Here is a 53,929-nt window from a genome sequence, read left to right on the forward strand (position 1 = left end):
ATCCCCCATGGGCACAGAGACTAAAACAGCACCCGCAACCCCGCAACCGGAAGAATAAACAGCCAGCTCAGCGGCGGCCACTGAGCAGTAAAGAATCCTATGCGACCGCGTTGCGGACCTTCGTGAAATGAACCTTGTACCGCGTATCAACATCCACGTCCGGGAAGGCCGCGCGGAAATCACGGTCATTGACTTCAATGGCATCCTTGATGCGCAGCAGTGGGGTATCGGGATCCGCCAGTACCTCATACTGCAGCGTCGGCCGCGAGCGGTCATAAGCCACCAACCGCGCGACCTTCTCCACGCCCTCGACCTCACCGAGCGTATCCGCTACCGCCCCCGCAATCGCGGACATCTCCGTCTTAATCGCGCCCTCCTCATTCGACTCCTCCGAGGGCACCGAGTTAAACCGATGGTGCCGCAGGTTGCTAATCACGAGCCACAGGCCGGTGAGGGCACAGATGATCGTCGCCAAGCCCAGCGCAAAGGGCCACCAGGACTGCTCTGGCAATCCAGCCCACGTGTCGTGGTCCACCCACGTGGCCAAGTACGTTGCGAAGGGCACGTCGAAGTGAATGAGAATCGGCCACACGCCCAAAGCTATGAGCAGGATTCCTAACACCGCAAGTATCGCGCGGTCCACACCCGCAAGCGTCTTAGACATTGGCGATATCCTCCTGTTCATTCTCAATCACCACGGTAACCTCCGGAGCCGGAGTGATGGCCGCCAGCGCCGCCGTCACCGCTTCAGACACGCGCTCCTTGAGCTGCGCATCATCAGCATCGCCCGTGGCCGTCACCGTAATACGGGAGCGCTCCTTAGTAATCTTCGCCCGACTCCGCGCCGCCGTGGTCCCCGGCACCCGACGCGCTGTTGCCGACGCCACCCGCGCAATATCCACCGCGCGCAGCCACATCGACGCATCCTCGGAGCCAATCCGCACGTGCGTTGTCTTCCGCGGAGCACACGCCGCCCACAACAGAATCAGCCCGACGACGATCGCCACGCCCCCGGCCACGAGCATCCATGTGTGAATCTCCGGCGAGGACATCACGTCGATGAACGGCTGCAGCCACGAGGTTCCGCCCTCATTGGCACCAATCACCCAGGCCTCACGCCCCACGACCACGGCGGCCGCGAGCAGCAAGATGCCCACGATGATGGTCCAGCCGCGTGCCGGCGGGGAGGCTTTCGGGCGTTGGCCAAAGCCAGCGGGCAGCGACTTCTCACTCATGATGGCCTCCTTCGCGGATGGTGATGGCGCGCAGCGGCACCGGACGCGGGACGTCTATCCGGCGGGTGAATTCGGCCGAGGGCCGAATCGTAATCGGGCGAAGCTGAAGCGGCGTGGCATGCGGGACGCGTAGGGGAGCAGCGGGCGGAAGCTCCACGCCGCGCGGCTCAACCGGGCGGGGTGCTTCGACGTGGCGCAGCGCGAACTCCCGTGGCGCCGGCACCGAGCGAACCTGCACCGGCGCGGGCTCGGTAACCGCGCGCAGCGGCTGCGGTTCGGCCGTGTGAATGGGGCGCAGCTCCTCGTAGCGATTCTCGCCAGGGCCGAAACCTTCCGTGCGTACCTTAACGTCCGCAGGCTTGCCGACGCCCCTCACCCGCACCGCCTCCGGCACACTCACCCCGCGCACCGGGACCGGCACAGGGGTTGACACCTGACGCACCGCGGCGTGCTGACTCACGTCCACCGGCTTCAAGGCACGCTCCGGAACAATCGCCGGAATCTGCGCCGACAGCGGCGTGCGTGTCTCAACAGCCAGCGCGGTTGTGCGCTCGCCTGGGACCGCGCCGCCCACCGTCACGTTGACGCGAGTGGTGCGAAAGCCCGTGAAATCGCGGACAGCCTCCTGGATTGCTGCGCGCACCGCCTTCGCAACCTCGGTGACGGGGGAGGGCCAGTAGACAGCAATGTCGACATCGACCGCCACCATCTGCGTATCCGGATCCATTTGCGCCATCACGCGCGGGAAGGCGCGGCCGGCGAGGCCGGCTAACTTGGCGTCGACAGCCGCGGTTCCCGGCACGCTCGCGATGGCGGAGCTAATGACCTTCTCCATCGCGCGCAGGGAAAAGCGGGTGCGGCCGTGCTTGGCGGTGCTCACTAGCCTCGGCCTCTATCCTGGCCGACCACGCCCTTCCACACCGCGGTGAGGTCAATGCGGCCGTCGAAATGCGCGCCGATGACGCCGCCCACCGCGGCGAGGAGCACCGCGAGCGCGACGTACCACACGCCGAGGTAGATGAAAAAGGCCAGAACCAAGCCAGCGATCACGCCGAGGGAGGTGTAGTTCTTCATGGTTTTCCTTTAGTTCTGTATGTCGGTTCCTTCTAGACCGCGTCGTCGAAGACCACGTCGACGCGGCGCACCGCGGGCCAGGTGGTGCGGACGGTGGTGCGGGTGACGTCGCCAAGCTCGGCGAGTGGAACACCTGCGCTGACATCAACGACGATGTGCAGCTCCAGGTGCGTGTCATCTTGCGGGTTAGGGCGGCGGATGCCGTGCACGCGCTCACCAGGAAAGAGCAGTGCGACCTCCCCGAACCGGCCGGGCGAGAGCTTGGCGACGCCCCTTAGATCCGTCACCGCCGCCGCTATGGACGTGGCAATGGGGAGGGTGAGCTCAGCAGAGGTCACGTTATGCCTGGCCCTGGGTAACCGCCGGGGCTGCCTCGGTGGACTCGTCTTCTTCGCGCGGCAGCTTGACGTCGTGGACGACGACGTCAACGCGGTCGACGGACAGGCCGGTCATGCGCTCGACCGCATTCATGATGTTGCGGCGAATAGCCTCGGCAAGTTCGTGGATGGCCACGCCGTACTCGGCGATGATGGCGATCTCGATGGAGGCGGTGCCGTTATTGACCTCGACGCTGACACCCTGGCGGACGTCCTCGGAGGCACCGAAGGACTCGCGGATGGAGCCCATCATGCGGGCGCCACCGCCGCCGAGGGCAGCGACACCGGAGACCTCACGGGCGGCGATGCCGGCAATTTTAGAGACGACAACGTCATCAATACGGGTGGTGCCGAAATCGGTCTCCAGGTTCTTGTTGCGCTCCGGGGTGGTGTCGGCAGCCGTGGCGGTCTGCTCGGCGACGTCCTTGGGGGTGGTGTTTTCAGCCATGATGGATCCCTCTCACTGTGTAGTTGATTTATGTCGGTATCTACGTCACGAGCTTAACCGCGAACGCGGAGCGCGGGGCGGCGGGGAGCTGATCCTTGGCCAAAACGTGATGTTACCCACTGTTTCTTCATAAGTTTGGAAAACGCGAGGTTACGTGCTTAAATACAGGGGTTGCTTTAACACAGCGACGTAGCCGCAGGCTCCAGCTTGTAGGGCGTTGTTGCTGGTAAGGCGAACATGACACCTTTGTTGTGGGGCTCTTCTAGAACCGCACGCGAAGGTCATCCGATCGGGCTAGGTCCGCGCTTGAGCAGAGACAATCCCGAGAAGATGGACCGGAGAAGGGGCATGGCAAATAAACAGCGGCAGTATATGAATAAGACTTTGGTTGCGGATCATTGAGATCTAACGCCCCAGTCTTCTTCCTATTTACTTTGACTACGGGTCTTGTACCCCGTCACGAGCACTGCACTCTGGGCTTTTGCCTTAAGTCACTCTCGTGGTCGTCATGACAGTCAGACAACTGGCGTTGAGCCATGGCTTCCAGCCCGGACAACGTTATAGAGAAATCGAGAAGCAATTTCCCACCGCTTCACGCCCCGGATACGCCGGGAATGTGAAAGTGGGGAAGCGAGGAAGAGGATAAGCGTGGCGGGACAAAAAATCCGCATTCGGCTGAAGGCCTACGACCACGAGGCCATCGACGCTTCTGCTAAGAAGATCGTCGAGACCGTTACCCGTACGGGTGCTCGTGTTGTCGGCCCGGTGCCGCTCCCAACCGAGAAGAACGTATACGCCGTTATTCGTTCTCCGCACAAGTACAAGGACTCTCGCGAGCACTTCGAGATGCGCACTCACAAGCGCCTCATCGACATTCTCGACCCGACCCCGAAGACCGTTGACGCCCTCATGCGCATCGACCTTCCGGCAAGCGTCGACGTGAATATCCAGTAAGCGATCGACACAACGTATTTGGTGGAGAACAAACAATGAGTGAAAACGAGATCAAGGGAATTCTGGGCACCAAGCTCGGCATGACCCAGGTCTTCGACGAGGAGAACCGCGTTGTGCCGGTGACCGTCGTCGAGGCTGGCCCGTGCGTGGTTACCCAGATCCGTACCAAGGAAACCGATGGCTACAACGCCATCCAGATTGCCTTCGGCGAGAAGGACCCGCGCAAGGCCAACAAGCCGGCCGCTGGTCACTTCAAGAAGGCTGGCGTGACCCCGCGCCGTTACGTCGCTGAGATCCGCATGGACGATACCTCTGCATACGAGGTCGGCCAGGAGGTCAAGGTGGACATCTTCGAGGGCGTTACCTTCGTTGACGTCACCGGCACCACCAAGGGTCACGGCTACGCTGGCGCCATGAAGCGCCACGGCTTCGCAGGCCAGGGCGCTGCCCACGGTAACCAGGCTGCTCACCGCCGCGTTGGTGGCATTGGTGGCGCTTCGTTCCCGGGCCGCGTCTTCAAGGGTAAGCGCATGGCTGGCCGCATGGGCCAGGACCGCGTGACCACCCAGAACCTGAAGATTCAGAAGATTGATGCCGAGTCCAACCTGCTGCTCATCAAGGGTGCTATCCCGGGTGCGCGCGGTGGCCTCGTCACCGTTAAGACCGCAGTGAAGGGCGGTGCACACGCATGAGCAACCTCAAGCTAGACGTCCAGACCGCTGACGGTAAGACCAACGGCACCGTTGAGTTGCCGGCCGAGCTCTTTGACACCGAGGCATCCATTGCTCTGATGCACCAGGTTGTCAACGCACAGCTCGCTGCTGCTCGTCAGGGTACCCACAAGACCAAGACTCGCGGCGAGGTCCGCGGCGGTGGTCGCAAGCCGTTCCGCCAGAAGGGCACCGGCCGCGCCCGCCAGGGCTCCATCCGTGCGCCGCACTACACCGGTGGTGGCACCGTGCACGGCCCGGTCCCGCGTGACTACTCCCAGCGCACCCCGAAGCGCATGATCAAGGCTGCTCTCTACGGCGCACTGTCTGACCGTGCACGTAACGAGCGCATCCACGTCATCGAGGAGCTCGTCCCGGGCCAGACCCCGTCCACCAAGCAGGCCAAGGCTTTCATCGAGCGCCTCACCGACCGCAAGAATGTTCTTCTGGTCATCGGCCGCGAGGACATCAATGCTCGCCGCAGCGCCAACAACCTGCCGAACGTCCAGATCCTGGACGCCGGCCAGCTGAACACCTACGACGTCCTCTACTCGGATGACGTTGTGTTCTCCGTTGAGGCTCTGCACACCTTCGTCGAGCGCGCTACCGGCGCCGCCGAGGAAGCTAAGGAGGAGAAGTAATGGCTAAGCTCGCTAACCCGCGCGACGTCATCATCGCACCGGTTGTGTCCGAGAAGTCCTACGGCCTGATGGAGCAGAACGTCTACACGTTCTACGTCTCCACGGACTCCAACAAGACCCAGATTAAAGATGCCGTCGAGCAGATCTTCGGCGTGAAGGTTGCTTCCGTGAACACCGTGAACCGTGCAGGCAAGCGCAAGCGCACCCGCACCGGCTTCGGTCAGCGTAAGTCCACCAAGCGCGCCTACGTGACGCTCCGTGAAGGCAGCGACTCCATCGACGTCTTCGGCGCAGGCGCTTAAGCCCCACCGAAGAGCCGAAAGGAAAAGGAAGAATTATGGCTATTCGTAAGTACAAGCCGACAACTCCGGGTCGCCGCGCATCCTCCGTGTCCGAGTTCGAGGAAATCACTCGCTCGACCCCGGAGAAGTCCCTGCTGCGCCCGCTGAGCAAGACTGGTGGTCGTAACAACTACGGCCGCATCACCACCCGCCACATCGGCGGTGGCCACAAGCGCCGTTACCGTCTGATCGACTTCCGTCGTACCGACAAGGACGGCATCCCTGCAAAGGTTGCTCACATCGAGTACGACCCGAACCGTACCGCTAACATCGCTCTGCTGCACTACGCAGACGGCGAGAAGCGCTACATCATCGCCCCGAAGGGCCTGAAGCAGGGCACCATCGTTGAGGCTGGTCCGAACGCAGATATCAAGGTTGGCAACAACCTGCCGCTGCGCAATATCCCGACTGGTACCACCATCCACGCTGTGGAGCTCAAGCCGGGCGCTGGCGCTAAGCTGGCCCGCTCCGCTGGTGCTTCCATCCAGCTGCTGGGTAAGGAAGGCAAGTACGCCATCCTGCGTATGCCGTCCTCCGAGATCCGTCGCGTCGACATCCGTTGCCGCGCCACCGTCGGTGAGGTTGGCAACGCCGACCAGATGAACATCCGCTGGGGCAAGGCCGGCCGTATGCGCTGGAAGGGCGTCCGCCCGACCGTCCGCGGTGTCGTTATGAACCCGGTTGACCACCCGCACGGTGGTGGTGAGGGTAAGACCTCGGGTGGTCGCCACCCGGTGTCGCCGTGGGGCCACAAGGAAGGCCGCACCCGCAACCCGAACCGTTACTCGAACAACATGATCGTGCGCCGTCGTCGCCCGAACAAGAAGCGCTAAGAGGAGGTAAACAATGCCACGCAGCCTTAAGAAGGGCCCGTTCGTCGATGAGCACCTCCTCAACAAGGTTGATGCTCAGAACGAGGCCGGCACCAAGCAGGTCATTAAGACCTGGTCTCGCCGTTCCACCATCCTGCCCGACTTCATCGGTCACACCTTCGCCGTCCACGACGGCCGCAAGCATGTGCCGGTGTTCGTTGAGGACTCCATGGTTGGTCACAAGCTCGGTGAGTTCGCACCCACCAAGACCTTTAAGGGTCACGTCAAGGACGACAAGAAGGGACGTCGATAAGCGATGAGTGACACCATCACCTCCGCATCCGCAACGGCTCGCTACGTCCGCGTTACCCCGATGAAGGCACGCCGCGTCATCGACCTGGTCCGCGGTAAGTCCGTAGCCGAGGCACTTGCAATCCTGAAGTACGCTCCGCAGGGCGCCGCTGAGCCGGTTGCCAAGGTTGTTGCATCCGCAGCTGCCAACGCTGAGAACAACTTCGGCCTGGATCCGCGCACCCTGGTCATCTCCGAGGCTTATGCCAACGAGGGTCCGACCATGCGTCGTTTCCAGCCGCGCGCACAGGGCCGCGCATTCATGATTCGTAAGCGCACCAGCCACATCACCGTGGTTGTCGAGAGCCAGAAGGAAGGGGCCAAGTAATGGGCCAGAAGATCCATCCTCACGGCCTACGTTTGGGCATCACTTCCGACTGGAAGACCCACTGGTACGCCGATAAGGACTACGCAAACTACGTAGCCGAAGACATCAAGATCCGCGAGTACCTGGAGAAGGGCCTCGACCGCGCCGGCATCGCCGACGTCGTCATCGAGCGCACCCGCGACCGCGTCCGCGTGGACATTCACACCGCCCGCCCGGGCATCGTGATTGGCCGCCGCGGCGCTGAGGCTGACCGTATCCGCCGCGAGCTGGAGAAGCTCACCGGCAAGATGGTTGCTCTCAACATCCTCGAGGTCAAGCAGGTCGACGCCAACGCAACCCTGGTTGCACAGTCTGTCGCTGAGCAGCTGGTTAACCGCGTGGCTTTCCGCCGCGCAATGCGCAAGGCCATCCAGTCCGCTATGCGCCAGCCGCAGGTCAAGGGTATTAAGATCCTCCTGTCTGGTCGCCTGGGCGGTGCTGAGATGTCCCGCACCGAGCGCTACCACGAGGGTCGCGTTCCGCTGCACACCCTTCGCGCCGAAATCGATTACGGCACCGCAGAGGCCCACACCACCTTCGGCCGCATCGGCATCAAGGTGTGGATCTACAAGGGTGACGTTGTCGGTGGCGTCCGCGAGTCCGAACTGAACGCTCCGGCGCAGGGCCGTGGCCGCGGTGACCGCAACGGTCGTCCGCGTCGTGGTGGCCAGCGTCGCCAGCGCGCACAGCAGAAGCAGGAGGGCTAATCCATGCTGATTCCTAAGCGCGTCAAGTACCGTCGCCAGCACCGCCCGAACCGCTCGGGTGTGTCCAAGGGCGGTAACCGCATCAACTTCGGTGACTACGCCATCCAGGCTCTCGAGCCGGCGTACATCACCAACCGCCAGATTGAGGCCGCACGTATTGCCATCAACCGCCACGTCAAGCGTGGTGGCAAGGTGTGGATCAACATCTTCCCGGACCGTCCGCTGACCCAGAAGCCGCTCGGCGTGCGTATGGGTTCCGGTAAGGGTCCCGTCGAGAAGTGGGTTGCCAACGTTAAGCCGGGCCGCATCCTCTTCGAGATGACCTACCCGAACGAAGCTACCGCCATCGAGGCTCTGCGCCGCGCCGGCCAGAAGCTTCCGTGCAAGGTCCGCATCATCAAGAAGGAGGACCAGTTCTAATGGCTACCGGTACCCCCGCCCACGAGTTCCGTGAGCTCGACAACGCTGAGCTGGAAAACCGCCTGAAGGATGCGAAGGAAGAGCTCTTCAACCTTCGTTTCCAGAAGGCCACCGGCCAGCTGACCAACAACCGCCGCATCGGCACGGTTAAGCGCGACATCGCCCGCATCTACACCGTTCTGCGCGAGCGTGAGCTGGGCCTGTCCGTTGCTCCGGGAGCTGAGGCTTAATCATGAGTGAGGCAAACGTGAACACTAAGAAGGAAAAGGGCGCTCGCAAGACCCGCACCGGCATCGTTGTCTCCGACAAGATGAATAAGACCATCGTTGTCGAGCTCGAGGACCGCAAGCAGCACGCCCTCTACGGCAAGATTATGCGCACTAACAAGAAGGTTAAGGCGCACGACGAGAACGAGACCGCCGGCATCGGCGACCGCGTTCTCATCGCCGAGACTCGCCCGCTGTCCAAGGACAAGCACTTCCGTCTCGTCGAGATCGTTGAGAAGGCTAAGTAAAATCTAGCTCTCCTCGATAGCAGTGGCCCCCACGGTGACCGTGGGGGCCATTTTTCATGCGCTCTTCGCTCCCACATCCGACACGCTACAGACAACAGCCTGACAGGGGAGCGGTCTCCAGGTATGCGGATTAAGCTGCGGGAACGTGTTAGGGTAAGGCCGTTCATCTCTTGAAAGGTCATTCTCCTTATGTCCGCGTTCTCTCGTTCTTTGCTAACCCTTGCCTGCGCTTCCTCCATGGCAGCCCTCGTCGGTTGTGCCGCGGAGGAGACTGCCCCCGTTGCTGCCGACGCCCCGGCTGTGGAATCTGCCGCGGACGTTTCAACTACGCAGGCCGAACCGGAATCGGACGCGCAGCCGCAGCCGAGCACTGAAGCTGCCGGGCCCAACCCGACGCTGCCAGCGGGCTATAGACCTGGGGCTGCTGATTCAGGCCCGAAGCCATCCCATGCACAAGACGCAGCTAAAGACGGCGCAGGGAACTCCGCCGCCAGCGGCATCGAAAAGTGCGTGTATCGGAAGGATCGCGTCCGCGGCGAGGGCAATCCTGCCGATGTCCCCTCCACCGTCTCGGGCACGGTGTACAAGGCTGAGGCAGGCGATCTCGACGGCGGTGAGCCAGGCATTGTCTTGCCCGAATACGCGTCGGAAGAGGTCTGGGTCTTGGCCTTAGACGCGCCCACCACGCTGAGTGGCTTCAAGAGCGGCAGCCCGAAACGCGAGACGATAACCTACGCGGGCAAGGAATGCATTGGGCTCCTTGAAAAGGGCGCGTGGGCGGGCTACGAAGGCAAGCACGTCACACTGCCCTTTGAACCCGACCGCGGCTGGTGGCAAAGCGATGTGAGTGTTCCGATGGGTGGGCTGCGCGTGGATTATACTCCCGACGAGGTCCAATAGCGCGGCGCAGCCGTTAGAGCCGCAACACTTCAGCATGAGGCGGCCGAGTAGCTAGCGCTCACCCCGGTGCGTCAACGCGATAGCGAGGCAAAACGCACTGAGCACCGCACCTACTGCGAGAAGGAAGGTGCCGATGCGATAGGGCATAGCGCTGACCAAGTCGATGGTGTTGTAGATCCGCAGCCACACCAGCCAGCCGCTGATGAGTGCAACGCCCCCAACAGCAGAAAGCGCGCGCAAACCGCGGGTGGGGCGCTGGGAGGGGGAGAAGGCGTGGTAGGAGGCGTCGACAAGCGCGAGTGCGGAAAGCAATACCGAGGCCCACGCCGCCAGCGGCACCGGTAGTAGTGCCGCGCTACCGAAGAGCACCGGCAGGATAAAGGCCACGCCCACCAGTACGAAAAGTAGGCCGTGCAGTATGCCGGCGCGCAGGGGGTATTTCATAAGCGTTCCTCCACCTCAGAGAACGTGGGCGACTGCGCGCCCGTGCGGGAGACCGTCATGGCTGCGGCCGTCGCCGCAAAGTGCAGGATCTCCCGCCACTCCTCGGCGCCCAAAGCGTTGATATCCCGCTCCACCAATTGGCTGAGCAGCGCGGCCATCACCGTGTCACCGGCGCCGATGGTGTCCGCTACCTCTACCGTGACCGGCGGGACCTGCACCGATACCGAATCTGTGCGCACACTGAGCCCCTCCGCGCCGCGCGCGGTTACGACCACAGGCACCTGTGTCAGCGCGTCTTCACCCAGGAACTCAACTTCTTCCTTGCTGAGTTTCAGCAGCGTGACGTGCGGCAGCAGCGATAGCAAGAATTCGCGATGTTCCGGCGTGGCGAAGAAGGGGCGAATGTTGGGATCCAACGCCACCTTGGTGCCCTTCGCGGCGAGCTCCTTCAGCAGCGCGGCATAACGGGAAGCACCGGGCTCTAGGGCCAAGGAGACGGTGCCGAAGCAGGTCCAGGGGACGTCGGCAAGCACAGGCTCTACCAGGCGGTCCGCCGTGCCCTCCGTGTAGAAGGAATAGGTGGCCGAGCCGTCCTCGCCGATGTTGCAGACCGCCAGCGTCGTGGGTTCCTCGCCCCGCTGCACGAGCGAGGTATCCACGCCCTCCTCACTAAGGCGCTCCATGAGCGCTTGCCCGAAAGCATCCCGCGAGAGCCGAGACTGAAATCCCACGCTAGCGCCCAAACGCCCCGCCGCAACCGCCACGTTGAAGGGACCGCCGCCCAACGCCGGTGTTAAGTCCGCCAGCTGCCCGTGCTCCCGCGGAACGAGGTCAACGAGGCCTTCGCCACACACCATAATGTCCATGGAACCCATACTATCGAGAGCATGAACTACCGTCCGCTTTTCCACCTCTCTCCGCCCTCCGGCCGCCTCAATGACCCCAACGGAGTTTTCATCGACGGCGACAACCTGCACGTTTATTATCAGCACGACCCCTGCTTCCCGCACGCAGCGAAGCAGACGGGCTGGGGACATGCCGTGGCTTCCTTGAGCGAGGCGAAGCCGTGGCGGCACTACCCGGACGCGCTGTACCCCATCCGTGAGCACGACGCCCACGGTTGCTACTCGGGCGGTGCGGTGGTCGACGGTGAAGATGTCTGGCTGTTTTATACCGGCAACCTGAAGCGCGACGGCGCGCGGATTCCCTCGCAGAACCGCGTCCGTGCCGTAGATGCGGGTGGTCCAGAAGGCGGCGTGTACGAGCACGATCCCGCGAACCCACTCATCAATGGGCCCGCGGAGGGCTTCACGGGGCATTACCGCGATCCCCAGATCGCCCGTGACAAGGACGGCTGGCGCATGGTGCTCGGCGCCCAGGCGGAGGATGAAACGGGGCACGTGGTGCTCTACCGTTCTAAGGATCTGGCGCAGTGGTCCTTCCAAGGTGCGCTCACCTTTGACACCTCGGGCGCTGAGCCGGGCCTGAGCCCCGACCTGGTGCCGGGCGGCTACATGTGGGAATGTCCCAACCTCGTCACTATGCGTGACCGCGCGACGGGGGAGGACAAGGACGTCCTGGTCATCTGCCCGCAAGGTCTTGAGCCTGCGCTTGCCGACGACACCACGCACTACGCCTCCTCCGATCAGTGCGGCTACCTCGTGGGCCGTCTGGAGGGCACGGTCTTCCACGTGGAGCGAGGTTTTAGCGAGCTGGACTATGGCCACCAGTTTTATGCGCCACAGCTGGTGGAAAAGGATGGCGAGGCCATCATGCTCGGGTGGATGGGGTTGCCCGCGCAGGATGACACCCCGACGGTTGCCCAGGGCTGGGTCCACACGCTGACCCTGCCGCGGCGCGTGTGGCTGGAGGATGGCTGGTTGCGCCAGGCGCCGTTGTGGTCCCTTCCTTCAGTGCCCGCGGAGTCGGCGCGAGAGGGGTTCGGTTCGGTAGCCACGCTGACGGCCGGTGAGGGGACGTACGTGCTTGTCGACGACTCCGGGGCCGAGGCCTTCCGCGTCACTTACGGCGGGAGAGAGTTGCGGCTGAGCTCTGGTGAGGATGAGCGCGTCGTGCCGTGCCCGGCGGGTTCTGTGGAGCTCATCGCGGATGGCTGCGCGGTGGAGGTCTTCGCGGGCGATGGGCGGATTGCGGGGGCGTCGGCAGTCTTTGGCGCCAGCGATGCTCGTTGGAACGGCTGGGAGGCCCGTTAGGGTGTGAACTCTCCTATATTTGCGCCCGATTACTTGGCTTTATGTTGGGCAGCGTGTCTAATAAGAGGTGACGCTATTTAGTTCATCTCACTCTCCGAGGAGGCACGCCGGAATGGATCACTCACAGGTTGCGGCGCGAATACTCTCAGCCATCGGCGGCGAGGACAACATCGTGGCGCTGGCGCACTGCGCCACCCGCCTGCGCATGGTGCTGAAAGACAGCAAGAAGGTCGACAAGGCCGCGCTGGAAAACGATCCGGATCTCAAGGGTATCTTTGAGGCCGGCGGCATGTTCCAGGTCATCGTCGGCCCGGGCGATGTCAACATCGTCTTTGACCAGCTCAACAAAATAACCACCAAGGACATCGCGGTCTCCACCGACAAGCTCAAGGACATTGCCGCGGATTCCGGCAACTGGTTCTCCCGCGCGGTGAAGGTCCTCGCGGATATCTTCGTGCCGCTCATCCCGATTCTGGTCGGCGGCGGTCTGCTCATGGCGCTCAACAACGTGCTGACCGTCAACGGCCTGTTCGGTGAGCAGTCCGTTATTGAGATGTTCCCGGCTATGGCCGATGTTGCCGGGCTTATTAACCTCTTGGCCTCCGCGCCGTTTGCGTTCTTGCCTATTTTGGTGGGCTTTACTGCCACCAAACGCTTCGGTGGTAACGAGTTCCTCGGCGCCGGCATGGCCATGGCCATGGTGATGCCGGACCTGGTCAATGGTTACCAGGTGGCCGCGACCATCGAGGCAGGGGAGATGACCTACTGGAACATCTTCGGCCTCGACGTGGCCCAAGCCGGCTACCAAGGTTCCATCCTGCCGATTCTGGTCATTGCCTGGATTCTTGCCACGATAGAGAAATTCCTGCACAAGCACCTCAAGGGCACGGTGGACTTCCTGCTTACCCCGCTGCTGACGTTGCTGGTGACGGGCTTTATCACCTTTATTGCGGTGGGCCCGGTGCTGCGTACCGCTGGCGACATGCTGGGTGCTGGCCTGAATGACCTCTACACCTTCGCCGGCCCGGTGGGCGGCTTCATCTTTGGTCTGTTCTACTCGCCCATTGTGATCACGGGCCTGCACCAATCCTTCCCGCCGATCGAGACCATGCTGTGGAACGAGGGCGGCTCCTTCATCTTCGCGGTGGCTTCCGTGGCCAATATTGCCCAGGGCGGTGTGGCCCTGGCGGTTTACTTCCTTGCCCGTTCTGAGAAGCTCAAGGGCCTGTCCGGTGCTTCGGGTGTCTCCGCACTCTTCGGTATTACCGAGCCCGCCATCTTCGGTGTGAACCTGCGACTGCGCTGGCCGTTCTACATCGGCATGGGTGCCTCCGCGATTGCCGCGACGCTCATTGCGCTTTTCGACGTCAAAGCAACCGCCCTCGGCGCCGCCGGCTTCATCGGCTTCGTCTCCATGCGTCCTGAGGATTACACGCAGTTCTTCATCTGCGCTTTTACCTCTTTGATCCTCGCTTTCGGCGTGGCCTTTGGTTATGGCCGCTACCTGATTGCCAAGAATGGTTCCATCGACCCCGATGAGGCCGGTGCTGCCGGCACTGGCGTAGGTGGGGCGGTGCCTGCCGCCACCGCCGACCCGAACGCCTTCCGCGTGGCCTCCCCGCTGGCTGGAAAAGCTATTGCCTTGGAATCGGTCTCGGACCCGATGTTTGCCGCCGGCAAGCTGGGCGCGGGCGCGGCCGTCGAGCCGACCGAGGGGCGCCTCGTCTCCCCGATTGACGGCAAGGTGACCGTCACCTTCCCCTCCAAGCATGCTTATGCCGTGCGCGGCAAGGATGCCGACGGCAACAACGTGGACATCCTCATGCACATCGGCTTCGATACCGTGAACCTGAAGGGCGAGCACTTCACCTCGCACGTGTCTAAGGGCGATGAGGTGAAGGCCGGCGAGCTTCTCTGTGAGTTCGACATCGAGGCCATCAAGGCGGCCGACTACCCGGTGACCACGCCGGTCGTCGTGTCCAACTCGAAGAAGACGGGCCCGGTCTTGCCGGCCTTTGCCACGGGCGAGGAGATCTCCTTCGGCGAGGCACTTCTCACCGTGGACCCGAAACCGGAACCTGTTGATGCAGCACCTGCCGCATCAGCCTCCAAGGCCTAGGGGCGCTTCAGTGGACAAGGCCTAGGGCCCGTCCGCCGCTTCCACAAGTGCAGACCTGGAAGTGCAGACCTGCTGGTCGTCGCCAAGCACTGCGCGTGCGCTTCACGACGCCACCAGCGCCTCTGCACTTTGAGGTCTGCACATTTGGGTTTGAGGGGATGAGAAGTGTCGTGGGCCAGGGAAGTGGTGCAGCGCGCGATTTGGGGAAATGGCCAAGGTCATGCTTGAATGTATGGGTTGCATATGGCCGGTCGGTGCAGTGCGATGCGTTTCCGAATCGCCGCACCGAGACCCTTCGACCGCTGTGAACAGCGAGTTCGTCGCACAGCCTGTGCCACGTAAGCAAGTAGACCAGGTGTGTCAAGGACGGAAATCTTGACGCACGTTAATCCAGGTCAGGAGACCCATAGTGATTCAGCAAGAATCGCGTCTGCGCGTCGCCGACAACTCCGGTGCACGAGAGATTCTCGTCATCCGCGTTCTCGGCGGCTCCGTTCGACGTTTCGCTGGCATTGGTGACATCGTCGTCGCCACTGTCAAGGAAGCCATCCCGGGTGGCAACGTAAAGGAAGGCGACATCGTCAAGGCCGTCATCGTACGCGCCAAGAAGGAGACCCGTCGTCCGGACGGCTCCTACATCGCATTCGATGAAAACGCCGCAGTTATTCTCAAGGGTGACAACGAGCCGCGCGGTACTCGCATCTTCGGCCCGGTTGCTCGCGAACTTCGTGACAAGCGCTTCATGAAGATCGTTTCTCTCGCACCGGAGGTGATCTAGTCTTATGAAGATTCATAAGGGCGATATGGTGATCGTCATTTCGGGCCCGGACAAGGGCGCGAAGGGCAAGGTCATCGAGGCATACCCGAAGCGCGACAAGGTCCTCGTTGAGGGCGTCAATCGCGTCAAGAAGCACGTTGCTAACTCCGCTACCGAGCGTGGCGCCGAGTCCGGCGGAATCGTGACCCAGGAAGCTCCGATCCACGTGTCCAACGTTGCGATCGTTGACTCCGAGGGCAACCCGACCCGCGTGGGCTACCGTTTCGACGAAAACGGCAAGAAGGTCCGCATCGCACGTAGCAACGGGAAGGACATCTAACATGAGCGAGAATTACACTCCGCGTCTGAAGACCCGCTACCGCGAGGAAATCAAGAAGGCTCTGAACGAAGAGTTCAAGTACGAGAACGTGATGCAGATTCCGGGCGTCACCAAGGTTGTTGTCAACATGGGTGTGGGCGACGCTGCCCGCGACTCCAAGATGATCAACGGTGCTCTCGAGGACCTTACCGCTATCACCGGCCAGAAGCCGCAGGTGCGTCGCGCTAAGAAGTCCATCGCTAACTTCAAGCTCCGTGAGGGCATGCCCATCGGTGCGCGCGTTACCCTGCGCGGCGACCGCATGTGGGAGTTCCTGGACCGCCTGCTGACCATCGCGCTGCCGCGTATTCGCGACTTCCGCGGTCTCTCCGACCAGCAGTTCGACGGCCACGGCAACTACACCTTTGGCCTCAGCGAGCAGACCATGTTCTACGAGATCGACATCGACAAGGTGGACCGCCCGCGTGGTATGGACATCACCGTCGTGACCTCCGCTACCAACGACGAAGAGGGCCGCAAGCTCCTGCGCGAGCTCGGCTTCCCGTTCAAGTAACGTAGCGAATTCTTCCGCCTAATACATAGGTGAAGAGCATCCCCGGTACTCCGTAAGGAGGCCGGGGAATTTTGCGCTTGCACTCCTTCTCGCAACAAGACGGAGGCAGTGTTTCCTCTGAGGAATGAAGAGGCGGGGAGTAAACTACTGGCGTCCGTGAACTATCTATCCGGTGAGGTAAATGATGTCCCTGAATGACGCTGTGGCAGCTGCGGTGAAGAAGAAGGTCACGTTGCTCGATGAATTCTTCGCCCGTTTCGCCGTGCGCTCCACCCTGGCGGGCGTGTACCTCGCTATCGGCACGGCGTTTGCTGCGGTGATGGGGATGGGCGTCGAGAAGCATGCGGAAGGTCTGGGCTCGCTGGTCTTTGCATGCCTGTTCGGCTTGGGACTGTTTGCCATCGTCCTTCTTGGCGCGGAGCTGGCCACCGGCAACATGATGTACATGGTCTATGGCGCCGCAACAAAGCACGTGGGCTGGGGCAAGGCCCTGTGGCTGCTGGTGGTGACGACGCTGTTCAACCTGGTTGGTGCTGCCCTCTTTGCCGCAGCCATGGGAATGTCGGCCAAGCTGGGCGGCATCGACCCGAACCATCTCATCGCCAACCTCGCGATGGGCAAGCTCATCAAGGGCCCAGGCGGGCTGCTGGTGGAGGCTATGCTGGCCAACTTCGTGGTCAACATGGCTATCGTCGGCGCGGTCTTTGCCAAGGATGTGGTATCCAAGTTCTTCGTCATCGTGCCGATCATCGCCTGCTTTGTGGGCCTGGGGCTGGAGCACGTTATCGCCAACTTCTGCCTGATGACCCTGACCTTCTTCTGTGCCAGTCCGCTGCCTGAGGGCTTTACTCTCGGTGCGGTCCTGGCCAACTGGTCCATCGTGTGGGTGGGAAACCTCATCGGCGGCGGCTTCCTTATTGGCGGCGTGTATGCCTGGCTTAACTCTGGCCCGGAAGCGTACCGCGATTAAGTTCGCCCGAGTAGAGGTTGAAGCGGTCGCCGCGCGCGAAGCCAACCAGCGCCATGCCGGTCTCCCGGGCGGTTTCCACGGCTAGGGAGGAAGCCGCCGAAACCGCAACGAGCATGCCAAAGCCGGCCATCGCCGCTTTGTTGACCAGCTCGAAACTGGCGCGCGAACTCATGACGAGAATGAGGTCACTGGCAGGTAGCATGCCTTCCATGAGTAGGTGGCCAATGACTTTATCGGCGGCGTTGTGCCTGCCGACGTCCTCGCGCACCACGATGGGCTCGCCGTCGAGAGTAAAGGCCCCAGCGGCGTGAATGCCGCCGGTCTTGCGGAACTGTTTTTGCTCCCGCTTCAGGGTCTCGGGCAGCTTGGCGACGACCCCCGGATCCACCGGCACCTGCGGAATCTCGTAGCGGCTCTGCTTCATCAGCGCCTCGATGGAGGAAGTGCCGCACACCCCGCAGGCGGATGTGGTGGTGGTCAGGCGCAGATCAGCCAGCGTGATGGCGTGCGGGTTAGTTAGCTCGACATCCAGCAGATTATAGGGATTGCGCCCGTCCGCGGAGGCGCCCGCGCAATAGCGGGCCTCCTTGAGGTCGCTTGCGGAGCTGATATGGCCTTCCGAGTGGAGGAAACCGTGGGCCAACTCGACGTCGTGGCCCGGCGTGCGCATCGTCGTGGTCAACGTCTGCCCGCCCACGCGGATCTCCAAGGGCTCTTCGCCCGTGACGGTATCGCCGCGCGTATCGACCTGTATGACCTGCCCGTCTTCGTTGAGGCGCACCTTTGTTACGGCGAAGGTGGCGTTGACGCGACCACTCATCGGTTGAGGGCCTCCTTCAACGTGGCGATATGCGCGCGGGCTTCCTGGGGGTTTTTGGAAGCTAAGCCCACTAGGTACGCCGTCAGGGGAGCAGCGGGACGGGACTGGGTATGCGCAACGTCCTTGGTCAGATCGAGAAGTTCCTTGACCAGGGCGGTGGCCTCCTCAGGGGAGACTCCGATTAGCTCGGCGGCCTCTTCCAGCCACTGATGGGCGGTGCGGATCGGATCAGGTGTTTCGCTCATGGCTTCCTATGCTAACGCGTTTTGGAAAACTGCATGTCAGCGGGTAGGGTAATCCGACGGACTTGCATTTTTCCACTCCTGCGCCGCGAAAACAGTGCAGGAGGTGCGGAAACGTGCCAAGCCGGAAGAATTGAAAATCATCTACTTTGTTGTAGGCCCCTCGCCGTAGATAGCGGACCGTTGTCTGTATCAAAGGGTGGCGAGCGCCTCGCGGTATTGACTGCGGGGAGCGTGAGTAGCCCGAAATCACACGGAAAACGCTTTGGTGAGCATTATGGGAACCGCAACGAGAAAGGTTAAAGGTCACTCATATGACTATGACTGATCCTATTGCCGACATGCTGTCGCGCGTGCGCAACGCATCTAATGCGCACCACGACGTCGTGTCGATGCCGACCTCCAAGCTCAAGGCGAACATCGCTGAGATCTTGAAGCAGGAAGGCTACATCGCTGACTACTCCGTCGAGGGCCGCGAGCTGTCCCTCGAGCTTAAGTACAACAACCGTGAGCGTTCCCTCTCGGGTCTGCGTCGCGTGTCTAAGCCGGGTCTGCGTGTGTACGCAAAGTCCACCGAACTGCCGCAGGTTCTGGGCGGCCTGGGCGTGGCCATCATCTCCACGTCCCAGGGTCTGCTCACCGACCGTCAGGCTCAGGAGAAGGGTGTAGGCGGAGAAGTTCTCGCCTACGTCTGGTAAGGGAGGATTGACACATGTCTCGTATCGGTCTAGCACCTATCGCCGTCCCGAAGGGCGTCGAGATCACCATCAACGGCCAGGTTGTCAACGTTAAGGGTTCCAAGGGCACCCTCGAGGTTGAGCTGCCGGAGCCGATCACCGCAGCCGTCGAGGACGATGAGATCAAGGTCTCCCGTCCGGATGACGACCGCAAGAACCGCGCCCTGCACGGTCTGTCCCGCTCCCTGGTCAACAACGCCGTTGTTGGCGTGACCGAGGGCTACACCAAGAAGATGGAAATCTTCGGTGTTGGTTACCGTGTCCAGCAGAAGGGTAAGGACCTAGAGTTCTCTCTGGGTTACTCCCACCCGATCCTCATCGAGGCTCCGGAGGGCATCACCTTCGCTGTGGATGGCGCAACCAAGCTCTCCGTATCTGGTATTGACAAGCAACTGGTTGGACAGGTCGCCGCGTACATCCGCCGCCTGCGTAAGGACGATCCTTACAAGGGCAAGGGTATTCGCTACGGCGGCGAGCAAGTCCGCCGTAAGGTCGGAAAGACGGGTAAGTAAGCAATGGCTAACACTGAAAACGCAAAGCGCACCCCGGTTGGCAAGGACATTTCCTCGCGTCGTCGTGAAGCACGCGCGCGCCGCCACTTCCGCATCCGTAAGACCCTCCGCGGCACCCCTGAGGCACCGCGTCTGGTCGTTCACCGCTCCTCCCGCCACATGCACGTTCAGGTCATCGATGACCTGGCCGGCCACACCCTGGCTGCCGCTTCCTCCATGGAAGCCGACGTGCGTGCACTCGAGGGCGATAAGAAGGCCAAGGCTGCCAAGGTAGGCCAGCTCATCGCTGAGCGCGCCAAGGCCGCTGGCATCGAGCAGGTCGTCTTCGACCGTGCAGGCTACAAGTACCACGGCCGCGTTGCCGCGCTGGCCGACGCCGCTCGCGAAGGTGGTCTGCAGTTCTAATGATTAAGGCATACGGAAACATCAACGGAAGGAACGCCTAATGTCGGACCGTGAACAGCGTGACGGCGGACGCTCCGCCGAGAACAACAACGACCGCAAGGGTCGCAACAACGGCCGTCGTAACGACCGCCGCAACCACCAGGACAACGAGCGCGATAAGTACATCGAGCGCGTTGTGACCATCAACCGCGTCGCTAAGACCGTTAAGGGTGGCCGCAACATGTCCTTCACCGCTCTCGTCGTCGTTGGCGACGGCCAGGGCATGGTGGGCGTCGGCTACGGCAAGGCCAAGGAAGTCCCGGCCGCAATCCAGAAGGGTGCAGAAGAGGCTCGCAAGAACTTCTTCCGCGTCCCGATGATTGCTGGCACCATTACCCACCCGGTTGAGGGTCGCGACGCCGCTGGCATCGTCATGATGAAGCCGGCCGCTCCGGGTACCGGTGTCATCGCCGGCGGTGCTGCTCGTCCGGTGCTTGAGTGCGCTGGTGTGCAGGACATTCTGTCGAAGTCCCTGGGCTCCGACAACGCTCTCAACGTCGTCCGCGCTACCGTGGACGGCCTCAAGCAGCTGGTTCGCCCGGAGGAAGTTGCCGCACGTCGTGGCAAGTCCCTCGAGGAGGTCGCACCGGCCCAGATGCTGCGCAAGCGCGCAGGTCAGGAGGCATAAGCAATGGCTCTGAAGATTACTCAGGTAAAGGGCCTTGTGGGCACCAAGCCGAACCACCGCGCAAACATGGAGTCGCTTGGTCTCAAGCGCATCGGTCACTCTGTTGTGAAGCAGGACACCCCGATCATCCGCGGTATGGTTCACAAGGTGCGTCACCTGGTCACCGTCGAAGAAGTGGCAGGGGAGTAAACCATGGCTGATATCATCAAGCTCCACGACCTGCGCCCGGCCGCAGGCTCCAACAAGCCCAAGACCCGCGTCGGCCGCGGTGAGGCATCCAAGGGTAAGACCGCTGGTCGCGGTACCAAGGGCACCGGTGCTCGTAAGCAGGTTTCCGCTGCTTTCGAGGGTGGCCAGATGCCGATCCACATGCGTCTGCCGAAGCTCAAGGGCTTCAAGAACCCGAACCATGTTGAGTACCAGGTAGTCAACGTTGCTGACCTCGCAGAGGCTTTCGCTAACGGTGGCGACGTCACCGTTGCGGGCATCGTTGCTGCTGGCCTGGTTCGCAAGAACCAGCCGGTCAAGGTTCTGGGCAACGGTGAGATCAACGTTAAGTTGAACGTCACCGCTGACAAGTTCTCCAAGTCTGCTGTTGAGAAGATCGAGGCTGCTGGCGGCACCGCCACCGCAACCAAGTAATTCTCTCCAGGCTCTGTGAGAGCCATCGCCCTCCCGTGGCGCTACTTCCGAGTGGCCTTCGGGAGGGCTTTTGGTGTTTTCGGGGCACTCCAGCAGGCCGCAAAAGGCATTAGTACCTTTTGAGGAGCACCTTATGGTCCGATTGTTATGTGTTGACCTGGGAGTTTTCGCGGGGAGGGCCGCAAATGGCATCTCTCAAAAGGTACTAATGCCTTTTGAGAGGAACCTTATGGCACGAAGTTTATGCGGCTGAGGTGCAGGTGCAGTTTCGGTTGTGGGAATGTTAGGCGTCGTTGACCGTCTTTTCATAGAGGCCGGGGAAGCGGCCATCCGGATCGGTGACGGCCTTGATGCGGTCTGGTAGGTCACCGCCGTAGAGTTCGGCAAATTGCTCGGGGGAGTAGAAGGCTTCCGAGTACAACGACTTATGCCCGCCGAGTTCGCTGACTTTCGCCTCGATGACGCGGTTGAAGGCGCCGTTGCCCGGGGCGGAGGGATCGATGTGATTTCCCTCTACGCCTGACCAAAAGCCCACGTTGACCCAGGTCTGGCCCGGGCGCAGCGGGTACAGCGGCCACGGGGCCGGGGAATCAGCGGCCAGCGTGCCCGTACCAACGAGGTCTTCGACGCCCTCGCGCAACCGAATCGGGCACAGCCACACCGGCTGGATATCGGAGGCCGCAAAGAACCAGTCCAAGAACTCCGGCAAGTTCTCCGGGGTGACCTCGATGTCCTGCACCACGCGCTCACCCCGCGGCAGGCCCTTCGGCTTCTTGATGAAGTTGTACTCCAGCTCGTATTTCCGGTCCAGGCGCACGAGCTTCCAGTAGAAGGAACTGCGCCGCAGCTGCCGCGGCCACACCTTGCGCACCCGCGGATTCTGCGCGCCGAAGGCTCGCGAGCACCAGAACCAGTCAGTATCCCAGCGCCAGATGTAATCGCGCACCGTGAGGCGGTCGCGGCGGATACCGCGGGCGTGCTGGAGGCTGCGGTAGAAAATCTCCTCCCTCGTGTAGTCGGAGGTTGGGCCCTCCTCCTCCGTGAAACGGGCCATGACCAGGTAGGATTCCTCCGGAGAGAAGACCACGCCATCTAGGCCGTGGACATCGAGGCCGTCATAGGAGTGGGTGCGGGAGACGTCGTCAAGCGTGCGTGCCAAGGACTCAAAGTCGTGGAAGCGCACCTCCCTCAGCTCCACGTAAGGCTTCACCGCGCGCAGCTCAATCTTGAGGCGCACCGCATAGCCCAAGGAACCGTAGGAGTTGGGGAAGAGGCGGAAGAGATCGACGTTCTCCTCACGTGAGCACGTGAGAATCTCGCCAGTACCGGTGAGGATGTCCATCTCCAGCACGGATTCGTGCGGCAATCCATCGCGGAAGCTCGTGGACTCCACGCCCATGCCCGTCACAGCGCCGCCCAGCGTAATGGTCTTGAGCTGCGGCACCACGAAGGGCATCAGGCCGTGCGGCAAGGTGGCGTCGACAAGGTCCTCGTAGGTACACATGCCCTGGACCTCGGCGGTCTGCGCAATCGGATCGACCTCAATGACCCCACTCAGACCGGACACGTCGAGCCCCACCTGCTCGCCGCTGCGCCCGCGGAAAAGATTCGAGGTTTTCTTCGCCAGACGTACGCGCTTATCCTTCGGCACCGCGCGGAAGCTACGCAGGAGCTTATCGACGCCTTGCCTGTGCGCCTTCCCGCCCACCAGCGGGATCTCCACGGCATCGACGCTGTGGTGATTGCGAATGAGATCAGTCAACATAGAATTCCTTTAAGTCTTTAGAAGCGCGAATCTTCCCACCAGCGGCGCTCGGGCACGCCGGAACGAGAACCGGCCTCACCCAGCTTGACTCCCAAGAAGTGGTACAGGTTGATGATGTTGTGCTCGAAGCCCCACTCGGATCCGGCCATATAGATGGCCCACAGGCGCGCGGTGGGCAGGCCCACCAGAGAGCAGGCCTCCTCCCACGTCTCCTTAAGGTTTTCGCACCAATCGTGCAGAGTGCGCATGTAGTCGAAGCGTAGGGATTCCGTGTGGACAACTTCGAAGCCGGCGTCCTGCATGCACTTCGTAATGGTGCCGGAGCCGGAGAGCTCACCGTCGGGGAAGATATAGCGGTCGATGAAGCCGCCCTTCGGGGTCTTGTGATTATCCGGGTAGGTGATGCAGTGGTTGAGCATCAATCCGCCCGGCTTAAGTTTGCCGTTGAGGAAGCTAAAGAAGTCCGGGTAGTTCTTGACGCCAATGTGCTCGAGTAGCCCGATGGCGGAGATGGCGTCGAAGCCTTCCTCGGTGACGTCGCGATAGTCCAGGAAGCGGATTTCCGCGAGGTCCTCGAGACCCTCCTCCTTGATCTTGGCCTGGCCCCACTCAGCCTGCTCCTTGGAGAGGGTTACGCCGAGGGACTTCACACCGCGCTTGGCGGCGTAGCGCACCATGCCGCCCCAGCCGCAGCCGACGTCCAGGTGGCGGTCACCCTCCTTGAGCCGCAACTTGTCGAAGATGAGGCGATACTTGTTTTCCTGGGCCTCATCCAGCGTGGCGTCGGGGGAGGGGTAGTAGGCGCAGGTATACGTCATCGAGTCACCGAGAAAAAGCTCGTAGAAGTCATTGCCCACGTCGTAGTGATCGGAGATGACGTCCGCGTCGCGCTCCTTGGAGTGCTTGGACAATCCTTCGTGCAGCTTGCGGCGCAGCCAAGACGCGCGCTCGACCTCGGGGACCGGCTGGATCTGAAAGGCTCCCATCGAAGCCAAAGAGCGGGCTACCCGGGCCAGCGTCATGGCATCGGGGCGGGAGAACTTGTCATACATCGCGTGCAAAGCGTCGAAGATGCCATAAGGATGCGCAGGGTGCTCGCCTTCGACGGTGATGCCATCGGTGACATAGGCGCGGGCAAATCCGACGTCCCCTGGGTGAGTAGCGATATAAGCCAAGCCTTGGAGGTTATTGATCTTGACGGTGAACTGTGCATCAACCGGGCCAGTGGAGGAGCCGTCGAAAGCCTCCCAGCGGAAGGGGTTGGGGCTGGGGATGAAAGTATCGATAATCTCGGCCACAGTCATCGGGGTAAATCGCTTACTCATAAAATTACATACTTCTTTCGGTTCATCGTCTGGCTGATAAAGAACGTCCATACTCCGAGACGTCCCGGGCGTCGCGGGGGAGGTCGAAAAGACGCAGAAATCTTGTAAGGACATTGCCGCGAAGCAACACGGACCATGGTAGGCCCGATCCATAAATGGCGCTAAGGGAGGGGATATGTCCTCCTGGTTAGGGCGGCGTAAACGGGGTCAATGTGGCGAAAGTGGCCGAGGCTGGTAGGGTAATGGGGTCAAAAGTGTTCAACCGTTCCTATGAGAGACCTTAAAAAGGCTCTTAACTTTTGGGAACAGATGAGATCCACCCCCGTGCGCGGCGAATTCGAACCGCACAACAAGCGCGGTAGGCCAGGAGGATTAAGTAGTGTCCGCCATTTTGCAGGCTTTCAAAGATGCCGACCTGCGTAAGAAGATCATCTTCACGCTCGTGTTGATTATCCTCTACCGCGTTGGCGCACAGATCCCGTCGCCGGGCGTTGATTACGCCACCATCGCCGGCCGTCTTCGTGACCTCACGGAGGAAGCAGGCAACCTTTACTCGGTGATCAACCTGTTCTCCGGTGGTGCGCTGCTGCAGCTGTCCATCTTCGCCATCGGCATCATGCCGTACATTACGGCGTCGATTATCGTGCAGCTGCTCACCGTGGTTATTCCCCACTTCGAGCAGCTGAAGAAGGAGGGGCAATCCGGTCAGGCCAAGATGACGCAGTACACGCGCTACCTCACCCTGGCGCTGGCGCTGCTGCAGTCTTCGGGCATCGTAGCTCTGGCGGACCGCGAGCAGCTCTTGGGACAAGGCGTGCGTGTCCTGGCGGAGGACCGTAACTTCTTCACCCTCATCGTGCTCGTGATCACCATGACCTCCGGCGCCATCCTCGTCATGTGGATGGGTGAGTTGATTACTGAGAAGGGCATCGGCAACGGTATGTCGCTGATGATCTTCGCCGGTATCGCTACCCGCCTTCCTACCGACGGTGTCAACATCTTCCAGAACAATGGCGGCCTGGTCTTCGCCATGGTTCTTACCGGTCTCATCGTCCTCGTTGTGGGCATTACCTTCATCGAGCAGGGCCAGCGCCGCATCCCGGTGCAGTACGCCAAGCGTATGGTGGGACGCCGCCAGTACGGTGGTTCCTCCACCTACCTGCCGCTCAAGGTCAACCAGGCCGGCGTTATCCCGGTCATCTTCGCTTCCTCGCTGATCTACATGCCGGTGCTCATCACTCAGATCGTCAACTCCGGTTCCCCGGGCGTGTCCGATAACTGGTGGCAGCGCAACGTCATTGCACACTTGCAGGCGCCGAGCTCCTGGCAGTACATCGTTCTCTACTTCGTGCTCACCATCTTCTTCTCCTACTTCTACGTGTCGGTTCAATATGACCCGGCCGAGCAGGCGGAGAACATGAAGAAGTATGGTGGATTTATCCCGGGCATCCGCCCGGGCCGACCGACCGCCGAGTACCTAGGTTTCGTCATGAACCGTCTGTTGTTCGTCGGCTCGATCTACCTAGCGGTTATCGCCGTCCTTCCAAATATCCTCCTGGATCTCGGAATCGGCAGCGCTGGTGCCGCCGGCACCTCCGCTTTCGGTGGTACCGCCATCCTCATTATGGTCTCGGTGGCCCTGACCACGGTCAAGCAAATCGAGTCCCAGCTCCTACAATCCAACTACGAAGGACTACTTAAGTAATGCGTTACGTACTCCTTGGCCCTCCCGGTGCCGGCAAGGGCACCCAAGCCGCTCTCCTCAGCGAGAAGCTCGGCGTTCCGCACATCTCCACCGGTGACCTCTTCCGCGCCAACATTGGTGAGGGCACCCCACTCGGCGTCGAGGCCAAGTCCTACATCGACGCCGGCAAGTTGGTGCCGACTGACGTCACCGCCCGCATGGTGGAGGATCGCCTCAACCAGGATGACGCCAAGGACGGCTTCCTTCTTGATGGCTTCCCGCGCACCGTGGAGCAGGCCGACATCCTGGAGAAGCTCCTCGCTGACAAAGGCCTGAAGCTCGATGGCGTCCTCAACTTTGAGGTGTCCGAGGACGTCGTGGTCGAGCGCATGCTTGCTCGTGGCCGCGCGGACGACACCGAGGAGACCATCCGCACCCGCCTGGGTGTCTACCGTGAGGAGACCTTCCCGCTCATCGAGCACTACGGCGATGCCATCATCTCCATCAAGGCTGAAGGCAACGTTGAGGACATCAACGAGCGCACCCTTCAGGCGATGGGCAAGTAGCTCATCCTTTAGCCATGGCTTTTCGACGACGCACTAAGACCATCCCTGCTCGCACCCCGGGCGAGCTCGACGCCATGCAGGCGGCAGGCGAAATCGTCGGCCGCGCCCTGCAGGCGGTGCGTGCCGCCGCCGTAGTGGGAGTGAGCACGCTCGAGCTCGATGAAGTAGCCGAGCAAACCATTCGGGATGCAGGCGCTGTGCCCACCTTCAAGGGCTATGGCGGATTCCCGGGCTCTATTTGTGCGTCCGTCAATGACGTAATTGTCCATGGTATCCCCACCAAGGATCTCCTTCTTGCGGAAGGAGATCTTGTTTCCATCGACTGCGGCGCCACGCTCGACGGCTGGGTGGGGGATAGTGCGTGGACGTTTGGCGTCGGCAAGCTCAGCCCTGAGGCGCAGGCGCTGAGCGACGCCACCGAATGGGTCCTATACGAAGGCCTCAAGGCCATGGTTCCCGGCAACCGGCTTACCGACGTCTCCGCAGCCCTCGAGCAGGCCACCTACCGCGCCGAGGATAAATTCGGCGTCGAGCTATTCATCGTTGATGGCTACGGCGGCCACGGTATTGGCCGTGAGATGCACGAAGAGCCTTACCTGGCTAATGAAGGTAAGGCGGGGCGTGGGCCCATCATTCAGAAGGGCTCCGTTCTCGCCATTGAGCCGATGCTGACTCTGGGCACCGAGGACAACGAAGTCCTCGAGGATGATTGGACTGTCGTGACGCTCGACGGTTCACTGTCTGCCCACTGGGAGCACACGGTGGCGGCCACGGAGAATGGTCCTCGTATCCTGACTCAACGTTTTTAAAACCTGTGTCCTGGGTAGGCATTTCGCCTAAAGAAGGTTTATACTTCTTGCCATGTCTAAGATTCGCTCCCTAGTTGGCGCCCGTTCCCTACATCGCGCCACCGCAATTGGCCTGGTAACCGCCACTCTCTCGGTTGCTCCAGCCGCCAACGCACAGACGGTTCCTTCGATCGAAACCCTGTCCTCCGACGTTCAGACCCAGCTTGATGAGTTCGCTGGCCAGACCCGCGAGAACGCGTGGAATAGCCGCAACCAGATGCTGGAGACGCTCCAGAGCGTTAACCCGCAGGCGGCTGACGCTCTCCGCCCGGTTATCGATGGTGCTATCGAGCTGATTTTCCCGGGTCTGATTGACCAGAAGAACGCTGAGATCCGCGCCGCTCGCGAAGCTGAAGAGCGCGCCCACGCTGAGCAGATTGCTCGCGAGAAGGTCGCCGCTGAGGAAGCCGCCCGCAAGGCTGAGGCCGAGCGTCAGGCCCAGCGCTTCGATGTTGGCCCGTGCCCGGCGGATGCACGCATCTGTGTGGACCGCGATGGCCGCCGCACCTGGCTGCAGGACGGCAACGGCAACGTCACCTACGTCGCGCAGGGTATGTCTACCGGTAAGCCGGGTGAGGAGACCCCAGCCGGTACCTTCTACATCAACCGTAAGATCAAGGACGAGATCTCCTGGGAGTTCGGTAACGCTCCGATGCCCTACGCCATGTACTTCACCAACAATGGCCACGCCTTCCACGAGGGTTCCCCGGCATACCAGTCCAATGGCTGCGTGCGCCTGACCCACCAGGATGCCGTGCGCTACTGGAATGATGTGCCGATGGGCTCCAAGGTCTTCATTTACTAAGATGTAGCGGTGAGCGAGTCACCGCTACATAGCATCAGCCTCCCGCACCATGTGGTGACGGGAGGTTTCTGCATTTGGAAAACCCGTCTTCGCAGCGTATGCTCTAATGCTGGTGTCTGTACGCAGCCGAAGTGGTTGCTGGAGGCACCAGGCAGTAGACACCAAACATGCAGGTGGGGACGGCGCCAAGCGCGGCACGCACTCCACCAGAAAAGTAGAGGTTATGGCTAAGGAAGGCGCAATCGAGGTTGAGGGTCGCATCGTTGAACCCCTGCCCAACGCAATGTTCCGCGTCGAACTCGACAACGGACACAAGGTACTCGCCCACATCTCGGGCAAGATGCGTCAGCACTACATCCGCATCCTCCCAGAGGACCGCGTTGTTGTGGAGCTGTCTCCTTATGACCTGACCCGCGGACGCATCGTCTACCGCTACAAGTAAAGACTGTAAGCCTCCTCACCCACGGGACGCACTAGCTGCGTCCTTTTTTACCTCAGGCTGCGATGGCCTGAGCCCACGCTGCTAAGCATGCCCACAGTTCCCCGGCACGGCCCGGGGCAAAGTGTATGTGTGGCGGGGGACGGATGTGGAGAAAACCATCGTAACAACCCGAAAGGACTAGCCATATGGCACGTCTAGCTGGTGTTGACCTCCCGCGCAACAAGCGCATGGAGGTTGCTCTCACCTACATCTACGGCATCGGGCCTTCCCGTGCCAAGGAACTGCTGGAAAAGACCGGCATTTCTCCCGACCTGCGCACCGACAACCTCGACGACGATCAGCTGTCGGCGCTGCGTGACGTCATTGAGGCTACCTGGAAGGTAGAGGGTGACCTCCGCCGCCAGGTTCAGGCTGATATCCGTCGCAAGATTGAAATCGGTTGCTACCAGGGCATCCGCCACCGTCGTGGCCTGCCCGTTCGTGGTCAGCGCACCAAGACCAACGCTCGTACGCGCAAGGGTCCGAAGAAGACGATCGCAGGAAAGAAGAAGTAAAACATGCCACCCAAGACTCGTTCCGGCGCGCGCCGTGGTGGTCGTCGCGTCGTAAAGAAGAACGTGGCCGCTGGCCACGCATACATCAAGTCCACCTTCAACAACACCATCGTGTCCATCACGGACCCGCACGGTGCTGTCATCTCCTGGGCATCCTCCGGCCACGTCGGCTTCAAGGGTTCCCGTAAGTCCACCCCGTTCGCAGCGCAGATGGCTGCTGAGAACGCGGCCCGCAAGGCCATGGACCACGGTATGAAGAAGGTTGACGTTTTCGTCAAGGGTCCGGGCTCCGGCCGCGAGACCGCAATCCGTTCCCTGCAGGCTGCAGGCCTCGAGGTTTCCTCGATCACGGATGCCACCCCACAGCCGCACAACGGCTGCCGTCCGACCAAGCGCCGCAAGGTTTAAGGGAAAGGAAGAGGTAAGAAAATGGCTCGTTATACTGGCCCCGCTACCCGCGTATCCCGCCGTCTGCGCGTCGACCTGGTCGGCGGCGACATGGCATTTGAGCGCCGCCCGTACCCCCCGGGACAGGCTGGCCGCAACCGCATCAAGGAATCTGAGTACCTGCTGCAGCTCCAGGAGAAGCAGAAGGCCAAGTACACCTACGGTGTGCTGGAGCGTCAGTTCCGCCGCTACTACGCCGAGGCTAACCGTCTCCCGGGCAAGACCGGTGACAACCTCGTCGTTCTGCTCGAGTCCCGTCTCGACAACGTGATCTACCGTGCAGGTCTGGCCAACACCCGCCGCCAGGCTCGCCAGCTTGTCTCCCACGGTCACTTCACCGTGAACGGCAAGAAGATCAACGTTCCTTCCTTCCGCGTTACGCAGTACGACATCATCGATGTTCGTGAGCGTTCCCAGAAGATGGAATGGTTCGAAGAGGCTCAGGACCGCCTGGTAGACGCCAACGTTCCGGCGTGGCTGCAGGTCGTTCCGGACACCCTGCGCATCCTCGTGCACCAGCTGCCCGAGCGCGCTCAGATCGACGTTCCGCTGCAGGAGCAGCTCATCGTCGAGCTTTACTCGAAGTAATCCTTCGACACTTTCATCTTTACCCCTTCTACCGGCGTCATATAGCGGGCGCCGACAAGGAGAAACTCCATGCTTATTTCCCAGCGTCCTCAGCTCACCGAGGAATTCATCGACTCGTCTCGCTCTAAGTTCGTTATCGAGCCGCTTGAGCCGGGCTTCGGTTACACCCTTGGCAACTCGCTTCGTCGCACGCTGCTTTCGTCCATCCCGGGCGCGGCAGTAACCTCCATCAAGATTGACGGTGTGCTCCACGAGTTCACCACCATCAATGGTGTGAAGGAAGACGTTTCCGAGATCATCCTGAATGTCAAGGGTTTGGTTCTGTCCTCCGACTCCGATGAGCCGGTCGTGATGTACCTGAGCAAGGAAGGCCCGGGTGAGGTCACTGCAGGCGATATCCAGCCGCCGGCTGGCGTGGAGATCCACAACTCGGATCTGCACATCGCATCGCTGAATGAGTCCGCCAAGCTGGAGATGGAACTCGTCGTCGAGCGCGGCCGTGGCTACGTCCCGGCTGCTGCTACCTCGGGAGAGATCGGCCGCATTCCGGTCGACCAGATCTACTCCCCGGTGCTGAAGGTCTCCTACAAGGTCGAAGCTACTCGTGTTGAGCAGCGTACCGACTTTGACAAGCTGATCATCGACGTCGAGACCAAGAACTCGATTTCCGCACGCGACGCCCTGGCTTCCGCCGGCGGCACCCTGGTCGAGCTCTTCGGCCTGGCTCGCGAGCTGAACACCGCCGCTGAGGGCATCGAGATTGGCCCGTCCCCGCAGGAGACGGAGTACATCGCTGCATACAGCATGCCGATCGAGGATCTGAACTTCTCCGTCCGCTCCTACAACTGCCTGAAGCGTCAGGAAATCCACACCGTTGGTGAGCTCGCTGAGTGCACCGAATCGGACCTGCTGGATATCCGCAACTTCGGTCAGAAGTCGATCAATGAGGTAAAGATCAAGCTGGCTAACTTGGGCCTGGCTCTCAAGGACACCCCTGAGGACTTCGACCCGACCCAGCTGGAAGGTTACGACGCAGAAACCGGTGACTTCAAGGACCCGGCTTCCGACGATTCCGAGTAAAGAATTCCACTGAATCGTGACGGCGCGGCAACCGCGCCCCGTCGCGCGCTCAATTAATCCGCACACGAGGAGTACATAATGCCTACCCCCAAGAAGGGTCCGCGTCTCGGCGGCTCCGCCAGCCAGCAGAAGCACCTGCTGAGCAACATGGCTGCGAGCCTGATCGAGCACGGCGCAATCAAGACCACCGATGCCAAGGCGAAGGTTCTTCGTCCGTACATCGAGAAGATCATCACCAAGGCGAAGGCCGGCACCGTTGCCGACCGTCGCGCAGTTCTCAAGCTCATCCCGCACAAGGATGTCGTTGCCCACCTCTTTGATGAGCTGGCACCGAAGTTCGAGAACCGTGAGGGTGGCTACACCCGCATCATCAAGCTGGAGAACCGCTCCGGCGACAACGCCCCGATGTCCCAGATCTCCCTCGTTCTCGAGGAGACCGTGACCTCCGAGGCAAACCGCGCTACCCGCGCTGCCGCCTCCAAGCAGGCCGAGGAAGCTAAGGCTGAAGAGGCTGAGGCTGAGTCCGCTGAGGCTGAGGAGACCACCGAGGAGAAGTAATTCTTCTTTAGGTCTTAAAGGGCCCGCGCTCACCATCATAGTGGGGCGCGGGCCTTTGCCGTTTTCTGCGCCCTGGGCGGACGGCCTTGTGGCGCAAAGAGGGGAGCCGTGCTCTGGATGACGTACCGTTTTAACAAATAGTGACCTGAAAACTGCAGTTTTTGGACGCATATTTGTTAAAACCGACCTCGGATGCAGCCTGCATGGCACTTCCGGCGCACGGTATCATCAACCTCCATGAGTGAAAGCGTTCGCCTGCGTCTTGACCTGGCCTATGACGGCACCGACTTCCACGGGTGGGCCCGTCAAAAGGACGGCCTGCGCACCGTGCAGCAGACCGTTGAAGAAAAGCTGAGCATGGTGTTGCGCCACCCGGTGGAGCTCACCGTGGCCGGGCGCACCGATGCGGGCGTGCATGCCAGCGGCCAAGTAGCCCACTTCGACACCACCCGCGCGGCGTTAAGCCAACGCAGCATCGACGGCGAGCCGGACAAGTTGGTTAGGCGGTTGGGTAAGCTGCTGCCTGTCGACGTCCGCGTCCACGCCTGCACCGAAGTATCGTCCGATTTCGATGCGCGCTTCTCGGCCTTAAGCCGCCACTACGTCTACCGCATTACGACGCACCCACGCGGGGCGCTTCCCACTCGTGCGCGCGATACCGCGACCTGGTTCAAGACCGTCGACCTGGATCTGATGCAGGCCGCCGCCGACCAGCTGGTGGGCCTCAATGACTTTGTGGCGTTCTGCAAGGCCAAGCCGCACGCAACTACCATTCGCGAGCTGCTCGCCTTCGAGTGGAAGGATGTCTCTACGCCTGCCGAGCCGCAGCTTTATGAGGCGCACGTGAGTGCCGATGCCTTTTGCTGGTCCATGGTGCGCTGTCTCGTAGGTTGCTGCCTGCGGGTGGGCGAAGGGTCCCGCAACGTGGAGTTCGCAGCCCAGATGCTCAAAGAAACCAGCAGGTCTTCCCAGATTCCCCTTGCTCCGGCAGCGGGTTTGAGCCTAGTCGGCGTGGACTATCCCGATGCGGACCAGTTGGCCGCGCGTGCGGAGATGACCCGCAGCCGTCGCGCTGCGGAGGATACCGAGTTGGGTTAATCTAGAACCCACTGCGCCGTGGGAGGGTGGCGCACTGATTCGGGGAGGATTCTCATGGCACGCGCGTTGCCAACGACCAAGGCCCAGGTATCGGGCCACAAGTTCCTGCTTCGTCGACTCGAGCACGGGCTGGTGTTCGGGGATATCCGCATGATTCATGATCCGCTCAAGCGGCGCCGACGAGCGCTGCTCGGTGGGGTAGCCGCAGTGGCCTTCTTGAGTCTTGGATCGGGGCTCATCGCCTGGATGCAGCCGGACCCGCAACCCGGCGATGCACCCGTGGTGCGCTCCGCCGAGGGGCAGCTCCTGGCGCTGGTGAATGGGACGTACCATCCGGTGGCCAACCTAGCTTCGGCCAGGCTCATCGCCAACGAACCAGTCGAGCCCCAGGCTGCTGGTTCAAGCTTCCTGGAGCAGATGAACCTGGGTACCCCACTGGGAATTGCGGATGCTCCAAACCTCTTAGGTGCGGCAACGGGGGAGGAGTCAGGCTGGGCGGCCTGCCTGGAGGAATCAACTCAAGGCGAGAACTGGCAGTCCAGCAGCCGTGTTGGCACCGTGACCGTGGTGGCACATCGCAGCGTTTTAGCCTTCGATGCGGAGCACGCCGCCGTGGTGGAATCCGATAACACCCAGTGGTTGCTCACCGGCCAGGGGCGCGTCGTGTTGCCGGAGGCCACGAGCACGCAGGGCCGGGTCCTGCGCCGAGCGTTGGGGATGACCGCGGATACTGCCGTGTGGAGCATGCCTGAGGAGGTGCTCAATGCCTTCGCAGAACTGGAGTCGTTGAGCTTCCCGGCCGCACCACCGGAGATCCTCGATACCGGCGAGCAGCTGTGGGCGCGTACGGAGCAAGGCGTCTTTTCTATCACGCCCACCCAGGCGGAGATGCTCGTTGGCGTGGGGGCCCAGCGCCTGCCCGCACAGGCACAGGAGGTAGCCGCGCTGGGCGACGTCCCACCGACCTTCAACCTGCCCACCACCCGTGTGGACTTCCTGTCTCCTGAGCAAGGCTGGTTGTGTGCCACTCACGAGCAGGGTGCTGGCACGCTGCGGCCAGTGGCGTCAACGGTGGACCTACCGGGAGATTCGCCCGCGCACCGTTTCGCTGGTCTCCAAGCTGGCGTAGGCGTGGATAGCGGGCACGGCTATCACGTGGTGTCCGCTACCGGCAGGCGCCACGAGCTGGCTGGTGCCGCGGAGCTGAGCGCACTGGGCGTGGAGGAACCGGAACAGGTGCCGTGGGAGATCCTGCGCCTGCTGCCGGAAGGCTCTACCTTAAGCCGCGCGGAGGCCTTAAAGGCTGAGCACTGAAAACCGCCACGAGGATGGGCATGCCCAGGGCCCCGAGGAGCACACGCACCTGTGGCCAGGCCGTGTTCTCAGTCGTCGCCGTTGGTGTGACCGCAAATGAGCGCTCCCCACGGGCTTCGCTCGCGGGCCGGTAGGTCACCGCCGTGAGCGGATCAACCACCCCGTGGCCTGGCTCGGCCGAATCTACAATGCGCTGGCGCAGTTGTGCCGGGGAGTCCCCAGGGTAGCGCTGCACCAGCAACGCGAGAGTACCGCTGACCAGCGGCGCGGCAAAGGATGTGCCTTGAAAGGTAGCGTCGCCTTTTCCTGTGGCCCAGCCGCCACCGGGTTCAAGCGCAAGAGGGACGCTTCCTTCCGCGCTGAGGGGCGCGGCGATGGAGTACTCCGCGAGGTCGTGAGGCGTGGCTAAAGCGCCGACCGCGAGGACGGTATCGGACTCGGCGGGGAAGACCACGTCATCCTTTTCGCAGCCGCCAGCCGTGGCGTTTCCCGACGCCGCCACGACCACCGCCCCAGCCTCTTCCGCGCGGCGAAGCGCGGCATCCACACCAGCGCGGTCCACCCGCGCCGCGGCATCCGGCGGAACGCAGGAGACCACGGAGACGTTGATGACTTGCGCGCCCGCGTTGACGGCATCCTCGATGGCAGCGGCCAGGCTGGCTAGTGTGCCGGTGCCACCTCGTTCAGCGTCACCGTTCTCTGCTGCTTGCGCTTGGTAATGCGAGCTGGTCTGCCGGATGGAGTAGATGTCCGCATCCGGAGCCACACCGAGTTCCTTACCTGCGATGACGCCGGCCACCACCGTTCCGTGCAGGTCACAGTCCCGCAGCGGGTCTGGCTCCTCCGGGGTAACGAAGTCTGCTCCTGGTGACACGCGCAGCTGCGGGTGGGCGGCCACCCCAGTGTCGATGACCGCGACCTTCACCCCAGCACCCGTGGCGAAAGAATGCAGCCGCGACCGGTACTCTGAGTACTGCGCGGAGGGCTGTGGACCTGCCGTGGCGAGCGTGGCCTTCGCGCAGGCGGTATCCGGTTCGCGGGCGATGGCTACCGGCGCACACAGAGCACTGGTACCCCAAGCCAGGCAAACACCAAGCGCAGCGCCGACAGCGCCTATTCGGATCAGCGTTGTCATGATCCCAACCCCCGAATGAACTCGAAGAGCCCAGCCAGGTGCGCGGCGAGCGGCAAACAAGCGGCGAGCGCGAGCGCCTCGGCGCGCTCGAACCACACGATGGTGGTCGGCTCAATCTGCTGTAGTTTGCCTGCCCACACAGGCACCGAGAGCATGGCCACAACGATGAGGCCTGCGATGACGCTGAGCACCCACGTTCCCGTGGCTGGGGTAGTAAGCAGCTGCCACTCGCGCAGAGGCACGGCCACCGCGGCACCGGCCGCGGCGAGGCCATAGATTCCCAGCGCCCACGCAGCGACGGGCCGGGCGTGACGTGCCGCATGCACGATGACCGCCCCAGCGATACTCACGCACAGTGTCTGGGAAGCAACCACGGTTGTGTCCGCGTGAGCGTTGAGCGCGACGAGAAAGAGGGAAGGAACGCCCGCCAGCGTGCAGCCCACTGCTATACCTTCGTAGGCCTGCCCGGCGCGCCGGGCTTTGAGTGAGTTATCCGTGGGCTCCTCATCCGAGATGCTCAAGTCCTGCCCGGCGGTGGGCAGTTGCGGCACTCGGAGGCCAGCAAGCCGCGTGGTCAGCAGGGGAGAGGCCGCGAGCAAGACCACGGTGGCGGCGAGCAACGGGGCGGGGCCAAGCAAGCCGACGAGCACGAGTAGGCACCACGTGGCAGCACTTGCCCGAGCGCGTAATCCGCCAATACGCACCACATGGGAGAGCACCGCCACAGCGCCCACGGCCGCCGCAGCACCTACGAGTGGTGCGGCCGGAATCACGGTTCCGGCTGGGCCAGCAGCGACAGGTGCACCAGCGGACAGCGCCCCCGCCAGGCCAGCAGCCACGTGGGCAGTCGCAAGCAGGGAACCGCGTCGGGTCCACGCCGCGAGCACGAGGCCGAGGAGTGCAGCGGTGGCACAACCAATCGAGGGAGATAGCGCGGCGGCGAGCAAGGCGCCGACGGCGCTAAGCCCTGCCACGCCCCAGAACCCGGCTAGACCAGACAGCTGCGTGGTCGAGGCCTCGGCAGCGAGTGCCTCTGCGGCATCCCGCACGATGGGCGCCGGTGTTGGCGCATCTGGGCTGAGCACCAGGATGGAGCCGTCTTCCAGACTGGTGCGGTCGAGTGGCGTGGTCATCGATATGGTCTTGCCCGCCGCGGTGGTGGCGCGCCAGAGGATGGGGGCGGGAGGGACGTCGACAAGCACGAGCAATTCCCCCAGCACCTCCCCGAGGCTGGAAGAAAGCGGTAGCGATACATCTGCTTCTTTGTGGGTCTGGCCTGCATGGATGCGGACGGTGACGTGAATGGAATGCGCGAGTGCGCGAGTCATGGAATATACCTCCCCCGAGAAATTTTTCTGGGCAACCCCTTGCCCATTGCCTCACATTGTGGCTTACTAGTGGCACGCTGTCCACCGTTTCAGGAGGCGGTGGAGTACTTCGGGGGGAAGGACTTTGACATGCGCGTACCCACACGCGTCGTTGGCACTGGGGTGGCGGCCTATCGGGAGCCAGCACCACCGTTGCCGCAGGGCAGCATTGACGCCGAGGCCGTGCCGGAGGCGGCCCGCGCCCAACCCGTACCGTTGGTTCGCCTGCTCATGCCGCTGGTGATGATCGCTGCCATGCTGGGCATGGTGGCGCTCATGGTTCTCGGGGCGGGGGATGCGCGCCGGATGAGTCCCATGAGCCTCATGTTCCCGCTCATGATGCTGGCCAGCATGGCCATGATGTTTAATCCACAGGGAGGCGGGCAGGATCCGGATGAGACCCGCCGGACCTACTTGCGCCACCTCAAGGCGCTGCGGGAGGAAGCGCTGGAGCGCGGGGCGGCGCAACGCGCGCACGAAGAACACCGCAACCCTGACCCTGAGCAGCTTGGCGCGTTGATTCCGACAACGCGGCTGTGGGAACGGGACGCGGATGCCCCGGACGCCTTGGAGGTGCGGGTGGGGACGGGGCCGATGGCCCTGTGCACGCCCATTAACGTGCCGGATTCGGGCGCGGCGGAGGACCTCGATCCGGTGTGCGCGGTGAGCCTGCGCCAGACCGTGCGCGCGGTGGGAACGCTGGCGGATATGCCGGTGGTCATCCAGCTGCAAGCCTTTCCCGTCGTCGGTCTGGCCGGTGAAGACGCCGCTGGGATGGCCCGTGCCCTGCTTTTACACCTGGCGGTGCTGCATGGCCCGGAGACCGTGGGCATTGAGTATCACGGTGCGGAATGGGAATGGTTGAAGTGGCTGCCGCATTCCAGGGATCCTGACCAGGCGCAGTTTCGCATCTGCGTCATGACGGAGAAACAAGGGCATAGCGGTGGTGAATTGCGCAGGGACGCGCTGGGGGATAGCCCCACAACCACCATCGCCGTGGGCGTAACACCTCATTCGCCGCTGGGCCGCCTCGCCGAGGAGGGAGGCATCTACCTGCGGGCGGAAGGTACGCTCTCCGTGGTTACTGCCGCGGGCGAGGAGGAGCTGGGAAGCTGCGCGCTTGTCGACGTCCCCACGGCCCTCCTCCTTGCCCGCACCCTCGCGCCCTATCACCGCCCGTTCGGCGGTGATGTCACGTCCACGCCTCGGCACGGTCGCAATGCGGATTTGCCCTCGTTGCTGGGATTCCGGGATGTGGATGCGCTCCAAGCCTCCGGCATGTGGCAGGGGCGCAGCCCTGCTGAGCGGCTGTGCGTGCCCATCGGTGTCGATGAGTCCGGGCACGCGCTGATGCTTGACTTAAAGGAGTCCGCCCAGGGCGGGATGGGACCGCATGGTCTATGCATTGGTGCCACGGGCAGCGGAAAATCGGAATTACTTCGCACGCTTGTCGTAGCCCTGGCCGCCACGCACAGCCCGGAGGAACTCAACCTCGTGCTCGTTGACTTCAAAGGTGGCGCCACCTTCTTGGGCTGTGAGGAACTGCCACATACCTCCGCCGTGATTACCAACCTGGAAGAAGAATCCACCCTGGTGGAGCGCATGTACGATGCCATCTCTGGCGAGATGAACCGCCGCCAGGAGCTGCTGCGCAAGGCAGGAAATTTTGCCAACGTCGGCGAATTCAACGCCTCCGCTGCTGCGGTGGCGGAGCACGGGCCGCTGCCGGCGCTGGTCATTGTGGTGGATGAGTTTTCTGAGCTGTTGGGGCAGCACCCGGACTTCGCAGAGCTCTTCGTTGCGGTGGGAAGGCTCGGCCGCTCGCTGCACGTGCACCTGCTGCTGGCCTCCCAGCGCTTGGAGGAAGGGCGCTTGCGGGGATTGGACTCGCACCTGTCTTATCGCATTGGGTTAAAGACTTTCTCCGCCGGGGAATCCCGCCAGGTCCTCGGCGTTCCCGATGCTTATCACCTCCCTGCCCAGCCGGGAGCCGGCTACCTCAAAACGGATGCCGATGCCCCCACGCGTTTTCAGGCTTCTTATGTTTCTGGCCCGGTCACGCGCCGGGTGGTTCGTGACGAAGCTGCTGCAACTACGCGGCGCTCCGCACGCGTCGAGCTCTTTACCGGGCACAGCGCGGCGGAGGAGGAGCTTGACTTTGCGGAGCTCGTGGACTCCTCGAGCACGCTCCTGGACACTGTGGTGGCTGGCGCCCGGGAGGAAGCTGCCCGGCGCGGCCAGTCGGCGCGGCGGATTTGGCTGCCGCCCTTGCCACCCGTGGTGGAGTTATCCAGCGTTGCTGCTCTGCGCACGGATCCGTCCGGCGCGGATGGCGGGCTGCGCGCGGAGGTGGGGCTTATTGATCGTCCCTATCACCAGCGCCAAGACCCGCTGACCGTGGATTTCACGACGGGCGGCGGGCACCTCGCATTGTGCGGCGGACCGCAGTCAGGCAAGTCGATGGCGCTGCGCAGTATCGCGTCCGGGATGGCCCTGTGGCATTCGCCAGACCAGGTGCGCTTTTATGTCATCGACTTGGGCGGTGGGCAGCTGCGGGTGCTGGACCGCCTGCCCCACGTGGCCGGGGTGGCCGGCCGCGAAGAACCGGAAAAGGTGCGGCGCATCGTCGATGAAGTCGCCGGCCTCGTGCGCCGCCCGGAAGCTCGCCACACCTTCTTGATCGTGGACGGCTGGCACCACATCGGCACCTCCGGGGCAGACTTTGAGGACTTAGCCGAGCCGATTACCCAGCTGGTCGCTGACGGTGCCTCCGCCCGCGTTCACGTCTTGATTGCGGCGGCGCGGTGGACCAGCCTGCGGCCATCGATTCGGGATCTCATCGCGGCCCGCCTTGAGCTGCGCTTGGGAGAAGCCATGGACTCCCTTATCGACCGCAAGGCGCAGCAGAAGCTGCCGGCCGCACCCGGGCGAGGGATCACTCTGGTGGGGGAGAACCTCCTTTTTGCAGCGACATCACCGCAGGATATCGCTCATATCTGCGGCGTGCATGCAGACGCCGAACCGGTCCCACCGCTGAAGATGCTACCCGCTGTGCTCACCGAATTGCCCGAGCCAGAAGAGGGCTCGTCATCAGGTGGGGTGGCCTGGGGAATCGGCGGGCCGGACCTCGAGGTCCTTGACTGGGATCCGGGCGTCCAGCCTCACCTCGTGTGCATTGGCTCCCAGGGCTCCGGCAAATCGCACTTTCTCAGCGTGATTCTCGCCGGGATCAGCCAGCTGAGCCGGGAGGAAGCCCGCCTGGTGGTCATCGATGAGCGCCGCGCGCATTTGGGGACGCTGGATGAGGAGATGGTGGCGGCCTATGGGGCGTCGGCAAGCGCGGCCACCCAAGCCATTCTCGATACGGTGCGCACCCTGGAGCAGCGACTCCCCGGCCCCGACGTCACCCCTGCCCAGCTGGCCGCTCGGAACTGGTGGGAGGGCCCAGATATTTACCTTGTCATCGATGACCTCGACTTGGTCAGTGAGATAGCGCTGGCACCTCTGCTGGAGCTCCTCCCGCACGCCCGCGACGTGGGGCTGCACCTGGTGCTCGCGCGCAAAGCCGGCGGCATCGGTCGCGCGATGTTCGGGCAGTTCCTCTCGGCGGTGCGGGACTTGCAGCCGGCGCTGCTGCTTCTCGACGCCGACCGTGACGAAGGCACCATCTTCGGCATCAAACCAACGGCATTGCCGCCCGGCCGCGGCCAATGGGTCGTCCGCGGCATATCCCAAGGCTTGGCGCAGGTCTATGTGCCAAGCGCCGATAGTTCACACAATTCACCACAGATCACAGACAACAAGGGAGAGAACCAATGACCGCGACGCATGCACTGCGAACCCCGACAACTGTACCTGAGACCACGCTCGTTATTACGGTGCTCGATGCCGCCACGATTTATGAAGGCCCAGAGACGATCTATCGCTATGACCTGCCCGGCACCGGAATCGCCGAAGGCTGGGCGCTGGAGGCCGTCCTCGACCAAGCCGAAAAGGTCTGCGGGGCGGAATGGCCGGATGTCAGCGTTGAGGTGGTGGCGGATTCCTCCGGAACGGAGATCAGTGTCGAGGCCGTGAGTATCCTGCGCCGTCAGCTTGCCGGCGCGGGCGCGACCGTGCAGGAACCAGAACCATCGCCGCCGCCCGTGTCTGTTGCGGCTAGTGCTGTACCGTCTTCTTCCCGTTTGGCCGTGGGCGCGCAGCACGAGGACCTTGAGGACGCGGCGACTGCCGAGCGGCCCCGGACTGCCCGGCGCGGGCGGTCGCACCGTGCGGCGGAATCCCGTTGGTCTGCGCTGTTGGGAGGTGTCGATCCCTTCTACATCGCCATCGCGGTCATGGTGCTCGTGGTGGCCGGGGTGTCCTGGTGGGCGGTGGGCCGCAAAGATGCGGCTGTGGCAGCGTCGACTCCTGATCAGACAGCTGAAAGAGCATCCGCCGCCCCCGGCACTTCGGGCACGGCCCCGAGTCCTGACAAGGAGGCGCAGCCCGAGGGCTCTGCTGAGGAGGCCGGTTCTCAGGAATCCGGAAGCAGGCAGCTGCGACCCGGTCAGCAGGCCATCGACGTGGAGGGAATGTCTCTGGTGCTTCCTCAAGGATTTCGCACCAGCGTGGAGGATGGTCTGGTCACCGCTGCCGGTGAAGACCCTAACCTGCGCATCCTCCTGGCTGCTGATCCACTTTTCAATGTGCCTGTCGACGTTTTGTTCACAGAGATTAAAGAGCAGATCGAATCCGATTCTGGCCTCCGTGATCCGGTAGAGGAGTCTGGACGGCTGACATATACCGAGGACCCCGGCGACGGCTCCCGGGTGACGTGGATGATGTGGGAAGACAAGGGCCATCAAATGTCCGTGGGCTGTCACACCAAGTTTGAGCCCAACGTCGTGCAGAAGGCTGCCTGCCGAATGGCGGCAGAATCGCTGGTCAAGAAGGACTAAGCGGGAAAGCTCTGCGAATCTCAAAGAATCTGAAACTTAGCGGGAACCGATGAGCCACTAGCTCAGTCCAATAAGGGTGAGAAGGACACAGGGTGCTTCTCGGGGGAAAGAAACACACACCAATCCCTAGGAATAAGGGATACGCCCCAAGGTAGGGAACAAGAAAGAAAGAGAAGGACATGACTCAAACGTTCCGCACAGAAGCCGACGTAATGGTGGCCACCGCTGGCCGCGTCGACTCCACCAACGACGAGGTACAGGGGGAGCTCACCCGTCTGCAGGGCGTTGTGGACTCCGTCCGTGGCAGCTGGGCAGGCCGCGCGCAGGTTTCCTTTGACAACCTGATGCAGCGCTATAACTCCTCCGCGCAGCAGCTGCGTGAGGCACTGACCGCCATCAGCGAGAACATCAGGGACAATGCCCGCAACTTTGATTCGGTCGAGGCTGATAACGCCCAGTCTTTCGAGAACGTTGGCGGCGCGGGCTTGGCCCTGTAAGTACTAGCTGCTTTCACTGACTACTGCACACGCTGAACCACGCACGAACACAGAAGAAAAGGAACACGCAATGTCTGGAATCAAGTATCAGTTTGGCGCCATCGCCGGTGCCGCCGCCGACATCAACTCCACCTCCGGCCGCATCAACGGGCTTCTCGGTGACCTCAAGTCCACCCTGCAGCCGATGGTTTCGACGTGGGAGGGAGATTCCGCTGCGGCATACAACGCAGCGCAGGCGAAGTGGGATAAGGCGGCCGCTGAGCTCAACACGGTGTTGGCAACCATCTCCACCACGGTCTCCCAGGGCAATGACAATATGAGCGACGTCAACCGCCGCGCTGCCGCCAGCTGGGGTTAAACCTCACCGGCTGTGAGCCTTGAGCTGGGTGCGCGGACACTTTCTGCCTGACCATTCACCACCATGAGCAGTGAGCGGGAGAAAGGCGCGGAGGCTAGGGGAGGGGCGCAGAGAATGGAAGGGCTGGACGCGCCACCTTGACCCACACCACCCTCCGCCCACTCAGTACAAGGCGCCGGTATCGCTTCTCATCAACGTATCTGTCTCGAACCCCCACCCCGAATTAGCCGGGATGGAGGCGTTGATGAGGGGCGATATCGGCGTTTTGGGTTTTCAAACTGCTACGTACTAAAGTGAAACACCTATGTGTCCGCACCCTTATTGACGTGGGTGCGCGCGTGCTGCAGGTCTCCACCGGCCGCTGTATGTACCGCGTAGGGGCTTACATAGCGATGGCCGGCAGTTCCGAGACAGACTTTCAAGGAGTCATTTTGTCTACTTTCCACCCGAAGAGCGGTGACATCACCCGCAAGTGGTACGTCATCGACGCTACCGACGTGGTTCTGGGCAAGCTCGCTTCCACCGTGGCTGACATGCTGCGTGGCAAGCACAAGCCCCAGTACGCACCGAACGTTGATTGCGGCGACCACATCATCATCCTGAATGCGGACAAGATCCACATTTCCTCCAACAAGCGCGAGCGCGAGATGCGCTACCGCCACTCCGGTTACCCGGGTGGCCTGAAGTCCATGACCCTTGGTCAGTCCCTGGACGCCAACCCGGTCCGCGTTATCGAGGAAGCTGTAAAGGGCATGATGCCGCACAACAAGCTTTCCAACGCCTCCATCAAGAAGCTGCACGTTTTCGTGGGCGAGGAGCACCCGTACGCCGGCCAGAAGCCGGAAACCTTTGAGTTTAAGCAGGTGGCACAGTAATGACCGAGCAGAACATCGACAACAATGTAGCCGACGCTGCCGACATCGCTGCAGCAACCGCCGCTACCGAGGAGTTCACCAACACCATCGGTGACTCCCTGGCAACCGATACCGAGGCTGAGGTTGAGACCGCTGCCCCGGCTATCCACGAGGGCCCGATCCAGACCGTTGGTCGCCGTAAGCGCGCCATCGCTCGCGTTCGCCTCGTTGCTGGTTCCGGCAACATCTCCGTCAACGGCCGCGCCTTTGACGAGTACTTCCCGAACAAGCTGCACCAGCAGGACATCCTGCTGCCGCTGACCATCCTCGAGCGCGAGGGTCAGTTCGACATCAAGGTCACCGTCAACGGTGGTGGCCCGACCGGTCAGGCCGGCGCCCTGCGTCTGGCTATCGCCCGCGCACTGAACATCTACAACCCGGCTGACCGCCCGGCCCTGAAGAAGGCCGGCCTGCTCACCCGCGATGCTCGTGCCGTGGAGCGCAAGAAGGCTGGTCTGCACAAGGCACGTCGTGCCCCGCAGTACTCCAAGCGTTAATCTTCGCTTACTGCATTTTCCGAAAGCCGCTGCTTCCCTTTCGTGGAGGCGGCGGCTTTTGCCATGCATGGCAGGGGCGGGGCGTGTTTCCTGCCATGTTGCGGGGTATAACCAAGTAGCAAAGGTGGACTGATCTGCGCCAAACAACGGGGAGCGGGCATAATGAACAACTATGACTCGACTTTTTGGAACCGATGGAGTTCGCGGCCTCGCGAACAAGAAGCTCACACCGATTCTCGCGCTGCGCTTGGGCCAGGCGGCGGCGGAAGTTCTTACTTCAGACCGTGAATCTTATGAGCGTCGCCCGCTCGCGATTATCGGGCGCGACCCGCGTGTGTCGGGCGAGATGCTGGATGCGGCGATTGCCTCAGGCTTGGCGTCGCGAGGCGTCGACGTCGTGCGCGTCGGCGTGCTGCCCACTCCGGCCATCGCGTTCCTTACCGATGACTTTGGGGCAGATCTCGGCGTGATGATCTCCGCCTCTCACAACCCGATGCCGGACAACGGCATCAAGTTCTTCTCCGCGGGAGGCAAGAAGCTGCCGGATGAGGTAGAGGATCGTATCCAGGCCGCCATGGACAACCTCACCGAAGACGGTCCGACTGCCACCAAGATTGGCCGCATTATCTCGGAGGCTCCCGACGGTCGCGAGCGCTACCTGAAGCACTTGGCAGAGGTCGTTACTACGGATCTCAGCGGCATCAAAGTGGTCGTTGACACCGCTAATGGCGCTGCCTCGAAGGTTGCACCGCAGGCCTATGAGGCTGCGGGCGCTGAGGTCGTGGCCATTCACAACAAGCCCAATGCTTTCAACATCAATGAGGATTGCGGTTCGACGCACATTGAGAAGACTCAGGAGGCCGTCGTCGAGCACGGCGCCGATCTGGGCCTAGCGCACGATGGTGACGCTGACCGCTGCCTGGCCGTGGATGCAGAGGGCAACGTCGTGGACGGTGACCAGATCATGGCAATCCTCGCCGTGGGCATGAAGGAGGAAAACGATCTCCGCTTCAACACCCTGGTGGCCACCGTGATGTCGAACCTGGGCCTGAAGCTGGCGATGCAGGAGCAGGGCATCGAGGTCAAGGAAACCGCCGTGGGTGACCGCTACGTGCTGGAAGAACTCAACCGCGGTGACTTCTCCCTGGGTGGCGAGCAGTCCGGCCACGTGGTGCTGCCGGATGATTGCACCACTGGTGATGGCACGCTGACCGGCTTGTCCATTATGGCGCGCATGGCCAAGTCCGGAAAGTCCCTCAAGGAGCTGGCCTCCGTGATGACGGTGCTGCCGCAAGTACTCATTAACGTTCCAGTGTCCGACAAGGCCGTCATTCTTAACGCCCCTGAGGTCAAGGAAGCTATCTCTGCTGCCGAAACGGAGCTCGGTGATACGGGCCGCGTTCTGCTGCGCCCGTCTGGCACGGAGGAGCTCTTCCGCGTCATGGTAGAGGCTGCTGAAAAGGAGCAGGCGCGCAAGGTCGCAGGCAAGCTTGCGGCCGTCGTCGCTGCAGTTTAGTTCTACTCACTTCATCACAACCCCAGGCTTCTGGCCTGGGGTTTCGCATTTTTGTGGGGTGGCGTGGGAACCGGAGGGGATGTTTCTCAGTCCAATAAAAGCAGGAATCACTGTTTGTTGTGGACGAGAAGGAGGGCGCACATGCCCGACGTATTTTTTGATGAGGATGAAGCCACGCGGCTTCTCGACGCCGTCGTGGACCAAACCCGTGCCCAAAGTGACGCGCACCGCGGGGATAGGCCGAATTTTCCCCAGTCATCAGCGGGCCGGGATTTTGGCGGGCATGGTGCGCAGATTCAGGCGCTATTGAGCCGGCTCCATGAGCGTGGTGCGTGGCGGTTGGAGAACATATCGGCCACAGCGGATGCCGCGCGCGAACAACTGCGTGCTTTCGGGGACGTGGACCGCGGCCTCGCCGGGCAACTCGGTGACCAGGAAGCAGGGGTGAATTGATGTCCACGATGGTCAAGTCACTCTTGGGTGATTATTCACAAGCGGTGTCCCAGTTCCAGGCGGCAAGCCGAGGAGGCTATTCCGGGCCCAGCACGCCCATTGGCTTGTTGGGGGACATGGTGGGGTCGGTCGATGGGATTAACCCAGGCGACTTGGTTACGAACACTGCGTCGGCGATGGGTGCTCGCCGCCCAGGGCGCGGTGGTAACGGGTTGCGGGAATTCCTTCTCGGTACGGTTCTATCGCTGGCCGGGGGAGCGATCATGGATCATTTGCGCGGCGTGCAAGACGATTTCGACAAGGAAAGGGACGAAGCCGATGATTTGGTGGAATCCGCGCAGCAGTGTTCGGATGCCATCGAAGACGTCGTTGATGTTTCTGATTCCGCGGTGGCAGAGCTTATCTCTGCTGTGATTCCACTGATTAACATTTTGACCATGCTGTTGCAGCGGCACCCTCTGGGAAAGGTCATCATCCCGGTGATATCGCGCATTGGTGGGGAGCTTATCGATCAGACGAATGACACCATCACTCAAACGTGCCGGGACCGCGATACCGCCATTGAGAATTGCTATGACGAGTTTGAACGGCGCTGCACCGAGGTGTGCGAGCGGGAGCTGCCGGAAACCCCGCCAGAGCCCGAATGCGGCTGTGAGGAGAAGCGGAAAGAGTGCCCGCAACCTGAGCCTGAACCTTGTGCACCGGCCCAGCCGTCACCAGCTCCGGCCCCGTCCACACCGTCTCAGCCCACACAGCCAGCCCAGCCTTCGGCGCCAGCCGCACCGCAGCAACCTGTAGATCCGAAACCAGAAACACCGGTGGCACCACCAGAAAAGCCGGAGCCCACCCAGCCCGCCACGGTGCCTGAAAAAGACTGCCCACCGGTTGAAGAGAAGCCACAGCCGGCGACGCCGTCTGAGCCGCACAGTGTGCCGACTGAACCTGCTTCGACTACACCAGAAGAGGAGCACACGCCGTGCCGCTGTAATGCAGAAAAGGAAGCACCGTCGTGTGACTGCAAAGAGCACCAGCGTGAAGTAGGAACCACGAAGCCTGCCGATGCGGGGGTGGAGGTTCCCACCGAGCCTGTCCAACAGGAAGTGATTGACTGCCCTGAAGAGCCAGTAGGAGGCGAGGACTGTGAGGAGCCAGAGCAGCCACCAGTTGCGGGAGAATGTGAGTGCAAGCCTGAAGAATCCTGCTGTGGAAGCTTAGGCCTGCTTGGCGTGGGGGTGGCCATTCTGGGGCTGGGGCTTTTGGCTGAGGCCGCTGTGGACTTCGTGGAAAACCTTCCGGAGCCGGAGCCTCTACCAGAGCCTGTGCCTGAGCCAGAACCGCAGCCGGAGCCAGACCCCTGCCCACCGCCCGCGCCAGAGCCTGCTCCTAACAACGGTGTTACGCCGCCCCCTCCAGAGCTGAACAACGTTCCTGAGCCGGAAGCACCACCGGAGAAGCTCGCTCACATGCAGGCAGCGGAAGCGCCGGCGCCACAACCGGCCCCGGCACCAGCACCTGCACCTGAGGCAGTACCAGGTCCGGCCGCTGAGGCTGAGGCCACGCCAGAAATGCCCCCGCAAGAAAGTTCAGAATCCTCCTCCGTACACGCACGAAAGGCAGGGCAGTGGTAATGCCGCACAATGATTTCGATGAGTTCGCGCGCGGATTTCGCGAGCGCACAGCTGCACGGTTGCTGGAGTTTGAGAAGGCCATGGCTAAAGCACAAGATGAGCTGGAAAAATCTGCGCAGCGTGCAGCCCAAGCCCAAACGCACGCGGAGACGCAGCGGCGGAACCCTGCTTCTAGGAGCGGGGCGCACAGTCAAAGTCAGGGGCAGGGGCGAGGCCGCCCGCGCGGCCAAGTGCAATCAGTACTCAGGCGCGGGTGACACGGAAGCCGGGAAACTTCTCTGTGCGCCAGCAACCCCAGGTGTTACTGTGGCGTGAGTAGCCGCTGCACGTATCAAGCAAGGTTTGGGAGAAGACCGCATGACAGTTCCTTGGCTTTATGACGTCTTGTGGGGTGTTCTTCCTATGCTGTACCTCTTGGTGGCTTTTATCGTGCTTGGCATTGAGATTAAATGCGACAGAGATATGGCCCACATAAAGCTGTGGACGGCCGCGCAGCTGCTTCTGCCGGGCATTGCACTTATTGCCTGGCTTTTCATTGAGGTTCCTCGGCTAAAACGACTAAAGCAGGACGGATAACTGATCGTCCTGCTGTCGTCGAGGCCTAGTTGCACCCTGTGGTGCTACCTGGTTGAAACGCTTCCTTGTCGTGCTAGAAACCTGCGCGTTTGGTGAGGTCCTCGCCGACGAAGCTCTCGACGCCCTTGGCGGAGGCGTCGGCAGCCGCAAAGGCGTCATACTTGGATTCGCCAGCCAGGGTGGACAGCAAGAAGCCGGTGACTAGGCCGCGGGCGGTCTCGACGGCGGAACCCTGGAAGAAGCCGGAGCCAAGCGCCAACTTGAAGAATTTATCCTCGCTGAAACCGGACTGCGTGCCCTTTGCAATTTCTCGGTAAGCCACCGGGCCGCCCCAAGCATTGGCCAGCTTCGCGGGATTACCGGCGCGGAAGATATCATCCTGGCCTGCGCCAATAACGAGGCCGTGGGCCTGAACAGCGTGCGCCGCCTGGACCGCGGATGGGGAGGTATCGGCGGGGTAGAGGGCCGCGACGGCGCGGACCTTAGGGTTATCTACGGCAGCCAGGGTGGCTACGCCGCCGCCCATGCCGTGGCCAAAGACACCCAGTTTGGAAGGGGACACCGAAATCTTTCCGGCACCCAGCCGGACACCAGCGGCAATCTGCAAAGCCGATTCGAGGTCGGCAGCCAAGTTGCGGTGCTTGGCAAAGACACCCGTCTCCGTATCAGGAGCAACCACCACGATGCCCCAGCTGGCCAGGTGACGCAGGGTGGCGTGGTAGTTCTTGATGCTCTTCGTCCAGTCGTGGGCAAATGCCACGGCGGGAAGACCCTTGCCCTCAACCGGGGTGTACACCTTGCCCTCTAGGCCTGCATAAGACAGGTCCCCGACGAGGACGCGGTGCGGGCCGCGCTTGGACAACGTACCGAGATGCTTCTTCAAATTCGCAGACACGCTTTACAGAATAGAGCAAAGAATGCCCGCACAGGTGGAATGCGTCGTCGCTTGGGTGAATCAAGCTATGTGAAAAGCACTCAAGGTAATAGGATCAGAAACTGAAACTCTCCAATCGTGCGCGGGCCTCATGCGCGCGCACCCAGCCACAAGTAAAGGAAGATGCGCATGGCTGAGACACAACAAAACAAGGGCGGTGCACGAGTCGCTGTCCAAAAGTTCGGAACGTTCCTTTCTTCGATGATCATGCCGAACATCGGCGCCTTCATCGCGTGGGGAATTTTGACTGCTCTCTTCATTCCGGACGGGTTCTTCCCGAATGAAAAGATCAACACAATGGTTGGCCCAATGGTGACCTACCTGCTGCCGATTCTCATCGCATTCACCGGCGGCAAGCTCGTACACGGCGTGCGCGGAGGCGTCGTCGGCGCCATCGTCACGATGGGTGTCATTATGGGAACGTCAGCACCGGAGTGGATCGGTGAGGACGGTCATGCGTCGCCGATGTTCCTTGGCGCGATGATTTGTGGTCCTCTGGCTGCATGGCTTTTCAAGAAGCTTGAGTCACTGTGGAACGGCAAGGTTCGACCCGGTTTCGAAATGCTCGTCGATAACTTCTCTCTGGGCATCTTTGGTTTCGCCGGAGCTATTGCCTCCATGTACCTCCTGACTCCCGTGATGAACCTGATCATGGACTTGGCAGGTCGAGCGGTTGAGTTCCTCATTACGCACAACCTGTTGTGGTTGACCTCGGCATTGATTGAACCTGCGAAGGTGTTCTTCCTGAACAACGCCATTAATCATGGCGTGCTCACTCCGCTCGCAACGGATCAGGCGTCACAAGCCGGCAAGTCGGTTCTTTACCTGCTGGAAGCAAACCCAGGTCCTGGCCTAGGTATCCTGCTCGCTTTTATGGTGTTTGGTGCCGGTTCTGCCCGCGCGACCGCTCCGGGCGCGGCATTGATTCACTTCTTCGGTGGTATTCACGAGATTTACTTCCCCTACGTTCTGATGCGCCCGCAGTTGCTTCTTGCAGCCATCGGCGGCGGCATGACGGGTGTTGCGATTAACACCATCATGGATGTGGGGCTTCGTTCTCCGGCGGCACCGGGGTCCATTCTTGCCATTTACGGCACGGTTGCCTCTGATTCCTACTTGGGCGTGACCATCGCTGTGGCGGCCTCGACTGCAGTCTCGTTCGCTATCGCTGCGCCGATTCTGAAATTCACCAAGGGTGAGGATGACCTCGACAAGGCTACGGCAGACATGGAGGCTATGAAGGGTAAGAAGTCGTCGGTTGCAGGAGCCCTGACTGCAAAGTCTGCTGAGAATGCTCCAGAGATTCGGAATGTGGTCTTTGCTTGCGATGCCGGCATGGGCTCTTCCGCAATGGGCGCTTCGGTGCTTCGGAACAAGATCAAGGAAGCCGGTTTCGGCGATGTCGTTACCGTAACCAACTCGGCGATCAACAATCTCAAGGATGATTATCAGCTGGTCGTTGTTCATCAGGATTTGGCAGAACGCGCCAAGCCAGCTACTCCTTCGGCAATCCATGTTGCCGTGGACAACTTCATGGCATCGCCTCGCTACGACGAAGTCGTGGACCTTATCCGCAAACAGCAATCGGGTGCCACCGCAGCGGCAACTGAAACCGAGATGGCACGAACGATCGCGTCCGAGTCCTCTGAGTCCGCCGGTGAAGAAGTTCTGAGCCTGGACACTATCGTGCTCGATGGACACGCAGCTGACCGGGAAGACGCAATCAACCAAGCTGGTGCATTGCTCGTCTCTGCCGGCGCAGTTGACCAAGCCTATGTGGACGCGATGCATGAGCGTGAGAAGTCCGTGTCCACCTTTATGGGAAATGGCCTCGCCATCCCGCATGGCACCAATGAAGCCAAGGACTCCATCAAGAAGTCCGCTGTTTCCTTCATCCGACTCGATGAGCCCGTAGACTGGGGCGGCAAGCCCGCTACCTTCATCGTTGGTATTGCTGGTGCTGATGGTTCCCACCTCAAGACGCTGGCCAAAATTGCCAAGATCTTCGGCAAAGCTGACACCGTGGAGCAGCTGGAAAACGCCGCGACGAAGGAAGAAATCCTCACTATTTTTGAGAAGGTGAACAAGTAATGACGACCAAGAAAGCACTGCACTTTGGAGCAGGAAATATCGGTCGAGGATTTGTCGGCATCATCTTGCACGAGGCAGGTTATGAACTAGCCTTTGCAGATGTTGCTGCCCCTCTTATCGATTCCCTCAATGAGCTTGAGTCGTACACAGTGCACGAGGTGGGAACCGGCGCTCGCGATGTCCACGTCACTGATTTCTCGGGAGTTAACTCCGCTGAGGACCTTGAAGGCCTTTACTCAGAGATCGTGGATGCCGATCTCATCACGACTGCCGTTGGGCCTACCGTGCTACAGCTCATTGCTCCTTCTATCGCTGAGGGCCTGAAGCGTCGAGCAGCAGCAGGCAAAGGCAAGGTCGCGGTCATGGCTTGTGAGAACGCGATCAACGCTACGGACGGGCTCAGCGCGGCCATTCGAGAGGCTTACCCCGAGGCTGATGAGATTGCATTCTTTCCCAACACAGCAGTTGACCGCATCGTGCCGAACCAGGAGCGTCGCACAGGCAGCGAAGCGCTCGACGTAGTCGTCGAAACCTACCATGAGTGGGCAGTGGAATCCGGGCCATTTAAAGCTGCAGGTCTTGAGATTCCAGAGATCTCAGGAATCACGTGGGTGGATGACCTTGCGCCCTACATTACGCGCAAGCTGTTCACCGTCAACACCGGACATGCTGCGACTGCTTACTTCGGAAAGCAAGCAGGAATTTCTACCATTGCGGAAGCATTGGCGCAGAAAGAAATCCAGGACAAGGTCGCCGCGGTTCTGGCTGAAACCAAGCAACTCATCGTTGAAAAGTTTGACTTTGATCCCGAGGTTCAGCAGGCCTATGTAGAGAAGATTCTGACACGTTTCCAGAACCCTGAGCTGCCCGATACCACCGACCGCGTTGGGCGTGCCCCGCTGCGTAAGATTTCGCGCAATGAACGTTTCATCGGCCCAGCCGCCGAACTGGCAGAACGCGGCCACGGGGTAAAAGCTCTCGTCGAAGCAGTGTCGGCCGCGCTGGCATTTGATGTGCCCGAAGATCCCGAATCGGTGGAGTTGCGCAAGCGTCTAAAGGAAGTTGCAGGTAACCAAGAGGCTACAAATAAGCTGGTTACTGAGCTGACCGGAATTGCCCCGGAGCACCCTCTCTTTGCAGCTTTGTCCCAAGTATTTGCACGTGAATCGGTGAGGTAGGCTCAATAAATATGTGTGGAATTGTTGGATATGTAGGTCCCGTTTCTGGAGACCATGATTACTACGCCCTAGACGTTGTGCTGGAGGGCCTGCGCCGACTGGAGTATCGCGGCTATGACTCAGCAGGCGTCGCAATGTACGCCGATGGCGAGATTGGCTGGCGCAAGAAGGCCGGAAAGGTCGCTGCGCTGGAAGCTGAAATCGCTGCGCGTCCGCTGAAGGATTCCGTCCTGGGCATCGGCCACACCCGCTGGGCTACTCACGGTGGCCCGACCGATCTGAACGCCCACCCGCACGTGGTGGATGGCGGCAAGCTCGCCGTCGTGCACAACGGCATTATTGAGAACTTCGCTGAGCTCAAGAGCGAGCTGGAGGGCAAGGGACACAACTTCGTGTCCGAGACCGACACCGAGGTAGCCGCCACCCTTCTGGCAGATGTGTTCCACAATGAGGCCGGCGGTGACCTCACCAAGGCCATGCAACTGACCGGTAAGCGCCTGGAGGGCGCGTTCACCCTCTTGGCTATTCACACCGAGCAGGCGGACCGCATCGTGGCTGCGCGCCGCGATTCGCCGCTGGTCATCGGACTGGGTGAGGGAGAGAACTTCCTGGGTTCGGACGTCTCCGGCTTCATCGACTACACCAAGTCCGCCGTGGAGATGGACAACGACCAGGTCGTGACCATCACCGCGGATGACATCGAAATCACCGACTATGAGGGCAACCCCGCCCAGGGCAAGCCTTTCGAGATCAAGTGGGATGCCGCCGCTGCCGAAAAGGGTGGCTTCAACTCCTTCATGGAGAAGGAAATCCACGACCAGCCGGCAGCCGTGCGCGATACGCTGCTGGGCCGCCTCGACGAGACCGGCAACCTGATCCTCGATGAGATCCGCATCGATGAGTCGGTGCTGAAGTCCATCGATAAGATCATTGTCATCGCCTGCGGCACTGCCGCCTACGCTGGACACGTCGCACGCTACGCCATCGAGCACTGGTGCCGCATCCCCTGTGAGGTGGAGCTGGCCCACGAATTCCGCTACCGCGATCCGATCGTTAACGAAAAGACCTTGGTTGTGGCCCTGTCCCAGTCGGGCGAGACCATGGATACGCTTATGGCAGTGCGCCACGCCCGCCAGCAGGGCGCCAAGGTGATTGCCATCTGCAACACCCAGGGTTCCTCCATCCCGCGCGAGTCCGACGCCGCCTTGTACACCCACGCCGGACCGGAGATCGCTGTGGCCTCCACCAAGGCCTTCCTGGCGCAGATCACCGCGACCTACCTGCTGGGCCTCTACCTGGCACGTCTGCGCGGCAACATGTTCTCCGATGAGGTCAACTCCGTCCTCGAGGATCTGCGTGATATGCCCGATAAGGTTCAGGCAATCATCGACAACGAGCAGCAGGTCTATGACCTGGCCAATGCCATGGAGAACGCCAAGTCGGTGCTCTTTCTGGGCCGCCACGTCGGCTTCCCGGTTGCGCTGGAGGGCGCGCTCAAG

General features: G+C 61.7%; 64 protein-coding genes (1 of these 64 cut by a window edge). 49 read left to right on the top strand and 15 right to left on the bottom strand.

What is annotated here, in order from left to right:
• Positions 1-97: 97 nt before the first annotated feature.
• From HMPREF2537_RS08450 to HMPREF2537_RS08475, 6 genes are read right to left on the bottom strand one after another with little or no spacing between them, the layout of a single operon-like run.
• Positions 98-664 (bottom strand): Asp23/Gls24 family envelope stress response protein, encoded by a 567-nt coding sequence (locus HMPREF2537_RS08450; protein WP_070527770.1) that lies wholly within the window; start codon positions 662-664, stop codon positions 98-100.
• Positions 657-1,235, bottom strand: a complete 579-nt coding sequence (locus HMPREF2537_RS08455; protein ID WP_070527773.1) for a DUF6286 domain-containing protein — start codon at positions 1,233-1,235, stop codon at positions 657-659. The genes HMPREF2537_RS08450 and HMPREF2537_RS08455 overlap by 8 nt, the downstream gene beginning before the upstream one ends.
• Entirely contained in the window at positions 1,228-2,115 is an 888-nt protein-coding gene (locus HMPREF2537_RS08460) for an Asp23/Gls24 family envelope stress response protein (protein ID WP_246818773.1), read from the bottom strand. Before HMPREF2537_RS08460 ends, HMPREF2537_RS08455 begins: the two co-directional genes overlap by 8 nt.
• Positions 2,115-2,309 carry a hypothetical protein gene (locus HMPREF2537_RS08465; protein WP_010189668.1) on the bottom strand — a complete coding sequence of 65 codons (195 nt, stop codon included), beginning with the start codon at positions 2,307-2,309 and terminating at the stop codon, positions 2,115-2,117. The genes HMPREF2537_RS08460 and HMPREF2537_RS08465 overlap by 1 nt, the downstream gene beginning before the upstream one ends.
• A gap of 32 nt (positions 2,310-2,341) precedes the next feature.
• Positions 2,342-2,647 (bottom strand): hypothetical protein, encoded by a 306-nt coding sequence (locus HMPREF2537_RS08470; protein ID WP_070527776.1) that lies wholly within the window; start codon positions 2,645-2,647, stop codon positions 2,342-2,344.
• A 1-nt stretch (position 2,648) separates the two neighbouring features.
• Positions 2,649-3,134: an Asp23/Gls24 family envelope stress response protein gene (locus HMPREF2537_RS08475; RefSeq protein ID WP_070527779.1), complete on the bottom strand. Its 486-nt coding sequence runs from the start codon at positions 3,132-3,134 to the stop codon at positions 2,649-2,651.
• Positions 3,135-3,782: 648 nt separating this feature from the next.
• Between HMPREF2537_RS08475 and rpsJ the strand changes: the two genes are divergently transcribed.
• The 12 genes from rpsJ (at position 3,783) to HMPREF2537_RS08535 (ending at position 9,851) form a co-directional block, all read left to right on the top strand.
• Entirely contained in the window at positions 3,783-4,088 is a 306-nt protein-coding gene (gene rpsJ, locus HMPREF2537_RS08480) for a 30S ribosomal protein S10 (RefSeq protein ID WP_003848085.1), read from the top strand.
• Between the two features lie 35 nt (positions 4,089-4,123).
• On the top strand, positions 4,124-4,780 hold the full coding sequence (gene rplC, locus HMPREF2537_RS08485; RefSeq protein ID WP_070521756.1) for a 50S ribosomal protein L3: 657 nt from the start codon (positions 4,124-4,126) through the stop codon (positions 4,778-4,780).
• A complete protein-coding gene (rplD, locus tag HMPREF2537_RS08490; protein WP_010189650.1) occupies positions 4,777-5,439 on the top strand; it encodes a 50S ribosomal protein L4 in 663 nt (220 codons plus the stop codon). Before rplC ends, rplD begins: the two co-directional genes overlap by 4 nt.
• On the top strand, positions 5,439-5,741 hold the full coding sequence (gene rplW, locus HMPREF2537_RS08495) for a 50S ribosomal protein L23 (protein WP_046648478.1): 303 nt from the start codon (positions 5,439-5,441) through the stop codon (positions 5,739-5,741). Before rplD ends, rplW begins: the two co-directional genes overlap by 1 nt.
• Positions 5,742-5,776: 35 nt before the next feature.
• A complete protein-coding gene (rplB, locus tag HMPREF2537_RS08500) occupies positions 5,777-6,613 on the top strand; it encodes a 50S ribosomal protein L2 (RefSeq protein ID WP_010189648.1) in 837 nt (278 codons plus the stop codon).
• A 13-nt stretch (positions 6,614-6,626) separates the two neighbouring features.
• Complete coding sequence (gene rpsS / locus HMPREF2537_RS08505) at positions 6,627-6,905, top strand: 30S ribosomal protein S19 (RefSeq protein ID WP_010189646.1); 279 nt, start codon at positions 6,627-6,629, stop codon at positions 6,903-6,905.
• A 3-nt stretch (positions 6,906-6,908) separates the two neighbouring features.
• Positions 6,909-7,271 (top strand): 50S ribosomal protein L22, encoded by a 363-nt coding sequence (gene rplV, locus HMPREF2537_RS08510; protein ID WP_010189645.1) that lies wholly within the window; start codon positions 6,909-6,911, stop codon positions 7,269-7,271.
• Entirely contained in the window at positions 7,271-8,017 is a 747-nt protein-coding gene (gene rpsC, locus HMPREF2537_RS08515; RefSeq protein WP_010189644.1) for a 30S ribosomal protein S3, read from the top strand. The genes rplV and rpsC overlap by 1 nt, the downstream gene beginning before the upstream one ends.
• A gap of 3 nt (positions 8,018-8,020) precedes the next feature.
• Positions 8,021-8,437 (top strand): 50S ribosomal protein L16, encoded by a 417-nt coding sequence (rplP, locus tag HMPREF2537_RS08520; RefSeq protein ID WP_070527782.1) that lies wholly within the window; start codon positions 8,021-8,023, stop codon positions 8,435-8,437.
• Positions 8,437-8,667: a 50S ribosomal protein L29 gene (gene rpmC / locus HMPREF2537_RS08525; RefSeq protein ID WP_010189642.1), complete on the top strand. Its 231-nt coding sequence runs from the start codon at positions 8,437-8,439 to the stop codon at positions 8,665-8,667. The genes rplP and rpmC overlap by 1 nt, the downstream gene beginning before the upstream one ends.
• 2 nt (positions 8,668-8,669) lie before the next feature.
• The gene (rpsQ, locus tag HMPREF2537_RS08530) at positions 8,670-8,951 is read left to right on the top strand and encodes a 30S ribosomal protein S17 (protein WP_010189641.1); all 282 of its coding nucleotides are present in this window, start codon (positions 8,670-8,672) and stop codon (positions 8,949-8,951) included.
• Positions 8,952-9,140: 189 nt separating this feature from the next.
• Entirely contained in the window at positions 9,141-9,851 is a 711-nt protein-coding gene (locus HMPREF2537_RS08535) for a hypothetical protein (protein ID WP_070527785.1), read from the top strand.
• Between the two features lie 51 nt (positions 9,852-9,902).
• Here the strand turns inward: HMPREF2537_RS08535 and HMPREF2537_RS08540 are convergent, their stop codons facing one another.
• On the bottom strand, positions 9,903-10,295 hold the full coding sequence (locus tag HMPREF2537_RS08540) for a hypothetical protein (RefSeq protein ID WP_070527789.1): 393 nt from the start codon (positions 10,293-10,295) through the stop codon (positions 9,903-9,905).
• Positions 10,292-11,161: a carbohydrate kinase family protein gene (locus tag HMPREF2537_RS08545; protein ID WP_070528181.1), complete on the bottom strand. Its 870-nt coding sequence runs from the start codon at positions 11,159-11,161 to the stop codon at positions 10,292-10,294. The genes HMPREF2537_RS08540 and HMPREF2537_RS08545 overlap by 4 nt, the downstream gene beginning before the upstream one ends.
• Positions 11,162-11,182: 21 nt before the next feature.
• Between HMPREF2537_RS08545 and HMPREF2537_RS08550 the strand changes: the two genes are divergently transcribed.
• The 6 genes from HMPREF2537_RS08550 to HMPREF2537_RS08575 all read left to right on the top strand — a co-directional run bounded on the left by HMPREF2537_RS08550 (position 11,183) and on the right by HMPREF2537_RS08575 (position 17,247).
• Positions 11,183-12,508, top strand: coding sequence for a glycoside hydrolase family 32 protein (locus tag HMPREF2537_RS08550; RefSeq protein WP_070527792.1), 1,326 nt, complete (start codon positions 11,183-11,185; stop codon positions 12,506-12,508).
• Between the two features lie 112 nt (positions 12,509-12,620).
• The gene (locus tag HMPREF2537_RS08555) at positions 12,621-14,627 is read left to right on the top strand and encodes a sucrose-specific PTS transporter subunit IIBC (protein ID WP_070527795.1); all 2,007 of its coding nucleotides are present in this window, start codon (positions 12,621-12,623) and stop codon (positions 14,625-14,627) included.
• 409 nt (positions 14,628-15,036) lie between these two features.
• On the top strand, positions 15,037-15,405 hold the full coding sequence (gene rplN / locus HMPREF2537_RS08560) for a 50S ribosomal protein L14 (protein ID WP_070527799.1): 369 nt from the start codon (positions 15,037-15,039) through the stop codon (positions 15,403-15,405).
• A 4-nt stretch (positions 15,406-15,409) separates the two neighbouring features.
• On the top strand, positions 15,410-15,724 hold the full coding sequence (gene rplX, locus HMPREF2537_RS08565) for a 50S ribosomal protein L24 (RefSeq protein ID WP_005527724.1): 315 nt from the start codon (positions 15,410-15,412) through the stop codon (positions 15,722-15,724).
• Position 15,725: 1 nt separating this feature from the next.
• Positions 15,726-16,277, top strand: coding sequence for a 50S ribosomal protein L5 (gene rplE, locus HMPREF2537_RS08570; protein WP_010189579.1), 552 nt, complete (start codon positions 15,726-15,728; stop codon positions 16,275-16,277).
• A 184-nt stretch (positions 16,278-16,461) separates the two neighbouring features.
• Positions 16,462-17,247 (top strand): formate/nitrite transporter family protein, encoded by a 786-nt coding sequence (locus tag HMPREF2537_RS08575; protein WP_070527801.1) that lies wholly within the window; start codon positions 16,462-16,464, stop codon positions 17,245-17,247.
• On the opposite strand, the gene fdhD is transcribed toward HMPREF2537_RS08575, so the two are convergent.
• Entirely contained in the window at positions 17,216-18,067 is an 852-nt protein-coding gene (gene fdhD / locus HMPREF2537_RS08580) for a formate dehydrogenase accessory sulfurtransferase FdhD (protein WP_070527805.1), read from the bottom strand. The genes HMPREF2537_RS08575 and fdhD overlap by 32 nt on opposite strands.
• Positions 18,064-18,312, bottom strand: coding sequence for a DUF6457 domain-containing protein (locus tag HMPREF2537_RS08585; protein ID WP_070527809.1), 249 nt, complete (start codon positions 18,310-18,312; stop codon positions 18,064-18,066). The genes fdhD and HMPREF2537_RS08585 overlap by 4 nt, the downstream gene beginning before the upstream one ends.
• A gap of 311 nt (positions 18,313-18,623) precedes the next feature.
• Here HMPREF2537_RS08585 and rpsH point away from each other — a divergent pair, with 311 nt between their 5' ends.
• From rpsH to rplO, 6 genes are read left to right on the top strand one after another with little or no spacing between them, the layout of a single operon-like run.
• Positions 18,624-19,007, top strand: coding sequence for a 30S ribosomal protein S8 (gene rpsH, locus HMPREF2537_RS08590; RefSeq protein ID WP_070527811.1), 384 nt, complete (start codon positions 18,624-18,626; stop codon positions 19,005-19,007).
• A 14-nt stretch (positions 19,008-19,021) separates the two neighbouring features.
• Positions 19,022-19,558 carry a 50S ribosomal protein L6 gene (rplF, locus tag HMPREF2537_RS08595; protein ID WP_070527814.1) on the top strand — a complete coding sequence of 179 codons (537 nt, stop codon included), beginning with the start codon at positions 19,022-19,024 and terminating at the stop codon, positions 19,556-19,558.
• A gap of 3 nt (positions 19,559-19,561) precedes the next feature.
• A complete protein-coding gene (rplR, locus tag HMPREF2537_RS08600) occupies positions 19,562-19,963 on the top strand; it encodes a 50S ribosomal protein L18 (RefSeq protein WP_046648465.1) in 402 nt (133 codons plus the stop codon).
• A 40-nt stretch (positions 19,964-20,003) separates the two neighbouring features.
• Positions 20,004-20,630 carry a 30S ribosomal protein S5 gene (gene rpsE, locus HMPREF2537_RS08605; protein WP_010189568.1) on the top strand — a complete coding sequence of 209 codons (627 nt, stop codon included), beginning with the start codon at positions 20,004-20,006 and terminating at the stop codon, positions 20,628-20,630.
• A 3-nt stretch (positions 20,631-20,633) separates the two neighbouring features.
• The gene (gene rpmD / locus HMPREF2537_RS08610; RefSeq protein ID WP_010189565.1) at positions 20,634-20,819 is read left to right on the top strand and encodes a 50S ribosomal protein L30; all 186 of its coding nucleotides are present in this window, start codon (positions 20,634-20,636) and stop codon (positions 20,817-20,819) included.
• Positions 20,820-20,822: 3 nt separating this feature from the next.
• A complete protein-coding gene (gene rplO, locus HMPREF2537_RS08615) occupies positions 20,823-21,272 on the top strand; it encodes a 50S ribosomal protein L15 (protein WP_070527817.1) in 450 nt (149 codons plus the stop codon).
• Between the two features lie 283 nt (positions 21,273-21,555).
• Here the strand turns inward: rplO and HMPREF2537_RS08620 are convergent, their stop codons facing one another.
• Together HMPREF2537_RS08620 and HMPREF2537_RS08625 are read right to left on the bottom strand one after the other, a co-directional pair.
• Complete coding sequence (locus HMPREF2537_RS08620; RefSeq protein WP_070527820.1) at positions 21,556-23,037, bottom strand: FAD-binding oxidoreductase; 1,482 nt, start codon at positions 23,035-23,037, stop codon at positions 21,556-21,558.
• Positions 23,038-23,054: 17 nt separating this feature from the next.
• A complete protein-coding gene (locus tag HMPREF2537_RS08625; RefSeq protein WP_070527823.1) occupies positions 23,055-24,362 on the bottom strand; it encodes a class I SAM-dependent methyltransferase in 1,308 nt (435 codons plus the stop codon).
• Between the two features lie 379 nt (positions 24,363-24,741).
• Between HMPREF2537_RS08625 and secY the strand changes: the two genes are divergently transcribed.
• The 12 genes from secY (at position 24,742) to eccB (ending at position 34,346) form a co-directional block, all read left to right on the top strand.
• The gene (gene secY, locus HMPREF2537_RS08630; RefSeq protein ID WP_070527826.1) at positions 24,742-26,067 is read left to right on the top strand and encodes a preprotein translocase subunit SecY; all 1,326 of its coding nucleotides are present in this window, start codon (positions 24,742-24,744) and stop codon (positions 26,065-26,067) included.
• Entirely contained in the window at positions 26,067-26,612 is a 546-nt protein-coding gene (locus tag HMPREF2537_RS08635) for an adenylate kinase (RefSeq protein WP_070527829.1), read from the top strand. The genes secY and HMPREF2537_RS08635 overlap by 1 nt, the downstream gene beginning before the upstream one ends.
• A gap of 14 nt (positions 26,613-26,626) precedes the next feature.
• Positions 26,627-27,421, top strand: a complete 795-nt coding sequence (gene map, locus HMPREF2537_RS08640; RefSeq protein WP_070527832.1) for a type I methionyl aminopeptidase — start codon at positions 26,627-26,629, stop codon at positions 27,419-27,421.
• Positions 27,422-27,473: 52 nt separating this feature from the next.
• The gene (locus HMPREF2537_RS08645) at positions 27,474-28,265 is read left to right on the top strand and encodes a L,D-transpeptidase (RefSeq protein WP_070527835.1); all 792 of its coding nucleotides are present in this window, start codon (positions 27,474-27,476) and stop codon (positions 28,263-28,265) included.
• A 223-nt stretch (positions 28,266-28,488) separates the two neighbouring features.
• A complete protein-coding gene (gene infA / locus HMPREF2537_RS08650) occupies positions 28,489-28,707 on the top strand; it encodes a translation initiation factor IF-1 (RefSeq protein ID WP_003854422.1) in 219 nt (72 codons plus the stop codon).
• Between the two features lie 185 nt (positions 28,708-28,892).
• Positions 28,893-29,261: a 30S ribosomal protein S13 gene (gene rpsM, locus HMPREF2537_RS08655; protein WP_039673764.1), complete on the top strand. Its 369-nt coding sequence runs from the start codon at positions 28,893-28,895 to the stop codon at positions 29,259-29,261.
• 3 nt (positions 29,262-29,264) lie between these two features.
• Complete coding sequence (gene rpsK / locus HMPREF2537_RS08660; protein ID WP_010189540.1) at positions 29,265-29,669, top strand: 30S ribosomal protein S11; 405 nt, start codon at positions 29,265-29,267, stop codon at positions 29,667-29,669.
• A gap of 21 nt (positions 29,670-29,690) precedes the next feature.
• Complete coding sequence (rpsD, locus tag HMPREF2537_RS08665) at positions 29,691-30,296, top strand: 30S ribosomal protein S4 (protein ID WP_010189536.1); 606 nt, start codon at positions 29,691-29,693, stop codon at positions 30,294-30,296.
• 69 nt (positions 30,297-30,365) lie between these two features.
• A complete protein-coding gene (locus tag HMPREF2537_RS08670; RefSeq protein ID WP_010189530.1) occupies positions 30,366-31,376 on the top strand; it encodes a DNA-directed RNA polymerase subunit alpha in 1,011 nt (336 codons plus the stop codon).
• A gap of 78 nt (positions 31,377-31,454) precedes the next feature.
• Complete coding sequence (rplQ, locus tag HMPREF2537_RS08675) at positions 31,455-31,934, top strand: 50S ribosomal protein L17 (RefSeq protein WP_070527838.1); 480 nt, start codon at positions 31,455-31,457, stop codon at positions 31,932-31,934.
• Positions 31,935-32,171: 237 nt separating this feature from the next.
• Positions 32,172-33,032, top strand: coding sequence for a tRNA pseudouridine(38-40) synthase TruA (gene truA / locus HMPREF2537_RS08680; RefSeq protein ID WP_070527841.1), 861 nt, complete (start codon positions 32,172-32,174; stop codon positions 33,030-33,032).
• Positions 33,033-33,086: 54 nt separating this feature from the next.
• Positions 33,087-34,346: a type VII secretion protein EccB gene (gene eccB / locus HMPREF2537_RS08685; protein WP_070527844.1), complete on the top strand. Its 1,260-nt coding sequence runs from the start codon at positions 33,087-33,089 to the stop codon at positions 34,344-34,346.
• Here the strand turns inward: eccB and HMPREF2537_RS08690 are convergent.
• Positions 34,306-35,481 (bottom strand): S8 family serine peptidase, encoded by a 1,176-nt coding sequence (locus HMPREF2537_RS08690; protein WP_070527846.1) that lies wholly within the window; start codon positions 35,479-35,481, stop codon positions 34,306-34,308. The two genes, eccB and HMPREF2537_RS08690, sit on opposite strands and share 41 nt — an antisense overlap.
• Complete coding sequence (gene eccD, locus HMPREF2537_RS08695; protein WP_070527849.1) at positions 35,478-36,809, bottom strand: type VII secretion integral membrane protein EccD; 1,332 nt, start codon at positions 36,807-36,809, stop codon at positions 35,478-35,480. Before eccD ends, HMPREF2537_RS08690 begins: the two co-directional genes overlap by 4 nt.
• A gap of 129 nt (positions 36,810-36,938) precedes the next feature.
• Here eccD and eccCa point away from each other — a divergent pair, with 129 nt between their 5' ends.
• From eccCa to HMPREF2537_RS08750, 10 genes are all read left to right on the top strand, one after another.
• Complete coding sequence (eccCa, locus tag HMPREF2537_RS08700; RefSeq protein WP_246820276.1) at positions 36,939-40,667, top strand: type VII secretion protein EccCa; 3,729 nt, start codon at positions 36,939-36,941, stop codon at positions 40,665-40,667.
• On the top strand, positions 40,664-41,788 hold the full coding sequence (locus HMPREF2537_RS08705; protein WP_070527855.1) for a type VII secretion-associated protein: 1,125 nt from the start codon (positions 40,664-40,666) through the stop codon (positions 41,786-41,788). The genes eccCa and HMPREF2537_RS08705 overlap by 4 nt, the downstream gene beginning before the upstream one ends.
• A 179-nt stretch (positions 41,789-41,967) precedes the next feature.
• Complete coding sequence (locus HMPREF2537_RS08710; RefSeq protein ID WP_010189512.1) at positions 41,968-42,285, top strand: WXG100 family type VII secretion target; 318 nt, start codon at positions 41,968-41,970, stop codon at positions 42,283-42,285.
• A 70-nt stretch (positions 42,286-42,355) separates the two neighbouring features.
• Positions 42,356-42,643, top strand: coding sequence for a WXG100 family type VII secretion target (locus HMPREF2537_RS08715; protein ID WP_010189507.1), 288 nt, complete (start codon positions 42,356-42,358; stop codon positions 42,641-42,643).
• A 431-nt stretch (positions 42,644-43,074) separates the two neighbouring features.
• Positions 43,075-43,518 (top strand): 50S ribosomal protein L13, encoded by a 444-nt coding sequence (gene rplM, locus HMPREF2537_RS08720; protein ID WP_010189505.1) that lies wholly within the window; start codon positions 43,075-43,077, stop codon positions 43,516-43,518.
• On the top strand, positions 43,518-44,054 hold the full coding sequence (rpsI, locus tag HMPREF2537_RS08725) for a 30S ribosomal protein S9 (protein WP_010189504.1): 537 nt from the start codon (positions 43,518-43,520) through the stop codon (positions 44,052-44,054). The genes rplM and rpsI overlap by 1 nt, the downstream gene beginning before the upstream one ends.
• Positions 44,055-44,226: 172 nt before the next feature.
• Complete coding sequence (glmM, locus tag HMPREF2537_RS08730; RefSeq protein ID WP_070527858.1) at positions 44,227-45,570, top strand: phosphoglucosamine mutase; 1,344 nt, start codon at positions 44,227-44,229, stop codon at positions 45,568-45,570.
• A 141-nt stretch (positions 45,571-45,711) separates the two neighbouring features.
• Entirely contained in the window at positions 45,712-46,023 is a 312-nt protein-coding gene (locus HMPREF2537_RS08735; protein WP_070527861.1) for a hypothetical protein, read from the top strand.
• A complete protein-coding gene (locus HMPREF2537_RS08740; RefSeq protein WP_070527864.1) occupies positions 46,023-47,651 on the top strand; it encodes a zinc metalloprotease in 1,629 nt (542 codons plus the stop codon). Before HMPREF2537_RS08735 ends, HMPREF2537_RS08740 begins: the two co-directional genes overlap by 1 nt.
• Positions 47,652-48,008: 357 nt before the next feature.
• On the top strand, positions 48,009-48,227 hold the full coding sequence (locus tag HMPREF2537_RS08750; protein WP_070527870.1) for a hypothetical protein: 219 nt from the start codon (positions 48,009-48,011) through the stop codon (positions 48,225-48,227).
• 73 nt (positions 48,228-48,300) lie between these two features.
• Here HMPREF2537_RS08750 and HMPREF2537_RS08755 read toward each other — a convergent pair whose 3' ends face one another.
• Positions 48,301-49,122 (bottom strand): dienelactone hydrolase family protein, encoded by an 822-nt coding sequence (locus tag HMPREF2537_RS08755; protein WP_070527873.1) that lies wholly within the window; start codon positions 49,120-49,122, stop codon positions 48,301-48,303.
• Positions 49,123-49,290: 168 nt separating this feature from the next.
• Here HMPREF2537_RS08755 and HMPREF2537_RS08760 point away from each other — a divergent pair, with 168 nt between their 5' ends.
• The 3 genes in view from HMPREF2537_RS08760 to glmS are tightly spaced (at most 11 nt apart) and all read left to right on the top strand, a layout consistent with a single transcriptional unit that may run on beyond the window.
• Positions 49,291-51,252 carry a PTS mannitol transporter subunit IICBA gene (locus HMPREF2537_RS08760; protein ID WP_210383645.1) on the top strand — a complete coding sequence of 654 codons (1,962 nt, stop codon included), beginning with the start codon at positions 49,291-49,293 and terminating at the stop codon, positions 51,250-51,252.
• Complete coding sequence (locus tag HMPREF2537_RS08765) at positions 51,252-52,430, top strand: mannitol-1-phosphate 5-dehydrogenase (RefSeq protein ID WP_070527880.1); 1,179 nt, start codon at positions 51,252-51,254, stop codon at positions 52,428-52,430. Before HMPREF2537_RS08760 ends, HMPREF2537_RS08765 begins: the two co-directional genes overlap by 1 nt.
• A gap of 11 nt (positions 52,431-52,441) precedes the next feature.
• Positions 52,442-53,929 carry the 5' portion of a glutamine--fructose-6-phosphate transaminase (isomerizing) gene (gene glmS / locus HMPREF2537_RS08770; RefSeq protein ID WP_070527883.1) on the top strand. Its footprint extends 384 nt past the window's final position, so 1,488 of the gene's 1,872 nt are visible here — the first part of the coding sequence; the start codon lies at positions 52,442-52,444; the stop codon falls past the right edge of the window.

This window comes from Corynebacterium sp. HMSC074E01 (genome assembly GCF_001808885.1).
In the GTDB taxonomy this organism is placed as follows: domain Bacteria; phylum Actinomycetota; class Actinomycetes; order Mycobacteriales; family Mycobacteriaceae; genus Corynebacterium.

Bases quoted from the DNA above. Each gene is read 5' to 3' on its own strand.
- HMPREF2537_RS08450 (WP_070527770.1), bottom strand. From the start codon at position 664: ATGTCTAAGACGCTTGCGGGTGTGGACCGCGCGATACTTGCGGTGTTA.
- HMPREF2537_RS08455 (WP_070527773.1), bottom strand. From the start codon at position 1,235: ATGAGTGAGAAGTCGCTGCCCGCTGGCTTTGGCCAACGCCCGAAAGCC.
- HMPREF2537_RS08465 (WP_010189668.1), bottom strand. From the start codon at position 2,309: ATGAAGAACTACACCTCCCTCGGCGTGATCGCTGGCTTGGTTCTGGCC.
- HMPREF2537_RS08475 (WP_070527779.1), bottom strand. From the start codon at position 3,134: ATGGCTGAAAACACCACCCCCAAGGACGTCGCCGAGCAGACCGCCACG.
- rplC (WP_070521756.1), top strand. From the start codon at position 4,124: ATGAGTGAAAACGAGATCAAGGGAATTCTGGGCACCAAGCTCGGCATG.
- rplD (WP_010189650.1), top strand. From the start codon at position 4,777: ATGAGCAACCTCAAGCTAGACGTCCAGACCGCTGACGGTAAGACCAAC.
- rplW (WP_046648478.1), top strand. From the start codon at position 5,439: ATGGCTAAGCTCGCTAACCCGCGCGACGTCATCATCGCACCGGTTGTG.
- rplB (WP_010189648.1), top strand. From the start codon at position 5,777: ATGGCTATTCGTAAGTACAAGCCGACAACTCCGGGTCGCCGCGCATCC.
- rpsS (WP_010189646.1), top strand. From the start codon at position 6,627: ATGCCACGCAGCCTTAAGAAGGGCCCGTTCGTCGATGAGCACCTCCTC.
- rplV (WP_010189645.1), top strand. From the start codon at position 6,909: ATGAGTGACACCATCACCTCCGCATCCGCAACGGCTCGCTACGTCCGC.
- rpsC (WP_010189644.1), top strand. From the start codon at position 7,271: ATGGGCCAGAAGATCCATCCTCACGGCCTACGTTTGGGCATCACTTCC.
- rplP (WP_070527782.1), top strand. From the start codon at position 8,021: ATGCTGATTCCTAAGCGCGTCAAGTACCGTCGCCAGCACCGCCCGAAC.
- rpmC (WP_010189642.1), top strand. From the start codon at position 8,437: ATGGCTACCGGTACCCCCGCCCACGAGTTCCGTGAGCTCGACAACGCT.
- rpsQ (WP_010189641.1), top strand. From the start codon at position 8,670: ATGAGTGAGGCAAACGTGAACACTAAGAAGGAAAAGGGCGCTCGCAAG.
- HMPREF2537_RS08535 (WP_070527785.1), top strand. From the start codon at position 9,141: ATGTCCGCGTTCTCTCGTTCTTTGCTAACCCTTGCCTGCGCTTCCTCC.
- HMPREF2537_RS08540 (WP_070527789.1), bottom strand. From the start codon at position 10,295: ATGAAATACCCCCTGCGCGCCGGCATACTGCACGGCCTACTTTTCGTA.
- HMPREF2537_RS08545 (WP_070528181.1), bottom strand. From the start codon at position 11,161: ATGGACATTATGGTGTGTGGCGAAGGCCTCGTTGACCTCGTTCCGCGG.
- HMPREF2537_RS08550 (WP_070527792.1), top strand. From the start codon at position 11,183: ATGAACTACCGTCCGCTTTTCCACCTCTCTCCGCCCTCCGGCCGCCTC.
- HMPREF2537_RS08555 (WP_070527795.1), top strand. From the start codon at position 12,621: ATGGATCACTCACAGGTTGCGGCGCGAATACTCTCAGCCATCGGCGGC.
- rplX (WP_005527724.1), top strand. From the start codon at position 15,410: ATGAAGATTCATAAGGGCGATATGGTGATCGTCATTTCGGGCCCGGAC.
- rplE (WP_010189579.1), top strand. From the start codon at position 15,726: ATGAGCGAGAATTACACTCCGCGTCTGAAGACCCGCTACCGCGAGGAA.
- HMPREF2537_RS08575 (WP_070527801.1), top strand. From the start codon at position 16,462: ATGTCCCTGAATGACGCTGTGGCAGCTGCGGTGAAGAAGAAGGTCACG.
- fdhD (WP_070527805.1), bottom strand. From the start codon at position 18,067: ATGAGTGGTCGCGTCAACGCCACCTTCGCCGTAACAAAGGTGCGCCTC.
- HMPREF2537_RS08585 (WP_070527809.1), bottom strand. From the start codon at position 18,312: ATGAGCGAAACACCTGATCCGATCCGCACCGCCCATCAGTGGCTGGAA.
- rpsH (WP_070527811.1), top strand. From the start codon at position 18,624: ATGACTATGACTGATCCTATTGCCGACATGCTGTCGCGCGTGCGCAAC.
- rplF (WP_070527814.1), top strand. From the start codon at position 19,022: ATGTCTCGTATCGGTCTAGCACCTATCGCCGTCCCGAAGGGCGTCGAG.
- rplR (WP_046648465.1), top strand. From the start codon at position 19,562: ATGGCTAACACTGAAAACGCAAAGCGCACCCCGGTTGGCAAGGACATT.
- rpsE (WP_010189568.1), top strand. From the start codon at position 20,004: ATGTCGGACCGTGAACAGCGTGACGGCGGACGCTCCGCCGAGAACAAC.
- rpmD (WP_010189565.1), top strand. From the start codon at position 20,634: ATGGCTCTGAAGATTACTCAGGTAAAGGGCCTTGTGGGCACCAAGCCG.
- rplO (WP_070527817.1), top strand. From the start codon at position 20,823: ATGGCTGATATCATCAAGCTCCACGACCTGCGCCCGGCCGCAGGCTCC.
- HMPREF2537_RS08620 (WP_070527820.1), bottom strand. From the start codon at position 23,037: ATGTTGACTGATCTCATTCGCAATCACCACAGCGTCGATGCCGTGGAG.
- HMPREF2537_RS08625 (WP_070527823.1), bottom strand. From the start codon at position 24,362: ATGAGTAAGCGATTTACCCCGATGACTGTGGCCGAGATTATCGATACT.
- HMPREF2537_RS08635 (WP_070527829.1), top strand. From the start codon at position 26,067: ATGCGTTACGTACTCCTTGGCCCTCCCGGTGCCGGCAAGGGCACCCAA.
- map (WP_070527832.1), top strand. From the start codon at position 26,627: ATGGCTTTTCGACGACGCACTAAGACCATCCCTGCTCGCACCCCGGGC.
- HMPREF2537_RS08645 (WP_070527835.1), top strand. From the start codon at position 27,474: ATGTCTAAGATTCGCTCCCTAGTTGGCGCCCGTTCCCTACATCGCGCC.
- infA (WP_003854422.1), top strand. From the start codon at position 28,489: ATGGCTAAGGAAGGCGCAATCGAGGTTGAGGGTCGCATCGTTGAACCC.
- rpsM (WP_039673764.1), top strand. From the start codon at position 28,893: ATGGCACGTCTAGCTGGTGTTGACCTCCCGCGCAACAAGCGCATGGAG.
- rpsK (WP_010189540.1), top strand. From the start codon at position 29,265: ATGCCACCCAAGACTCGTTCCGGCGCGCGCCGTGGTGGTCGTCGCGTC.
- rpsD (WP_010189536.1), top strand. From the start codon at position 29,691: ATGGCTCGTTATACTGGCCCCGCTACCCGCGTATCCCGCCGTCTGCGC.
- HMPREF2537_RS08670 (WP_010189530.1), top strand. From the start codon at position 30,366: ATGCTTATTTCCCAGCGTCCTCAGCTCACCGAGGAATTCATCGACTCG.
- rplQ (WP_070527838.1), top strand. From the start codon at position 31,455: ATGCCTACCCCCAAGAAGGGTCCGCGTCTCGGCGGCTCCGCCAGCCAG.
- truA (WP_070527841.1), top strand. From the start codon at position 32,172: ATGAGTGAAAGCGTTCGCCTGCGTCTTGACCTGGCCTATGACGGCACC.
- eccB (WP_070527844.1), top strand. From the start codon at position 33,087: ATGGCACGCGCGTTGCCAACGACCAAGGCCCAGGTATCGGGCCACAAG.
- HMPREF2537_RS08690 (WP_070527846.1), bottom strand. From the start codon at position 35,481: ATGACAACGCTGATCCGAATAGGCGCTGTCGGCGCTGCGCTTGGTGTT.
- eccD (WP_070527849.1), bottom strand. From the start codon at position 36,809: ATGACTCGCGCACTCGCGCATTCCATTCACGTCACCGTCCGCATCCAT.
- eccCa (WP_246820276.1), top strand. From the start codon at position 36,939: ATGCGCGTACCCACACGCGTCGTTGGCACTGGGGTGGCGGCCTATCGG.
- HMPREF2537_RS08705 (WP_070527855.1), top strand. From the start codon at position 40,664: ATGACCGCGACGCATGCACTGCGAACCCCGACAACTGTACCTGAGACC.
- HMPREF2537_RS08710 (WP_010189512.1), top strand. From the start codon at position 41,968: ATGACTCAAACGTTCCGCACAGAAGCCGACGTAATGGTGGCCACCGCT.
- HMPREF2537_RS08715 (WP_010189507.1), top strand. From the start codon at position 42,356: ATGTCTGGAATCAAGTATCAGTTTGGCGCCATCGCCGGTGCCGCCGCC.
- rpsI (WP_010189504.1), top strand. From the start codon at position 43,518: ATGACCGAGCAGAACATCGACAACAATGTAGCCGACGCTGCCGACATC.
- glmM (WP_070527858.1), top strand. From the start codon at position 44,227: ATGACTCGACTTTTTGGAACCGATGGAGTTCGCGGCCTCGCGAACAAG.
- HMPREF2537_RS08735 (WP_070527861.1), top strand. From the start codon at position 45,712: ATGCCCGACGTATTTTTTGATGAGGATGAAGCCACGCGGCTTCTCGAC.
- HMPREF2537_RS08740 (WP_070527864.1), top strand. From the start codon at position 46,023: ATGTCCACGATGGTCAAGTCACTCTTGGGTGATTATTCACAAGCGGTG.
- HMPREF2537_RS08750 (WP_070527870.1), top strand. From the start codon at position 48,009: ATGACAGTTCCTTGGCTTTATGACGTCTTGTGGGGTGTTCTTCCTATG.
- HMPREF2537_RS08760 (WP_210383645.1), top strand. From the start codon at position 49,291: ATGGCTGAGACACAACAAAACAAGGGCGGTGCACGAGTCGCTGTCCAA.
- HMPREF2537_RS08765 (WP_070527880.1), top strand. From the start codon at position 51,252: ATGACGACCAAGAAAGCACTGCACTTTGGAGCAGGAAATATCGGTCGA.